The organism is Adonisia turfae CCMR0081 (assembly GCF_011009555.1).
Taxonomy (GTDB): Bacteria; Cyanobacteriota; Cyanobacteriia; order Phormidesmidales; family Phormidesmidaceae; genus Leptothoe; species Leptothoe turfae.
Window position 1 is genome coordinate 2129985 of the sequence record NZ_QXHD01000004.1, and the last position, 57671, is coordinate 2187655.

The window sequence follows — 57671 nt, forward strand, 5'->3', positions numbered from 1 at the left end:
GCAGGCCTGGATCGCTACTACCAGATTGCTCGCTGTTTTCGCGATGAAGACCTGCGCGCCGACCGCCAGCCAGAATTTACTCAGCTGGATATGGAAATGAGCTTTATGGATCAAGAGGAGATCCTGGCGCTCAATGAAAGTTTAGTGGCCCATATTTTCAAGGTTGTTAAGGGCATCGACCTGCCACTGCCGTTCCCCCGCATGACCTATGTCGAGGCGATGGATCGCTACGGTAGCGATAAGCCGGACACTCGCTACGGACTGGAGCTGGTTTCAGTCTCTGACATTGTTAAAGACTCTGGATTTAAGGTGTTTTCCGGCGCTGTCAAGTCTGGCGGTCAGGTAAAAGTACTACCGATTCCTGGTGGTAATGATGCCATTTCGAATGTGCGCATTAAGCCCGGCGGTGATGTGTTTAAGGTGGCCACTGATGCGGGTGCTAAAGGATTGGCCTACATTCGTGTTCGCGAAGGTGGGGAAATCGACACCATTGGAGCCATTAAGGACAACCTCAGTGATGAGCAAAAGCAAACGCTGCTAGAGCGCACCGGTGCTGAGGCTGGCCACCTGCTGCTATTTGGTGCCGGCCCCACAGCCACAGTTAATGCCGCCCTGGATAAAGTCCGTCAGGCCATTGCCGCCGAGCTAGATCTGATTGATCACGACAAGCTCAACTTCCTCTGGGTGACAGACTTCCCCATGTTTGAGTGGAACGCTGATGAAAATCGCTATGAGGCATTACACCACCCATTTACAGCGCCCAATCCTGAGGATATTGATGACCTAACAACGGCTAGAGCCGTGGCCTATGACCTGGTGCTCAACGGCTATGAGATTGGCGGTGGCAGTCTCCGTATCTATCAACCCGATGTACAGGCTAAAGTATTTTCCACCATTGGCCTCAGCGATGAAGAAGCCCGCGAAAAGTTTGGCTTCTTTATGGATGCCTTTGATTTTGGTGCACCGCCCCACGGTGGCATTGCCTACGGTTTAGACCGATTGGTGATGCTCATGGCAGAGGAAACGTCGATTCGCGATGCGATCGCATTCCCAAAAACCCAACAAGCCCGCTGTCTGTTGACCCAGGCACCATCCAAAGTAGATGAGCGTCAGCTCAAGGAATTGCAGGTGAAGTCAACCTATAAGCCAAAGGAAAAGGAAGAAAAATAGGGAAAATGAATGTTGGGTCGTGTTTATGTCGTGTTTATCGTGACCCAACATTCACTCTCCTCCCTTCACCCCCTCTTCCACAAATCTACATCCGCCGCTCCAACAACCTGCGCTACGATCAGAGAAATTACCCTCAAATAATCGCTCTGTATGGTCGTAGTGGTATTTTTGATTCTGATAGGCCTACTGCCACCAGCTCTATCAGTTTGGGCAACGTATCGAGCCGAACGACGAGTCATTGAACGATTTGACTTTGCCATAGAATCAGCCCAATACCCCTCAGTTCACCCGTGGCGACGACGAGATCCAGATGAGCATTATATCGACGGCATTGGCTTGGTGATTGGTGATATCACCTGTCAGCTCAATGCCCGTTCTCCCCATATTCGCTGTGCCGTTAATCCCATGGGGCCATGTGAAGGTTGCCGCTCCTATGAAGGACGTACTTATGAACCCATGGCCCGATGAACCAACGGCCTAGGGACCGTTCATTGAACAGCTATCACCCAAGGCACTAAGCCACCGGATCGGCAATGGATTGGGTCCATGCTTCTGGTTCTGACATCGCTGGTGCAGGCGCTATCTCATCCATGGCAGAGGGATTGCCAGAGCGCTTTGCGGCGGCTTTGATCATGCCTAAGAAAAGTGGGTGAGGGGCATTGGGTCGGGATTGAAATTCGGGGTGGAACTGACTGGCAATAAAGAAAGGATGGTCGGGCAGTTCGACAATCTCCACTAAACGTCCGTCGGGGGAGGTGCCGCTAACCACATAGCCTGTTTCTAAAAACAGATTGCGGTAGGCATTATTAAACTCGTAACGGTGGCGATGACGTTCGTAAATGACTGGCTGGTCGTACAGCTGACTGGCGAGGGTACCTGGCTCTAAACGACAGGCATACAAACCTAAGCGCATGGTGCCCCCTAAGTCCACCACATCCTGTTGCTCCGGTAGGAGGTTAATGACTGGGTTTTCACTTTCAGGATCAATTTCAGCACTATTGGCTTCAGATAGCTTAGCTACATTGCGAGCCCATTCCACCACCACACATTGCATCCCTAGGCATAAACCTAAGAAGGGAATGCCCTGTTCTTTGATGTATTCAATGGTGCGAATTTTGCCATCGATGCCACGACTGCCAAAGCCCCCCGGTACCACAATGCCGTGAACACCTTCTAGATAGTCAGCCGGATCGTTCGCTTCAATGTCTTCTGAGCTGATCCAGCGGATACTCACTTCAGCATGGATTGCGATCGCAGCATGCCTCAAAGCTTCTACCACCGACAGATAGGCATCGTTCAAGCTGACATACTTACCAACAATGGCAATATCCAAGGTTTGGGTAGGCGTGTATAGCCGCTCCACCAGGGTGGACCACTTGTCTAAGGCGGGGATGCGATCCTCTAAATTAAGCAAGCGAATAGCCTGTTCTGCCAAGCCTTCCTGCTCCATCAGCAGAGGCACTTCATAGATGCTGGGGGCATCATTTGCCGCAATCACACAGGCCTCGGGCACATCGCAAAAGTCCGACACCTTAGCCTTGATGTGCTCGGGAATCGGCTGGGCACAGCGACACACCAAAATATCTGGCTGCAAACCAATGGACCGTAGTTCTTTAACCGAGTGTTGGGTGGGCTTGGTTTTAATTTCTCCTGCCGCCGGGATATAAGGAATCAGCGTCACATGCATGTAGATAACATTTTCGCGCCCCACATCTTTACGGAATTGGCGAATGGCTTCTAAAAATGGCAGCCCCTCAATGTCGCCTACGGTGCCACCAATCTCCACGATCACTACATCGGGGTTGCGGTTTTGAGCAACCCGACGAATCCGCTCTTTGATTTCATTGGTAACGTGGGGGATCACCTGCACAGTGCGTCCATTGTATTCACCCCGCCGCTCTTTATTGATGACTGCTTGGTAAATCGAACCGGTGGTGACACTATTGAGACGCGACATAGAGGTATCGGTAAATCGCTCATAGTGACCCAGGTCCAGATCCGTTTCGGCACCATCTTCCGTCACAAACACTTCTCCGTGCTGAAACGGACTCATGGTGCCAGGATCAACGTTAATGTAGGGATCCAACTTGAGGATAGACACCGAATAGTCGCGGGACTTGAGCAAACGGCCTAAACTAGCCGCGACAATGCCTTTACCAATACTGGAAACGACACCACCCGTGACAAACACAAACTTAGTCATAATGCGATCGCAAAGCGGAGATTGGATAATTATGCAAACCCAAAACAACCAGGTTTCAATTTAAAAACCAGGCCGTTAAAAGTTGGATGCAGTGGACCCCGTTAATTGTGCCATAGCCTCAGAGGGCCAGATTATTCCCTCGATGGGAGAGAAATACCTGGTTTTACCCCTGAGCAATCAGAATGAGTTTGACCCGTTAGTTGATTAAAACGTAACACTCTCTTTCTATTCGTCCTTACATCTAGTCGTAAAACCTATAGGGGGAGCAACAGCCGCTATAATTTCGCCCGTGGGTTGAATAGAGGGTAAATCACCATGGCAAATCGTTGGAAAACATTGGCGGGGGCATTAGTACCCGCATTAACATGCCAGCTTGCAATTGTTCACCCAGCCATGGCTGAATTATTTGTTGCCTATCCACCGTCCACTCACACTACCGTATCAGATCGAATTTTCTTTATTGGCACCGGTGCCCCTGACAGTGATGTTTTAATTAACGGCACCCCTATCACCGACCGCAGCTCAGCCGGACATTTTGCCCCCACAGTCCCCTTAGCCATCGGTCAGAACCAATTCACCATTACCCAAGGCAGTGAAAGCATCACGTTTAACATTACCCGTGATTCCTTAGAGCCTCCTCAGATCAATGGCATTGCCTTTGCAGAAAATACATTAGAGCCTAGCCGCAGTATTGCTCGTCAGCCAGGAGAATTGGTTTGTTTTGAAGCCGTTGCTCCACCTCAAGCCCAAGTCGCCGTTAATTTAGCCGGTCAGAGCATCGCTCTTAGGGTTCAGCCTGGCAGCTTTGAGCTACCTCCCAACTATGCTGTACTAACTGAACAAACTGAGCCCTATGCACTCAATGCTGCGCAGTATGGCGGCTGTGCCACCTTTAATCAACCGGGAAGCTTTGGCACCCCCGAATTTCAGCTCACCCTCAATGGGCAAACAATCACCCAGGCGGGTAGTGGCTCCATAGAGATTCTCTCTCCCACCTCTTTTCAAGTGGCAGAAGTTACCGTAGAGTCTGGCATTGCTCGCACTGGCCCCAGCACCGATTATTCTCGTCTAACACCACTTCCCCAAGGCACCAGCGCTACTGTTACCGGTCGTGAAGGGGATTGGGTGCGTCTAGATTACGGCGCTTGGATTCGGGCATCAGAAGTCTCAATTTCTCCTAGCCCTATACCGGTAACAACAACCATTCGCGGCATCAGATCCCGTCAAGTAGCAGACTGGACTGAGGTCATCTTTCCGCTACAGGTGCCAGTGCCCATGACGGTGGAACAAGACATCAACAGTCTGACCCTGATTTTACACAACACGGTGCCCCAAACGGATACTATCTTTTTCTCTGACAACCCGGTGGTGGAACGGATGGACTGGCAGCCCATTTTGCCAGATAAGGCTTCCTATACATTCCATTTTAAGACCGATCAACAGTGGGGGTATAAACTGCGTTATGAAGGAACAAATCTGATTCTCTCGCTCAAACATCCGCCCGCCATTGATGCCACTGTCGCACCACTACAGGGCACAACAATATTGCTCGATCCTGGCCATGGCAGCAGTGAAGATCTGGGTGCCCGTGGCCCCAATGGGTATCCCGAGAAAGATGTTGCACTATTAATCTCTAAGTTAGTAAGAGATGAACTAGAGGTGTTGGGCGCTGAGGTTGTGATGGTGCGTGAAGGCGACGATGATTTGTTTCCACGCGATCGAGTTGCTGTGATTGAGGCAACAGAGCCCACCATGGCGCTAAGCCTTCATTACAACGCACTGCCTGATAATGGTGATGCCCTCAATACAGCAGGCATTGGCGCATTTTGGTATCACCCCCAGGCCCATGATCTGGCATTATTTTTGCACAACTACTTAGTAGAGACGTTAGATCGCCCAGCCTACGGTGTCTATTGGAATAATTTAGCTCTCACAAGACCCAGCGTGACACCGAGTGTCTTACTAGAGCTGGGCTTTATGATTAATCCCTATGAGTTTGAGTGGATTGTTAATCCAGAATCACAACAGCAACTCGCTAAAGCGTTAGCGAATGGAGTCGCTGAGTGGGTAGTCAATCAATGAGGAGGATAAGGGTTACGGTGATGTTGATGATGCAGTACCTGAATTTTGATTTAAACATTATTATCCAAGGTTGTTTAGCTGCTGAAACTCTGACTGTGAGAGACTAATCGTTGCGCTGGCTAAGTTCTCTTTGAGATGGGCAATCGACGTTGTTCCTGGAATCAGCAAAATATTGGAGGCCCGATGCAACAGCCAAGTCAAGGCAATCTGTGTCGGGCTCATATTATGGGCGTTGGCGATTTCACGTAGAGTTCCCTCAGCATCCACTAAGGGAGAACCAGGTCTGAGTGGATGGGCGGCCAGGGGACCGTAGGCAATGAAGGCAATCTGATGGGCAGTGCAATAGTTGAGGATATCTTCGTGGGTGCGATCGAGCAGGCTATAGCGATTTTGTACTGAGGTAATAGGTGCGATCGCTTCAGCTTCCTTGAGCTGAGCCAGGGTGACATTTGAGACACCAATATGGCGAATTTTACCTTCCTGTTGTAGCTCGGCAAGCGTCTGAATCGATTCGGCAAAAGGCACTTTGGGGTCAGGGCGGTGCAGCTGATAAAGGTCAATACGCTCCAGATTGAGCCGTCGTAAACTGCCCTCAACACCTTGCCGCAAACTCTCTGGTCTACCATCTGCTTGAATATTGTCAGGTGCAGGCTTATTGATCCCTCCCTTGGTAGCAATGACTAAACCCGCAGGGTAGGGATAAAAGGCATCAGCGATAATTTCTTCGTTATGACCAGGGCCATAGGCCTCAGCCGTGTCGATCAAGTTAACTCCACGGTCTACAGCGTGGTGCAGCAATTGTTTACCGCCTTCCCAATCTGCATAGGGGCCAAAGTTACCGGGCTGTCCAGTCAGGCGCATGGCCCCGTAACCTAAGCGGTTGATAGGGAGATCACCACCAAGTAAAAAGTTCAGAGGGTTAGAAGTGGAAAAGAAGGGAGACTCCATGGGTTTAAGACTAATAGCTTTAAAGTTTATGTTGACGAGGTTGCCTATCTTTTTAGAAATAGGTTGTTCTGTTCCTGTTTAGGGGATGATTTTGCGATCGCGAGGATCCTGAAATAGTTATAAAAACATCTCCTCACCATCTACAACAGAATGAAATCCAACTACATCATGTTGATAAATTCACTATGACAGGATCAACTGATATTGTGTAGACGATTAACAAAAATAGCTGTTATTCATTTTATGCATGAGCAAATCCCTTGATCGCCTGACTCTTCTGGATACCTTTGTACGCATTGCCGATGCAGGCAGCATCAGTGCGGCTGCCCGCGATTTGGGGCTGTCGCAGCCCTCTGTCAGTCGCCAGTTGGCAGAGTTAGAGACTCGTTTCAAAACTCAACTCATGCACCGGACGACCCATAGCCTGTCGTTAACTGTGGCCGGAACTGAACTGCTCGCCGATGCTCGTCAGTTGCTAGACAGCTGGGAAGCCCTTGAAGAAAGACATCTTGACGCCCAAACCACCCCCCGAGGCAAAATTAGCGTGGTTGCTCCCATCGCCCTGGGACAAAACCAACTACTGGATAGCATGCTGAGATTCCAGCAACAACACCCTCAGATTTCGCTAGTTTGGCAATTGCAAGATAGTAATATTCGCTTTGCCGAAGTTGGCTGTGACTGTTGGATTAAAATCGGCCCTGTCCCTGACGACTCCCTAAAAGTTGAGGCACTCGGGCAGGTAGAGCGTATGATTGTTGCCTCGCCTCAGCTATTGGCAAACTATGGCTCAATCAATAAACCGCAGGCATTGGGGCAGCTTCCCTTTGTTGTGCTGACGCCCTTTGAAGGCGATCGCATTCCTTTGTCGAATGCCAAAGGAATGCAGGTTTTAGTGACTCCTTTTGCCCAAATGACCACCAACAGCATCATCGCCCTGCACAAAGCTACTCTTGCGGGCATGGGTGCATCAGTCTTGCCTCGCTGGTTTATTGAAGAAGACTTGGCTGATCAGCGTTTGGTGGATATTCTGCCGCAATGGCGTGCACCAAGGCTCACCATTCACGTGGCCACCTTACCAGGGCGTTACCAACCTCAACGTTTGCGACGCTTCCTCGAATGTTTGAGGATCGAAATCGGCAAAATTCCTGGCATTCAGAAACCCGATCGCTAAGGGAGCACTGGGTGATTGTGCGTTTAGTACATCAGTAATTTGATTTAAGACCCATGGTTCTTTTTCAGCGCAAAGGTTAATGTACAATCATTGCGCTTGAGAAAAGATTGTAAGAGCCAACAACACTAATGCTCTTGCGTGGTATAGATTGATAAATCCTAATCGCAATGCTTATATTATCTTAATAGTCTTTGATAAGCTGACGCTGTGAAACAAGCCCCTTTTGGAACTAAGAAACAGTCCTCAAGCAGCGCGATAACGATTGACTTCACTAGAGATAGCGAGATTTTACAGGTTTTTCCCTCTGGCTCGCTCCTTTCAAGCCAACCAAAACAATGGCATGGGGTTAACCTAAGCTACTATCAACATCGTCCCCATGAACTTCCTGAAACTGTCTCCAATCAGCATTTGGTTTTAGTTCACCTAGAGACTCCAACCTGGGCTGAACAGAGGTTAGATACCCAGTTTCAGGAAGTTCACTTTCAGGTCGGCGACATTCTCATTATTCCAGCCCAGATGCCCCACTATGCTTGCTGGGATACAGAGCATCGCTATCTGATTCTTAGTCTTGAACCAACCGCATTTCTCAGTGCGGTGCAATTAACGGGAAGCTGGGATAGCGCTGAACTAGTGCCCCATTTCGCAACAGCTGACCCGTTAATTCATGGAATAGGATTAGCCCTAAAAGCCGAGCTTGAGTCAAGTGGCTTAGGGGGGCAGCTTTATGCAGACTCCCTCTGTACCGCGCTGCTTAATCACTTAATTCGCCATTACACTGCACAAAAACCAATACTCCCAGCTCAAGCAGGTGGACTGCCAAGCTATCGATTGCGGCAGGTGCTCGAATACATTGATGCCTATCTGGATCGCAAACTGTCTTTAGCTGATCTTGCGGCTGTCGCTCAAATGAGTCCAAGCTACTTCACTCAGCTCTTCAAAGCATCGACTGGATTCACACCGCATCAATATGTGATTCAGCATCGAGTTAAGCGGGCGAGGCAACTTCTCGTTGAAGGGAAGCTACCAATCGCAGAAGTTGCTCTCCAGGTCGGCTTCGCCCATCAAAGTCATCTCAACCGCCACTTTAAGCGATGGTTTGGAGTCACGCCAAAGACGTTTCTTAAACATCTTCTGTAAGAACGTGCTAAAAATCGGAGAAATTGGCAAGAAACCAAGAGTGAACCATATGCATACTGTAAATGCTCGGGCAATGGTGGGTTTGACAGATTAAGCTTAAATATTTGGTTCAGAAATGAATGGCTTACAGTTTGGAGGCTCACTTCCAGAAGTGATGAAGTATTGGCTTTATGCAATTCATCCAGCCTGGATGTGGGTTGTGTTCGTCTTGACGATTTACGCACTTTACTTAGGATTGCAATCTCATCGTGCTCGCAAAGCGACTGGAGAAACAAAGAAAACCTTAGTTAAACAAAAGTTTCCTCAAAGACACTATCAAAGCGCAGCATTACTTTTAGCTCTTATGACAACAGGAAGTATCGGTGTTTTAGGAATTGAATATCTTAATAGTGGCAAATTATATGTCGTCCCTCATACCATCGTCGGGCTTGTCATGACAGTTTTGATGGCTAATGCCGCAGCCCTAGCTCCCTTTATGCAAAAAGGAAAAGAGTGGGCACGTCAAATTCATATGGCTTTTGCATTCTCAATTACAGGTCTGTTTGGCTGGCAGCTTATTACGGGATTTGAAGTCATTTTAGAGATTATTGGTGAGTATAAGCCATAGAGGTCAGATGGTTTCTCTGTCTAAAAGGAACTAAGTCGATTAATGACTTTCAAGGGTGAAAAAACTCAATCAACACTATATTCATCAGCCTTTACAGAAACCTATCTGTGCGATCGCTAACCCTTTCACCAATAGCGACTCGTCTCTCATTTTGCTTTGGCAAGCCACTTTGGATAACTACAAATGAATCAAGATAGTCGATTTTTTTTTAACGTCAACTCCTTATCCCAAATTAATCGTCGTTGGCTTTTGCGGGGTGTTGCTGCTTTAAGTGGTGCAGCTTTCACATCTCGTTTTATTCACACAAGAGAGCTATTACATGCAAAGGCCTCTAAAACAGAAATCAAGTCTACGAATTTGCTGAACGAATTAGATGCTACTCCTAATCCTAGTCAACCTTTGAAGGTAATAATTTTGGGGGCAGGAATGGCAGGACTTTGTGCAGCTTACGAGCTAGAAAAGCGGGGACATTCATGTGTCATTCTAGAGGCGGAATGCAGTCATATTGGAGGACGAGTTCGTACCCTGCGCTTTGGGAACGGCTTGTATGGCGAAGTTGGCGCATCGCAAATCGCTAAGAGTCATAATCTGACCCACCATTATGTGAATGAGTGTGAGTTACAACTCCGTCCATCGGTAACAGTCAATCCTGAGGCATACTACTATTTGCGTAACCAACGTATACGGGCGAAGAATTCAGAACAGTTGAGCAGTCTTTATAATCTGACTGGTTCGGAGAGAGGATTGACGCCGGATGATGTTTTAGGAACCGTCATTGGAAGTCGTCTTTCTCAATTGAACGAACAGGAGAAAGCTGAGATCTTTGCGCAGCAGATTCAAAATCCAGCCATTCGCGAGATGGATCAGCAGTCCATGCTTCAGTGGTGTAAAGCGTCTGGTTTTTCAGACAATGCCATTGAAATGATGGCGGCGGCAAATGGTTTTTTGGGCGGTTTGATGTATTGTTCAGCGCTTAGTTTTGTCCGGGTAGGCGCAAATTATGGCGAAATGGAAGAAATCGTGGGTGGTAGCGATCGCTTCCCAACTGCTTTGGCAGACAAACTCAAATCGAAACCGAGAATGGGTTGTGAAGTCATTAGCCTAGAGCGAGATGATTCAGCGTCCAAGGCGGCAGCTGTTTATGTAGAAGAAAATAGCATCAAGAGAGAAGTCGGAGACTTTGTTCTTTGTACGATTCCCTTCCCTGTTTTATCTAGGCTGGACAATCCCTTTTCTGCCGCTAAGCATCGGGCTATTCGGGAGTTTTCCTATGTTTCTGCTACGAAGGTATTCGCTGTAACGAATCGCCGTTTTTGGGAAATAGAGGATGGGATATACGGAGGGAGTACGTCGAGCGATTTACCCATCTCTACAGTCCAGTATCCTTCAGATAATGCACAGGCCAAAACTCCTACCATCTCAGCTGCTCCATCTGTTTTGCTAGCATCCTACACAACAGGTAATCTAGCCCGTCATTTAGCGCACTTACCTGAGCAGGAGCGCCATAGAATCGTTCAGCAGAATCTCGCAAAGATTCATCCTCAGGTTAATCAAAATCAAACAATCCAGAGTATGAAAAGTTGGAGTTGGGACAATCACCGTTGGAGCTTAGGAGCTTGGTCTTTGATCAGGCCCTATCAGCAATTGAGTCTGTACGAACATGGGATTGTTCCAGAAGGGCGCATTCATTTTGCGGGGGAACATACATCAACCAATCAAGGTTGGATGCAAAGTGCGCTGGAATCATCGCTAAGGGCTGTTCAGGAAATATTGGTAGAAGCTAACAAAGCGTAATAACATTCCACCCATTAGGCACTTTTGTTGCCCAACGGTAAAATTGAGCGGTATGAGGCCATTTTATAACGAAGCCTGACGCTTTAGCCTTCACATCCGCTCCAACGCAAAGTCAGGCACGTAAAGCTCTGTGATTGCTGGGTTTCATTCTTCAACCCAGCCCACGAAGCTGTTTTCTGAGCAAGTTGCCATTAATTTGGGCCAAACTTAGGTAGTTCAGTTTGTTGGATTAATGCACTTGCCATCTCAACTGCCTCGGCAACACTCCTTAAAACTGTAGCTTTGTTACCTGGATCTTGGATAGAGTTAGCTTCAGTGAGTACTTGCTGTAGCAATGCCGTGACGACTTGGTTCTCGGCAAGCTTTCCACTAACCCGTGCAAAGCTATCTAAGAACAAAGCTTTTGCATCAGAGTCCATCGACATGTCCAAAGTGAGCGACTGTTGTAAAACTGCTTTAGCCATCTCAAAATCTTTGATTTTTCCGTATGACAATGCAATACTCCTCAAGACCCAAGCTCTAGTAACAAAATTCGGGATGAGTTCAGTTTTGGTAAGTACCTCCTGTAAAATCTCTTCAGTGGCTTGAGATCCGGAGAAACGATCTGATATCCCTGCGACTATAGTCAAAACCAAAGCTTCAGCACCTGGTTCTGGAATGGAATTATCCGTAGCGGTAGCTCGCTGTAGAATTGCTTTAGCGACTTGAGTATCGGAGAGTTGCCAAGGCGTTATAGCGATTAACAGTAAGATTCTCGTTTGCTCTGTCGAATCTTGAATCGAGTCAATCGTAGCGACTGTCTGAAGTAGAAGCTTTTCGACAGCTTGAGTATCAGCAAGCTGTCCATAGGCTTCGACAATGCCAATTAGGATTCTGGCTCTAGTATCCGGGGCAGGAATATCGTTAGCTGCCGTGACTGCCTGTTGCAGGATATCTTGCACTAATTGTAAGTCGCCGAACTCGCTGTGTGCTTTGGCAATATCAGTTAAGGCCCAAGCTTTAACACTCACCTCCTGGATGGAGCTAACTGTAGTGAGTACCTGTTGTAAAATATTTTGAGTGATCTGAGAATCAATAAGTTTTCCAGATGCCTTGGCAATGCTGATTAAGATTACAGCCTGGTCATAAGATTCCGGGATTGAGTTAGCTGCCGTGACTATTTGTTGTAGAATCTCTTTGGCAGTTTGCGGGTCAGAGAACTCTCCAGACACCTCAGCAATGCTGCCTAGGACTATCGCCTGGTCACGAGACTCTGGAATTGAGTTAGCTGCGGCAAGCGTTTGTTGTAGAATCTCTTTGGTAGCTTGTGGTACAGAAAGTTGGCCACTGGCCTCTGCTACTCTCTTCAAAAATCTAGCTTGGGCATTTAAGTCTTGAATTGAGCTAGCTGTCGTAATTGCTTGTTGTAAAACCTCTTTAGCGGCTTGTGGATCAGCAAGCTGATTGTAGATTTGGGCAATATCCAACAATGCCTCAGCTCTAGTTCTTGAGGCTGGAATTGAGCTAACCGTTGTGAGTATATGCTGGAGAGCTGCCTGACCTGCTTTCGGATTAGAGAACTGGCCAGATAATTCTGTAATGCCTTCCAAAGCACTTGTACGTCTTCTACTCCTCTTATCCCAGTCTGAAACAGCGTTAAGAATGGCAAGTATCTGTTGTAAAACTTCCTGGGTAGCTTGATCATTAGACAGTTGACTATAGACTTTTGCAATTTTGCTTAAGACCCAAGCTCTAGCATCTGCATCTGAGATAAGGCTAGCTTCGGCAGCGATCTGTTGAAATAGCGCTTGAGCAGTCTGAGTGTCGGGAATTTGGCCAGATGCTTTTACAATTTTACTTAAGACTGGAATTCTCTCTTTTTCTGGCCTTGTGCTAACCGTGATCAGCATTTGCTGCAATAGCTCTTGTGCCTTTGGAGAGTCGGAAAGTTTACCATAGGTTTCTGCAACCTTAATCAAGAACAAAACTTTCTCTTCTTCTGGGATTGAGTCAGCTAAGGTGAGTGTTTGTTCCAGAATCTCCTTAGCCATTTGAGGTTTAGGGATTTGTCCGTAGGCTTCTGCCAGCCTAAGTAAGGTGCGTGCTTTTTCATCTGGCTTGGTAATGGAGTTAGTTGCAGCGAATACGTCCCCTAAGACTTCTTCCGTTATGAGAGGTTCAGAAAGTTCGCTGGCTACATATGTAATCTGTCTAAGAACGTTCCCCTTAGCTTCATCTGGAACTGAGTTAGCTACAGTAATTGCCTGCTGTAATACCTCTTTAGCTACTTGAGCATCAGGGAAAAGTTTGGATGTACGTACAACTTGCCACAAAATTGTAGGTTTTTCAGTTGAAACTGGGATTGAGTCAGCTGCCGTAAGGGTTTGTTGTAGCAGATCTGCAAAGTCTTGCTCCCAATTGATAAGAGGTGAATCCACCAACTGAACAGTGAAATTTGATTCCGCCGTTTCTAGGCGTTGAGACAGTGATGATGGTTCATCCTGGTGTTGAGTGAGTGCCCAACTACTTTCCAAAAATCTACTCCCAACTAAGCCTAATGCGATCGCAAGTCCTAGTAGAGATTGCCTAACCCAAGTTCCTGTGGACCTCCCCTGCTGTTTGTAATTCATGGCTTGGTGATGATAAATTTGTGGGGACAAAAATAAGAGCCTCCATAGAAGAAAAATGCCGAAACCCACTTGACACGTTCACGGCTTCATAGTTATGAAACTGAGCGGCGGTCAATATTTTTGCTGTATCACCTGCTGATTATTAAATCCATCCGCTCCTGCTTAGGGTTTTGATTTTATTCAGGGCATTGCAGCAGAAGCTTGACTACACGCTGATATTAAAGTCGTTCTAACCAGCCACGCATCTTGCCAGGGTTTAATAAGCCATAGGGATCAATTTGAGCCTTAAATGCCACCTGGGTTTCGTTGATCTGCTTACGGCCTCCATCTTCCAAAATGTAGGTGTGAGGGTTGGCAATAAAGGCTCCCTGCTCCTCGTGATAGCGAATAATCTCATTGAGGCGCGCTTCGTTGGTGTAGCGTACTAGCTGTAGTGCAGCTGGGCAGACCTGTCCGTGTACCCGAAAGAACTCTAAGTGCATCATCGCTTCATCGCCAAAGTGCTGATACATGTGCTCAATCAGCTTCATATTTGTGTCGTAGGGAAACAGCGTCTGTAAATAGGTGAGGCTGTCATCCACATTCCGAGCATGGAGTGTGGTGTGGTTCCAGGTGAATTCTGCTAGGGCAGCCCCTTTCTTGGCTTCCTCTGCAGTTTTTTGATAGGTGATTGTGCCACCAGCTGTTTTGACCAATTCATTAAAAGGCTCTAGGGACGATTCTGAGATCATCAATAGAGCGGCTGCTTTACCTTCAGGTAGGGCATCCTGTAGCGCTGCAAAATAACTGGGTATGGGCCAGGCATGAATGCTGATCAGCTTTTTAATAATGCCGTCGGCTTCGCCCAGGGTATACCCAAAGCGAGCGGCGTCCATAAAATTATCGAAGGTGACAATCACCTCTGCCCAGGGATAGGCTGGGCCTAACGGAATTTCCAGCTCGGTGATAATGCCATTGGTGCCGTAGGCGTGATTTACTTTTTGCACCTCGTCACCGCGCAGTTCAAGTATGCGGGGTTCGTCTTCCATGGTGACCACACGGACCGCATGGAGGTTACCGCGATCGGCCAGCTGACCATAGGTGATGGAACCAATGCCGCCACTGCCACCACCGATAAAGCCACCAATGGTGGCGGTGCGGTAGGTGGAGGGAACCATGCGAAGTTCCCAGCCCTGCCCACGGGTGATTTTATCAATAGCCGCTAGTTTGGCTCCAGCATCTACACAAGCCAGCCCCGGCTTTACCCATTTCACTCGATTGAGCTTACTCAGATCTAAAATTACGCCGCCTTTAAGGGGGATGCACTGACCGTAGTTACCCGTGCCTGCGCCTCTGACTGTTAGCGGTGTCTTGGTGGCAACACAAGCCTTAGCCACTTGAATTACCTCTGCTTCCGTGGAAGGCCGCACTACCAGGTCAGCCACTTTGTTTTCTAACTGGGCCGTCAGCACAGGGCTGAAATGATAATAATCCTTGGAGAGCTTAGCGACCTGGGTAGGGTCTTGGATCAGGTCCAGGTTGTTGGGCAGCAGGGAGAGTATGGGAGAGGCCATAGTTGGAATAAGGCGGAGGGGTAGAAAAGATAACCGATGCTGAGTTAGCAATGTCGGGACTGAGTCCCTGAAAAAGTATTTGGCATCTGCCGTAGGAGTAGTGTGGCAAGAATTTTCGGTTGGATCAAGGTGATTTGTGGTGATGCTAGTGGCTTGCACCCCACGACAATAAAACAGCGGCACAGAGACCGCTGCTTCAAACGCTGTATGAAATTAAAACAGTAAAAATGGACAAGTACATCGCACCGTAGTGCTTACCTGTCCGTTATCGAGAAGACTTAATACAGTGTGGTCAGTGCTACGCAAGATAGCAGACCCGCTATCATGTAAAACACGCTAACGACCTGAATTTCGGACCAACCGGATAGCTCAAAATGATGATGTAAGGGAGCCATCTTAAAGAGACGCTTGCCTTTACCGTCGGGTCCTTTAGTGGCCTTGTAATAGCTCACCTGCATAATGACTGAAAGGGTTTCAGCTACAAATAGCAGGGTGATAATAAACAGCGCAAACAAGTGACCGCTCAAGATGCCGACTGCGGCCAGGGAACCGCCTAATGCTAGGGAACCGGTATCACCCATAAACACTCTGGCAGGGTTGCGGTTGTGGGTGAGAAAACCAACACAGGCTCCACTCATAGCGGCACAGAAGATCATTAGCTCTGGATAGTTGGGAGCAATCAGGGCACCAAACCCTAATAGCGCGATCGCACCAGTGCCACCCATGAGACCATCCACACCATCTGTCAGGTTAGTCGCATTACTCTCAGCCACCATGGTGAACCCAGCCAATGGCCAGAAAAGTAATCCCAGGGGCAGCAGGATACCAAAAGGCAAGTCCAGTTCAGTAATTTCAGCGGGCTGACTAGTCATGGCCCAAGCACAAAAGGCAATGGCAAATCCAATTTGCAATGCCAGCTTCATCTTGGGGGAAATGCCCTTATTGGAACGACGTCTTAGCACTTGCCAATCGTCAAGCCAACCAATAGAACCATAGGCCAGGGTCAAGGCACAAACCGCCAATGTATTGACAGCGCCACCCGACGCAATAGCTGCTACCAGGATTGCCACAGGGACAAAAAAGATACCTCCCATGGTGGGAGTTCCAGCCTTTTTTAAATGCGCTTTAGGGCCTTCTTCCCGAATAAATTGCCCTGCCTTGAGGTGCTTTAGCATTGGCACTACACCGTAGCCAAGTAAAGCTGAACCCACAGCGGATAATAGAAATGGCATTAGCAGACTGGATTGAGCTAACCAGTCACGACCTGCCCATATATCTAATCCCGCTGCTAAACATGACAGGGTACCCATCAAAAGTACCGAAAGGCCTGTACCCGTTAGGGCCGTTGCCCTAGAGGTAAAGAATTTAGCATCCACAATTCACGTCCTTCACACACCACACACTTCAAGCGTTTAGCCTCACTTTCCGTACAGAATCGTCTGTAGATAAGGAGTGCTAAAAATACAAAAAGGCCTCACTACCTAGATTTTCCAGTGAATGCTGCTAAAAGTCTAGGAATACAGGCTACAAACTTACTAAGTCAATATACTTAGCTCTGCACAGCCTTGCTTGTAGAGGATGTTTAATCCCCGTCGGGTTCATCACTATCGGAATTGTCATCCGAATCATCGAAGCTAGCATCATCACTGCCCATGAGGTCAGAGATTTCTTCGCTATCAGCTTCTTCACGAACGGCTTCGGTCTCACGAGGAATCAGACGCCCTGTGTTTTCTAGCCAACGCAGAATGGAGGAGTCACCGCGCTCGGGAATGACGACTGCGTGTTGCTGGCGAGGAATTTGTCGTACGGAGGGATTGTATTTAGTCATACGCGTTTGTGGTTGAGACTAGACTGGGGGTAAACACCTATACCTAACTCATCTAATTCCAAAGAGCAGAAGCCCCAAAGATCAGAAGACTGAGTATACGCTGATTTACCGTACCGTTTAACCTACTTTTTTCTACACAGAGATCCTGAAACTCTGCATCAAAATATACAGTACCTCAGCACTCATCATTGTTTGTGATGGTCTTCAGCTGAATATTAAGCATTTCTTACCATGCCATGCCAATAAAGTATGAAAGGATGCTCATGTCAAGTCCCTGACAACAATAATTTGCTAGTCCTTTGAAATAGGCACAGTATGGTTAGGTGTCTGTTGGCATCTAATCTATCTGTCACCATCTATGACAATGCTTGAGAAAACTGACCTGTTAGACGCGATCGCACCCACAAACCGTGGACTGCTGGCAGATGACCCTGAGCAAAAAGCAGACATCCTCAAAAAGGTTGCCCGTTTAGAGGCTAGTAATCCCACCTCAAATCCTTTATCAGCAATAGATTTGCTCAATGGCAATTGGCAATTGCTCTATACCACCAGCACAGAATTACTCGGCATTGATCGCTTTCCGCTGCTAGCCCTCGGCAACATTTATCAATGGGTGCAGATCGAGCAGATGCGTATCTATAATCTGGCGGAAATCAGGTCGGTATTAGGTGGGCTGGTATCTGTGACAGCGACATTTGAACCGGTCTCTGAGAAACGCGTCAATGTATGCTTTGACCGAGCAATTTTCGGTTTGCAATCGACCCTCGGCTATCAGAGCCCTAGCCAGTTTATTGAGGCGATGCAGCAAACCGATAAGTTTAACTTTTTTAAGGGCATTGACTTTACGGTAAGTTCCAACAGAGAACCGGGTTGGTTAGAGGTTACCTATTTAGATCAGACCATGCGTATTGGACGGGGTAATCAGGGCAGCGTCTTTGTGTTGAGAAAGGCTTAGATACTATGGCGCTGTCTGTTCTATCGCTATCCCAGGCCCATCTCACCCTATTAGATAGCTGTCCACGGCGATTTCAGTTTATCTTCGACCAATCTTTAGCGGTACCGCCCACACCGGATGGACAGGATGCAGCCCTGTGGGGGAATCAATTTCACCTGCTGATGCAACAGCAGGCCCTGGGGCTACCCATCGATGTGATAGCAGCGGCTAACGCAGATATGACGGCCAAGATTGAGGCACTGCGAGGATTAGACCCCCACCTGTTTCAACCTGACCCTGATGAACAGCTGCGCCAAAGTGAGCATCAGCGTACCCTGGCATTGAATGGCTACATATTTACAGTGATTTACGACCTGGTCGTCTTAACTGAGCAATCAGGGCTAATTGTGGATTGGAAAACCTATCTCAAGCCACCCTCAAGAATGCGTCTGGCTCAGGATTGGCAAACTCGCTTGTATCTGTATGTATTAACTGAGACCAGTGGGTTAAGGCCTGACCAGGTAACTATGGTCTACTGGTTTGTCCGCAATCGGAATGAGCAAGGCGATGATTTACCCCCTAGCGACTATCGATTTACCTACAGCCTGCAGCAGCATGAGCAAACTAGAGCAACACTATTGCAATTGACTGAGCGGCTGTCTTTACTACGGCAACGTGGAGAATTCCCCAAGACTGATATTTTGGACCGTTGCACCCATTGTCCATTTCAAATGCGCTGTCAGCGGTTAGGGACGTCACCGCTGCCGATTAACCTCAATGATATTGAAGAGCTATCAATTCATTGATTTAGATAAATCCACCTAAACAGTCACATTAAAAATACTCTATTCAAGGTCTGGCGTTTTTGGGTGTGGGTAATTAAACTTAAAATATCGATAGATTTAAGTAAATCGTTCTAAGGCACAGATAGATTTTATTAAATGATCTTCTGGTTGGCTTATGGGTGTGAAAAGCTCCCTGACTAGAGCTAGGGATACTCTGGTCAAGATTTTTCTACCCAAGCTGCATGCCTCGGATTTTAAAGTTAAATCCCTAATCAGTTGCTTCTTGAAATTACTCCATGGCTGAGGTTTACTTGCGCGCGGGATGGCTGATCCCTTTTTACTCATTGCTCGGTATCTTGCTGACGATACCGTGGATGTCAGTTCGACGAACGGGGCCACGGCCTGCTGGGTACTTGAATCTTGCTACGACAGTATTGGCTTTAGTTCATGCCTTGCTAGCTTTGAGTGCTGTCTGGGGTCAGGAACCCTTACGCTTGTCCATCGGCTGGATGCAGGTGGCAGATCTGTCAATTGAGCTGCCGTTTGAGCTATCTACCCTCAATTTAGTTGCAGTGGTGGTAGTAACAACTCTGAACCTGCTAGCGCAAATTTATGCCATTGGCTACATGGAAATGGATTGGGGCTGGGCGCGTTTGTATAGCCTGTTAGCCCTGTTTGAGGCGGGGATGACGGCGCTACTGCTGTGTGATTCGGTGTTCTTTAGCTACATGATGCTAGAGATTTTAACCCTGGGAACTTACCTGATTGTGGGCTTTTGGTTTAATCAGCCTCGGGTGGTTACAGGGGCACGGGATGCCTTTTTGACTAAGCGGGTAGGGGATTTGATTCTACTGATGGGGTTAATTGCTCTGTATCCGCTGGCTGGTACCTGGAGTTATTCGGAGTTGGCTCAGTGGTCTAGCGATCAACCGATTGAGGGATTAACGGCCACATTGGTGGGATTGGCATTGCTGGCTGGGCCGATTAGTAAGTGTGCTCAGTTTCCGCTGCATCTTTGGCTTGACTCTGCCATGGAGGGGCCGCTACCAACAACAATTTTGCGTAACTCTGTGGTTATTCCGGTGGGAGCGTGGGTCTTAATTAAGCTCACACCGGTTTTGGCACTATCTCCGGTTGTGGATACTGTGGCGGTTGCCATTGGCACGATTACGGCCATTGGGGGAGCGCTGATCTCCATTGCCCAGATTGATACGAAACGCGTTCTGTCTTACCTGACAAGCGCCTTTATGGGGCTGATACTGATTGCTGTAGGGACTTCTCAGGTTGGTGTAGCGTACTTTTTACTGATGACGTTTTCGGTTGCGATCGCAGCCTTAATTGCCAGTACAGGATCCATTGTGTTTACCTGCGTCACCCAGGACTTGACCCTGCTAGGAGGTCTCTGGTCACGGCGTCCGGTCACGGCGTTGTCCTTTATTTTTGGGGCCCTAGGCATCTTAGGACTGCCTCCATTTGGCGGGTTTTGGGCGATGCGTTTTCTAGAAACTGGTCTGTGGTACGACGGTCAGATTCTGCCCTTTGCTATCGTGCTTGCCATTAATGGTCTGTGTGCCTTTAGTTTGGTGCGGATGTTTTGTCTGATCTTCGTAGGTCAACCCAAGGCCATGAGCACCCGCGCCCCTGAACCGCTTTGGGCAATAGTGTTGCCAATGGCAATCATGGCGGCACTTACGCTGCATGTGCCCATCATGTTGCAGACCCTCAAGCTATTGCCGATTATGCAAACTGCCATCGGTGAGACCGGTTTGCTACTAATTTGGTCCACGATGCTGGGCTTGGGCCTAGGTTTTGTCTTTTATGGCATTCAGCGAGAGAAACTGCCTGCTGACTACGTGCCACAGTGGATGACAAATTTGTTTGCCTATGACTTCTATACCCCCGGTCTCTACAAAAATCTTTTAATTTGGCCCGTGGCCAGCATTGCTAGCGTTTTTGATTGGGTAGAGCGCTACATCATTGATGGGTTGGTCAACCTGGTAGGTGCCCTATCGCTACTGAGCGGGGAAACCCTGAAATATAGCAACCCTGGCCGGTCTCAGCTGTATGTGCTCACCATTACTGTGTGCATTGTGCTCCTAGGTATTGTTATGACGTTGAGCACCATGAAAAATCTCGGTCAGCTCACTGCAGCATTTTAGTCTCAGATTTTCAATCTTGTTCTGCCTGTTGTCTTAACCCATTCAAGTCATGATGTTAACTCTGTTAATGGTGCTTCCACTGCTAGGGGCCATAGCATTACTATTTTTCCCACCTGAGAAGGCCAAACCATTAGCCCTACTGGGTTCAGGGGTGACGTTGCTCTGGACGATATGGTTGTTCAGTCAGTTTAATCTCAGTGTTAGTGAGTTTCAGATGGTGGAGTCTCTAGACTGGTTGCCAGTCTTGGGGCTGAACTATGATTTGGGTTTAGATGGGTTAGGGCTATTGATGATTGCTCTAAATACTCTGTTGACATGGATCGCTATCTACAGTGCTCGCCCTGACCTTGAACGTCCTCGACTGTTCCATGGCTTGACGCTAATTACCAGTGGCATTATTTCAGGAGCATTCCTAGCACAAAACTTTCTCCTCTTCTTCCTCTTCTATGAAGCCTGTCTAATCCCTCTATATTTATTGATCAATATTTGGGGTGGTGAGAAACGTAGTTATGCAGCCACTAAATTTCTGATTTACACAGCGATTTCCGGTGCATTTGTATTGGTTAGTGGCTTTGGTTTGTTGTGGTTGGGTGGGGCTGATAACTTTAGCTACGCTGCGCTAACCGATACTGATTTATCGGTGCGGCTCCAGGTGATTCTCTTAATTCCTATGGCGATTGGCTTTGGCATTAAGGTTCCCATGGTGCCGCTGCATACCTGGTTGCCAGATACGTATGTAGCAGCGTCTACCCCTGTGGCCATCATATTAGGTGGTGTGTTAGCCAAACTGGGGACCTATGGCCTGTTGCGGTTTGGCCTCAGTTTGTTGCCTAAGGGATGGGCCGTCATTGCTCCCTGGCTAGCGGTCTGGGCTGCAGTCACCATTATCTACTGTGCTTTTTTGGCGATTGTGCAACAAGATATCAAACGCATGGTGGCCTATAGCTCTGTTAGCCATATGGGCTATGTGCTTTTGGGGAGTGCAGCCGGTAACAGTCTGAGCATATCGGGCTGCATTGCCCACATGATTGCCCACGGTTTAGTGTTAGCCATTCTGTTTAACTTGGTGGGTGTGATCGAAGCCAAGGTTGGTAGTCGAGATTTAGACAAGCTGAACGGTTTGATGAACCCTGTGAGAGGGTTACCGTTTGTTAGTGCAACGCTGCTGTTGGGGGCGATGGCAAGTGCCGGCATCCCTGGATTGGTTAACTTTGCAGCGGAATTTGCTGTCTTCCAGGGTAGCTATCGAGTGTTTCCGGTTCAAACTCTCATCGGCATTGTTGGCACGGGACTAACGGCAGTTTACTTTGTGATTTTACTTAATCGCACATGTTTTGGTCGTTTAGATAACCAGCGAGCGTACTTTCCAAAAGTCTCCTTCAATGAAAAAGCGCCAGCTTTGTTACTGGCTGTATTGATTGTGGTACTGGGTGTACAACCAAACTTGTTGATGCGTTGGAGTGAGCCGATAGCAGTGAACTCCATTGCGATCGCACCCATTCAACACTGGAGCATTGGCAGTCTTTTTTCAGACGATGCTGCATCTTAATCAGCCATCGATATTGCTGACTTAGCGGTCTTTCTTGACTTCCGTATACTTGTTTTCGTAAAAATCATGGTAAACACCACTACAACGATTCCCCTGTCTACCCATCCCTATGCTGAGGTTATTCATCGGCTCGAAGCTGGCGGCTCCATGCTGCCCGATACCCCAGAAAATCTCATGCAGATTATCGGTATCTACAAAGCCTATGCGGTACCGATGGATTTTTATTGGCGGGATCTGTTGTACATTGGCGAACGAGTTTTCCTACAGCCCCTGCCATTTTTCAAATATTTCATTTCTCAAGAGTATCTGGACCGTCAGAACACCTATGCAGGTGATCAGTCACCCTTAAGGATATGGCGAGGGGTGGGGGAGGCCCATCCTGAGCTACTGGAGTTCATGGCTAAGGGAGAAGGTAAGCGCAAGTGGCCCCGGCTATTTCACCATCTAGGACATGACCGTGTCAATATGGAGTTTGCGGAAGCCTGCATGCGAGCCATGTTTTGGCATGAGGATCTCAATCCCAAATTTAACGAGTATCTCTATAGCGAACCCTATAAGGCCGCCGCAGATCGAGCAATTAAAGCCTATTTCAGGGGTAATCCAGCCATGTTGGGGCTTTATAAGCTCTTCCCCGACATGTTCTTAGAGCAGGTACGACAGATGTCATATTACGCTAACCTTGGCTTGTTTTGGGAAGTAATGGCCCCGGTGTTTTTCGAGATGTCAGACATCTATGATGAAGGTGGCTTTAAGGGAGTACCTGATGCCATGAACTTTTTAGTCAATGGCATTTTTGCAGTGGCTGGTCGTCCCATCTATCACCATGTGTATGTCGGTGATGAGTGCTTTGAAGTCATTCCTAAATCAGCTGGATTTACCTGGCTTTATGAGGCAGCCCTGCCTTATGTGGAGGCCGTCTTTTATCGTACAGCACCATTTCGAGGCACTAAATCCTACGATGCCCAGGTGCATCAAGTGCCAGACCAGCAGCCAGAATTTCACTATGGCATTCTCTATGCCGATGTGTTTCCGGTGGGTAGTGCAGGTATTCCACCAACACTGTTAATGCAGGATATGCTGCACTTTTTACCGCCCTATCTGCAGGACTATTACCAACAACATTGTCGTGGTGAAGACGATCAGCTGATTCAGCTAGGCATTACCTTTCAGCGCTCAATGTATAACGTGACATCAGCGGTGATTCAAGCATTACGAGCGGCGTTGTACTATCCACTAGATGATCCAAACCCAAAGCATCTGATGGCCAACCGCGAATTTTTTGAAGCTCAAATGGATCGGCTCATACGCCCAGAAGCACGTCTGCGAGATATTCAGACTGCAAATTACCGCTAAGTGTGTGTGTCTTGCCGCGTAGTGGCAAAAGCCCACGTTGAAGTTTATGTCCTCTGAATTTTGCTTTAATCATGGCAACGATTGTCGATATCGCGCTTGAAAATCCTGGTTTTGAAACCTTAGTGGCGGCTGTTAAGGCAGCAGGCTTGGTGGAAACGTTGCAATCTCCAGGGCCATTTACGGTGTTTGCGCCCAATGATGATGCCTTTGCAAAACTACCTCCCAATACTGTGAATAATCTGGTGCAGAATCCTCCTCAATTAGGCCGAATTCTTTGCTATCACGTGGTTTCTGGTCGTTGGGATAGTGCGCGCATCCGTGAGTTTTCCCAACTGACATCAGTGGAAGGTTCGCCCATTCCTATTCGTAGCCAGAATCCCCTAGAAGTGAAAAATGCCTCGGTGATTGCGGCTGATATCGAAGCCAGCAACGGCATTATTCATGTCATCGACAATGTAATTTTGATGGATTAATACAATTCATGGGTAAAGTTTTGCAGGAACTTGATCTGTTTTTTTGGATAGCGGCTCTGATGATCGCTGGGATGACGATAGTGGATGTGGCAGACATTCAGATGGTAAGTCCCTATAGCGACTTTGTTCAGGCGATGACTGAGCCAGTAGACTCGCTTCAATAAAGGCCGTTGCTGATCTAGAGGATGCGTTAATCGATCACGTCGCTCATTAATCTGAGCTTGAGCAATGAAATCATACCGAGGATTTGCAACGCCTCATAAAACTTCTGAGGTAGTCATGTTGACGCAATTCCGCGCTATGCTCAGATTTTTATGTAAAAATGTAAAGCGTGTGGATTACTTCATCTCCTACATCGGCTAAAAAGCCGACTAAAATTGCCCTCGGTAACTTTGATGGTGTCCATCTCGGTCACCAGCATGTTATTGAACCTGTTTTAACCCATAAGGGCGGTCTGCCCTCTTTGGTCTTAGCTGACGATATGTGTTTGCAGGCCGCTGCGGCCTCTGGCTATAGTGATTTGCCTGGCGTAGCGTCTGTTTCTGAATCATCGAAATCTGGCTTTGCTGAGTGGGCGTCGGTAGTTACGTTTTTTCCCCATCCCAAAGAGTATTTTTCCGGTCAGTCGCGCTCATTACTGACGCCGCTGGAAGAAAAAAGTCGCCAGTTGGCCTGTTTAGGGGTAGATCAACTCGTGCTACTGCCGTTTGATGCGGCATTGGCTAACTTGGATGCGGCGATGTTTGTGGAAAAGATCCTGATTCAGGATTTGCAGGCGACGCATATTAGTGTGGGGAGCGACTTTCACTTTGGTAAAGGGCGTGGCGGGAATGCTGAGTTGCTGTATGCGATCGCAACCCGTCACCATATCCCAGTTACCATTATCCCGCTGCACAATGATGCCGAAGGACGCATCAGCAGCTCCCGCATTCGGCAAGCTCTGGCGGAGGGCGAGCTAACCAAAGCCAATCATCTACTGGGGCGACCCTATGCCCTCAGCGGGCAAGTGACCTTAGGAAAGCAGTTAGGACGTACAATTGGATTCCCAACCGCTAACCTCAAGTTGCCAAGCGATAAATTTATTCCTTGCCAGGGCGTTTATAGCGTTAAAGTATTTGGCATTCTACCAAATCAGAAACCTTTGCTGGGTGTCATGAACATCGGTAATCGCCCTACGGTTGCAGGTCAGGATTTGAGTGTCGAGGTGCATATATTTGATTGGGAAGGGGATTTGTACGGAGAGACTCTAACAGTTGGTTTAGAAAGCTTTATTCGACCTGAACAGAAGTTTGAGTCTTTGGATGCCTTAAAAGAACAAATTGTCAAAGATTGTGTGACAGCAAAAGAAATGTTGAATATCTCCACATCACCGGTTACTTAGCCACAGCACGATAGGGAGTGTGCCTAGGCTGAGTAATGTGGACACGACAATGGTTCTGGCAACTCGCACTGTGTCCCCGCCCAGTTCGATCACCCAGATTAACGAATTCACTGCCACAGGCATAGCAGCTTGTAAGATAACAACTTGGCGATCAATACCAGTGAGCCCCACTAGGTTAGCAATGTTAACTGCTATCAGTGGTGACACGATTAATCGTAGTCCTGCCCCCATGAGCTCGTAACGGCCAAATACAAACGGCGTTTCCGACAGCTGAATGCCTAGCATTAATAGAGCAACTGGGATCGCGCCTTCACTTAAAAGGGTGACACCTCGATCGATCGATATGGGCAGTACGGTGCTTGTGCCTTGTAAAATAAGCCCTGCGATCGCAGCCCACAAAACCGGTAAACACGCGGTATAGCGTAAGCCTTTAAGAATTTCCTCTCCTTTGAGCACTATAGGGAAGACACTGGCAGTCATCAGGCTAGAGCCCACCAGGTAAACAATGGCTCGTTCGAGTCCGGCTTCTCCTAGGGAGAATAAAACAAAAGGAAGACCCATGTTACCCACATTGGCAAAGATTGTTGTGGCGATTAAACTCTTTTTCTCATCTGATGAGAACTTGAGTACTTTACCCAGGGTGACAGCAAGTAGATAGAGTACGGTGGTGTGGAGAACAAAGGCGATGAGGATTGCGATCGCATTGCCTAACTCCAATGTTGTTTTAGCTAAGCTGTGCAGTACAAGCGCTGGCACTAACGCATAAATGCTCAACCGTGCTAAGGTTTGCCGCTCTAGCGTAAACATACGCCCCACCCAAACACCCACCAGTGCCACCAGTGCGATGGGCAGGACAGCTGAAATTAAAATGCCCATACCCTAAGAATCAAGAGAACCGCCATCCCATTCATGGTTAGGATCTGGATAAAAGGTGATGCCGCTACCCTCGCCACCACCACAGCGAATGGCCACCAACCAACCGCCTGGCACCTTGGCCCTCCAGGCACCTAAGCCACCAATTGGCTGGTTTTTACAGTCTAGCTTCTCCCAAATGAAGTCAGGCATCACTTCTATTTTAAGTACTGGCCATAGGGGTATGGTATCGCCTAGTATCCTTAACTAGTGGGTTGCATCCAGATTATTGCCTAGACTCCATGACCAAACCTGTTCCTCAGCATCCAATGCGTGGCTTTAGACACTTAGATACCATTACCGCTCTGTTTGTCACAGTACTGTTGATTTCTAATGTGACATCGACCAAAATTGTTGATTTTGGCATCTTTACCTTTGATGGTGGCACATTACTATTCCCTCTCAGCTACATTTTTGGGGATATCCTGACTGAGGTTTATGGCTATGCTCGTTCCCGCAAGGTAATCTGGACGGGATTTATGGCTGCACTGGTTATGTCTGTCACGTTTATGGTGGTGGGGGCGCTACCTGCTGCTACAGATTGGCCCCACCAAGAGGCCTATGATCAGATCCTGGGGCTGACACCAAGGATCGTTATGGCTAGCCTGATTGCCTATGTCGTTGGTGAGTTTTCCAATTCGTTTATTTTAGCCAAGTTGAAGGTGGCGACCAAAGGTCGACAGCTATGGGTGCGGACGATTTCGTCTACGCTGGTGGGCCAGGTGTTGGATACAGGATTATTTATTGCGATCGCATTCTGGGGCCTATTTCCTCCCAGCCTGATGGTGACTCTAGTTGTGTCCAACTACATCTTTAAGTGCGGTGTAGAAATTCTCTTTACCCCCATCACCTATGGATTAACCGGCTGGCTAAAACACCAAGAAAACGAAGACTTTTACGATCGCCATACAAATTTCAACCCCTTTCACCTTTTACCAGGTCCCATGTCTCGATAAGCCAGGTCTTCCTATGAGTATTTAATGGTCGAAGCAAATCTACAATAAGCAGGTTGCTTGATAGATCTTATCGCTACACTGAGTCTTTAAATGTGTGTGTATCTATCAATGAGTCGTCGAGCAGCCCCTAAAGAACGTGTTAAGTTTTGGCGTGATCCGGCGTTGCGTGGTTTAGAAATGCTCCATGCCACGTATGTGACATACGCTTTCTCGCGTCATGCCCATGAGGGATTTGGCATCGCCATTGTCGAGTCAGGCGCAATGGAGTTTGACTATCGTGGTGCCAGTCATATTGCGCCCCCTGGGAGTGTGGTGATTACTCACCCTGGTGAAATGCATACGGGGCATGCGGTCTTAGAGACAGGGTGGACCTATCGAACGCTTTTGCCAGCTATCGATTGGCTACAGCAGGCTGCCAAAGAGTTGAGTGAATGTTCAGGGGCAATTCCCTACTTTTCATCTCCTGTTATCCAAGATAAGTGCCTTAATCAAAAGTTAGTTAATCTCCATCGCACGCTCGAAACATCTCCCTCATCCTTAGAAAAAGAATCTCGTTTTTTATGGGGCTTAACGCAGCTAGTGCATGGATATGCCAGCAATCGTCCCCAGATAAAATCTGTTGGCAAAGAAAATTATTCTGTTCAACAGGTCCGAGAGTATCTTCACTGTCACTACACCCGTAATATTTCACTGGACGAATTAGCTAGGCTGACAAACTTAAGCCCATTTCGTTTGCTGAGAGCATTTAGGAAACAGGTTGGCTTACCTCCCCATGCTTACCTCAATCATGTGCGTGTTCATCAGGCTAAAACCCTTCTAGCTGAAGGACATCCCATTGCTGAAGCAGCTCTAGCGACTGGCTTTGCCGATCAAAGTCATCTGCATCGACACTTTAAAAAAATGCTTGGGGTAACCCCTGGACAGTATGTCCAAGGCTGTCGACTTATTGCTGTCAGATAATCATCAGTTGCCTTAAACAATCAGAGAGTAGCACTGTTTAACAGCATACATGCAGCGGTTATGCAATATTTCCTACAGTCACTAAGTATAAGGCTGCTTCTTCTATACCATCGATACCTAATAATTCATTGAGTGCATCGTCGAAGAAAGCACCAACACCGCAAACACCAAGCCCCAAGGCTGTAGCGGCTAAATATAAATTTTGACCTAGATGTCCGGCTTCCATTAGGACATAGCGATAGGTGCGTTCGTGATATTTCCAGCGAGTGCGTTGGAAAATGCCTGAGATCACAAAACAAACCTGTGCTTCGCCCAGAAACTCTTGGTTTAAGCCTGCTCTGATAAGTGGCTGACGGAGGTCTCCAGATTGTACCAATTCTAACCGATGATGCTCCACAGCATGGTGATAAAGTCCTGGCTCTAATCCTTCGACGCGGTGGACAATCGGATAAATTTCTAAAGGATAGAGCGCTCCAGAAGAGGGCACTGTCCGAAACTCTCGCTCATCCCAGGTGATGCCTTGAGCTAGATATAACAATTGGGAAAGTGTATCTAGCGATATCTGGCTCTGGGGGTTGTAGTTACGGCGCGATCTCCGAGTGGTTAAAGTTGTCGCTAGATTCAGCGTAGTAGGTGATGATTCCTCTGAGAGGGGAAATTGGGGCAGTTCAATTTGCTGGGCATCTGGATAAATCTTGTACAGTGATGGCGCTTGTCCCCAATTGAAAATAGTGGCAATGGCTTCCCCATATCCAGGCTGACTCCACCTATGGTAAAGCTGCCCTATATCCTGATTGACATCAGAATTGACATCAGAGAGGCCACCGGGTTCTGAAGGGGAAATAAAACGCTCAAAGCCAATGCCAGTGGCGATGGCCAAAATAAACAAAAGAAGATTACGGCGTCCGCTGTTTGGTAAGACGACTTGTTTAGGGGGAAGAGGTGGGGCCGCTGTTGATTGGCCTGTGGCTGTTGATTGGCCTGTGGCTGTTGATTGGCCTGTGGCTGCTGATTTAGGGTGAACTTTGGTTAGGGAAGGTTCTTGAGGGCGATCTCGCAATCGATTGCGCATAAAGGCTTTAACCCGAGTCCAGGTTTGGATGAGATGAATTGTGGCTAGGGTGACCCACAAATACCCCACCTGACTGTGAAAGCCAAAGTGATGCAGCCCCATTGTATCGGCGATGAGTCCGGTGATAAAAACGTAGATGCTGCTACCCATGAGCAGGGTAATCACCACATAGTCAAGATCGCGCCGTTTTACTATTGCCATAGGCCCCCATGAAGCGCTTGTCTAATAGTCTAGCGAGCCGTTGTGGGATGTGCGTAGGGCCTATCAAGAGTTTTTGAGCAAAGCATCTCGACGGCTAAGGAGTACCACCTATGTTGACAATGCTCTGTGTGGAATAAAACCAGCGCAAAGCTGGCTATGGGGGCAGATGCGCTGGTTGCTTCGACAGCGACTACTATCCAAAATAAGCCGCTGAGCCTAACTTTTATTAGACCCATTGCATCTAAGAAAGCATTAAGATCATCATGAGATTGCTCTCATGATTTGAATCGTTTGCATTGAATCGCCTTGATGTCAGAAACGTATACTGCCTTGATAAAGATGACTAGAAGACCATATAACCTCATATACTGGCAAAGTTGGATGACTAATACTGAATCCTTAACGAACTGAGCCATTGGACTTATCTTTTCTCAGAAAGCGCTTATTTGCACCGTTTTATGCCAGCTTTACGGTGTTAGTTGTCCTGCTATTAGCTCAGGAAGTGCTGAGTGTAGCCGTGAGTGTTGCCAGACAACGAACCTCCCAAGAGATTACTAAGACCGTTGAAATCAAGCGTGAAAGCGAGCGCCTACTGAGATCTGCCTTAGAAGAAAAAGTGGCCCTGCGTGGATATTTGCTTAGCGAAAATGAGGATTACTTACAACAGTATCAAGCTGGACGTCAACAGTTTGAATCAAGTTTGGCAACTCTTTCAACCCTTTTAGCTCAGGATCCATCTCAGCAGGGTACTCTATCGCTGATTGAAACCTTTCATAATCAGTGGCTACGAAAATTTGCACAGCCGGTTGTCGATGGCTCATTTGATCGAAATAGCTTAGCGGAGGAAAGTTCATTAGATACTCTGAGGGAAGCAGTCAATCGCATTCTAGAGTATGAGAAGTCTATCCTAGAAGCACAGAATCAGCGACTAAACCGTCTAAATCGCTTAAATGTTTGGGGCTTAGGCCTCAGTGGTACTGCCATTGTGCTAATTGTTGTTGGCAGTGCACTGAACTTAATTCTGCTACGCCGTCGTATTCTCACACCTTTAAGACAACTTATAAGGGTCGGGGATAACTGGCGGCATGGTCAATTGGATAGGAGAATTCAGCATGTGTCAGAAGATCCGATGGGAGACCTGGCAACTACGCTGAATGGTATGGCTGAGGGGATCAGCGTACGGCAAGAACGGATTCAACAACGCAATCAACAGCTAGAAGATTTAATCGGTACACTATCCCACGATTTACGGACTCCTTTGTTGGCTAACCGTGGTACCCTCAACGCTATTGTTGGAGGGGCATTCGGTCCAGTGAGTAATTTGCTCAAAGATTTGTTAGAAGACTATCGTGAAGCTAACGATAACTTGATTAAGCTAGTGGAGGCACTGCTAGATATTAGTCGCTATGAAGCGGGGGGTAGTCAGCTACTTAACTGTGAACCTTTGAACTGGGATAAAATTTGTAATCGGGTGATTGTTTGGGAGCAAAATAGCTCGGAAGGGAAATGTGTATTAGAGGTCAACATCGCGTCTAAGATTCCGGTCGTGTACGGTGATGCCATCGAAATTCAAAGGGTTTTGCAAAACCTAGTCGATAATGCTGTACGGCTGAGTAAGCCAGGGAAGCCGGTTTCAATTGCAGTGACATCGCGGCATGATTTAAGTGTGTATGTAGCCGTACGTGATCAGGGACCAGGTCTTAAGGAGGAAGAGATCGGCTTGTTGTTTTATCGGTTTTCTCAAGTTGCAGGCCGTCAAGGACGAGCTGGTCTGGGCCTCTACCTCTGTCGGCAAATTATCGAGGCCCATGGCGGTAAAATTTGGGTAGAGAGTATTCCAGGTAAGGGGGCTACCTTTTGGTTTATGCTACCGATGAATGCCCTTACATGTGATGTCCCCAGCTTGGAGTCTGGTTGACGTTTCGAGGTAACTATGGCAACTGCTCCTATTCGTGTTCTTTTGGTAGAAGATCATGCCCTAATGCGGCGTGGCTTATCGGGACAGTTTCGCTTAGAAGATGACTTTGAAGTGGTCGGCGAGGCTGAAAACGGTCAGCAGGCTATTGAGCTAGCAGCTCAACTACAGCCTGATATTATTTTAATGGATATTGAAATGCCTATTCTGGATGGTATTTCAGCAACTCAAGCCATTAAAGCAACAGAATCGGAGAGTCGAGTACTGGCATTGAGTGCTTTCGGTAAAGATAGCCAGGTCGTGGGTATGCTGGCAGCGGGGGCAGATGGCTATTGTCTCAAAAGTATTGAATGGCAGCAGTTAATAGCAGTGTTACGGTTGATCCAGGGCGGCGGCACCTATTTAGCGCCGCAGATTGCCCACAAGCTTTCTTCAATGTTGAAATCAACGACAGCCCCGGTTCCCGCTCAAGATAAAGCACCTTCGATGCTTACGGATCGCGAGCGTGAGGTTTTGCAACTGATTAGTGAAGGTTGTTCAAATCAAGAGATTGCCGATCAGCTTTACCTATCCTTAGGCACCATTAAGGCGTATGTGCGTACTATTTTGAATAAACTCAGTGTTGATGACCGAGTGCAAGCTGCCGCCAAAGCCGTTCGTGAAGGTCTGATTTAAGCCTGTGCCATCTGCGGATAGCCAGGTGGATATCTGGCAGACTATCCACTGGAACCATAGAAACGGTCAATAGATAGTATTACAAATCATCATGTCTAAGCCATAGTAATGGAGCACATGCAGCATGGCTGCTATGGGAGCTGTTTATTCAAGTTGGCTGTGAATCATTTTTCTCCACCCCATAACCTTTATAAATAGTCTTGTCCGTTTTCAACGGACAAGATCGTTTTAATCAATAGTTTTAGGATGGCTCCTCGCTGTCGTCTCTCTTGAGAGAGGTACTTTATATGGAGCTTTCTATCTATGTCGTGGCTATCAGCTAAGCATTTACTGTGTCATCACTGGATGAAGTCTTTTTTAATAATTTTGGGAATTGTTGGCGCTTTTATTGCTGGCACTCTTATTAATCAGAGATCTTATTACTCATCATATAAAGGGATAGCAATCAGGCCATGTCCTGACAAGCAACGACAGTCTCCCATTGAACTCCAAACCACCATTCAAGTGGATTTAACTCCGTTACAGTACGATTATCATTCTGTTCCTCTGACAGTTGTGCACAATGGTAATACTATTCAGGTTAATTATCGATTTGGTAGTACGCTGACCCTGGATGAACAGCTGTATACGTTAGAGGAAGTGCATTTCCAGGCTCCGAGCGAACATGTTGTCGCTGGTATGCCCTATGCGATGGAAGTTCAACTTGTGCACCGCTATGGTGAGCACGTTGTAATTGTAGGAGTATTCGTTGAAGTTGGGGAAGGTAATCCTGTGATGCAAAGTATCTGGGACCATATGCCTGCCACACCAGGGCTCAAAAAGACTTTTGACAATGTAGCGATTGATGCTGCTCAATTATTACCTGACAACCTAAGGGCTTACTACCGTTATTCAGGTTCTTGGACAGAGCCACCCTACAGTGAAAGTGTTACGTGGATTATTATGAGAGATCCGATTACTCTTTCTATTACCCAGCTAGAGCAATTTATCGCTGTTTTAGGTGAAACTGCCCGACCTGTTCAACCTCACCATAATCGATTGATTTTAGAAGCGAACTAGGATGTTTCCAGCTTATTTAAGAGATATTTCTAGCTTATTTAAGATACGGTTTTGTAGCAATTGGGGTCTTATTGCCAATGTTTTCTCTTTCTCAACCTTGCCCTATAACTGCTATGAGCCGTATTTTGATTATCGAAGACTCTCCCCGCGTGGCATCTTTCCTGGAGAAAGGGCTGCGGGCAAATGGCTATACCCCAACCATTATAGATAATGGGGACGATGCGATCGCACTTGCCCTCCACCAACAGTTTGACCTGATCATCCTCGACTTAGGGTTGCCGAATAAAGATGGTCTAATTGTGCTGGATGAGTTTCGAGGGCAAGGTATCTCCGTGCCAATTATTATTCTTTCTGCTCGTCATGAAATTAACGATAAAGTCGCTGGGTTTGAGCGGGGTGCTGACGATTATTTGACCAAGCCATTTCGGTTTGAAGAATTGCTAATGCGGATCCAAGCTCGTCTACGCAATGCCCATCTCCAACAGACCCACATCGACACATCTAATACTTACATCCTAAGATTCCGAGAGGTTGAACTAAATTTGCATTCTCGCGAAGTACGTGTAGCAGGACGCTCGATTAAATTGTCAGCTCGAGAATTTATTCTTGCTGAAACGTTTCTGCGCCATCCTGGTCAAATCTTAAGTCGAGAACAACTATTGGATCACGTCTGGGGATACGACTATGATCCAGGCTCCAATATTGTTGATGTGTATATTGGCTATTTACGCAAAAAACTGGGCCGCCACTTCATTGAGACCATTAGAGGGTTAGGCTACCGTTTGAAACATGAATAAGCTCTCATCGCTGTATCATCGAGATTTTAATATCGTCTAGCATGCTGAACAGTAGCACAGTGTGAACGAATATTAAATTCTGAATATGGCCAAGATTTTACTTGTGGATGATGAACCTCGAATCGTCACATTCTTAGAAAAGGGACTTAGGAGACAGCATCACCAGCCTGAATCAGCGTTTAATGGTCGCCAGGCTCTGGATATAGCTCTTTCTGAGTCTTTCGACCTGATCGTTTTAGATTTGGGTTTGCCTGAGCTCGATGGATTTGATGTATTAATGAATTTACGCAAAATGAATCAGTCTCCACCGGTTGTGATTATTACAGCCCTTGGAGAGTCCGACTGCGCTCGAGCGATTGAGCTGGGAGCCGATGACTGTCTGCATAAGCCGTTTCGATTTGGTGAGTTATTGGCCAAAATCAAACGCCTTTTAGGAGAAACAGAACAGAACATTGCAGAAGCTAAGGTCGGCTGAGGACGTCAGGTTTTCCAGCCCTAATCCATAGAATCTATGGATTAGGGTTGGAGAGATGGTGCCGTCATCCTTCATCTTCGCAGGGATTACGTTTGGGTGTGATTAGTACCTTATCCACCCGATTACTGTCCATGTCCATCACTTCTACGACGAATCCATTCCAATCAAAGCGATCGGTTGCTGTGGGAATGCGCCCAAGTTGGTGAATCACTAGGCCCCCCAGGGTATAGTAGCTAACTGTTTTATCAGAAAAGTCTCCTAATTCAAGACAGTAATAGACATCCTCAATATTCATCATGCCGTCGAGTAGCCAGGATCCATCTTCCCGTTGGCGCGGCTGATCGCCAGGTTCGTCCAGAGATGGCGCATCTCCCACGAGGGCTTCCAGAATATCCCACAGGGTGACTAATCCCTGAATGACGCCATATTCATCAACCACAAGAGCGGTGTGCACACGCGAACGTTTGAACTGCTCGAGTAGGGGTAGCGATCGCGATATTTCTGGAATCACCAGGGGCTGTTCCAGATCTACGGTTAAATCTAAAGGATTTTGGTTCAGGGCTCGATTTAATAGGGAGTTAACACTGACCAGACCGAGAATATTGTCTAAACTACCCTGGCATACGGGTAGACGACGATAGCGACTGGCAATAATCTTGCGTTGATTTTCTGTGGCAGTATCTTCTAAATCTAGCCACATGATTTCAGGGCGTGGCGTCATGATAGAGGTAACTTGGCGGTCTCCAAGTCGAATCGCCCGTTCCATGATTTCCCGTTCAGCGACCTCTAACGTGCCTTCCTCAGTCCCTTGTTGAATAAAGGCCCGAATTTCTGCTTCCGTGACACTGGGGCCACGGTCGGGTTGAATATTCAGGACGCGCACCACTAGGTTGGTTGAAAAGCTAAGCAGGGCAACAATGGGAGCGGCTAGTTTTGAGAGGGTCGCCATGGGCCGAGCAATGACTTTTGCAATGGCTTCGGGCATGGTCAGCGCCACTTGTTTGGGCACTAGCTCCCCTAAAATCAGTGATAGATAGGTGATAATAGCAACCACCAGCGGAAAAGCCAGGGTATTGGCATAGGTCCCCAAACCAGGAATCTTATTAATCAAGGCGGCCATAGGGGCTGACAGGGCCTGGCCTCCAAAGGCACCACTGACAATGCTGATCAGGGTGATGCCCACTTGCACCGTAGAGAAAAAGTTATCGGGACGTTTAGATAACTTGAGGGCCGCCTGGGCACGACGATCACCGTTGCGAGCAGCTTGCTCTAGGCGCACCTTGCGAGCTGATACAATGGCCAGCTCAGACATGGCAAACACGCCATTGGCAATGATTAACGCCAAAATGATCAGAATATTCGTGAGCATAAGAGCAAGCAAACAGCAGAATCTTTATCCTACTATTAGTCTGTTGTCTCCCTCTTTGATCACTGCTGATTTGAGCAGCATACCTGAGTGTTGCACCAAGTTTAAACGTTTACTCTTGTGAGCCAACTATTGTAGTGCGGCTCTTTCCCGAGCGTTATCGATTGAAGACTTTCCCGAAGCTGATGGGTTATGGGCTGCATTGAGGGAAGATCATAATTCTCAATACTCAAAACAGGTGTAATTTGAGCAGCAGTTCCTGAGAGAAAAATCTCGTCAGCAATAAAAAGCTCAGATTTATCAACAGGCCGCTCTATGACTGGTATGTCTAAATTCTCGGCAATGGTAAGAATGCTGTCGCGGGTGATGCCTTCTAAAATGTCTTGGTCAAAGCTTGGGGTAATCAGCTGGCCATTTCTCACCAGAAATAGATTCATGGCAGACGCTTCGCTGACCTTACCTTGGGAGTTCATCAGGATGGCTTCGTCAAAGCCGGATTCTACGGCTTCGGTTTTGGCGAGGGCTGAGGCAATATAGGCGGCGGTGGTTTTACCTCGGAGGGGCTGGCTACGATCTTCTTGCCGTGCCCAAGAGCTAATGCGACAGCGCACACCATTGCGGGCAAGATAATCTCCCATGGGTACACCATAGATTAGTAAATCTTTTTCGACTTGGTGAAATCGAGGAGCGACACCCAGCCCAGACGTGTAAATCAACGGCCTGAGATAGAAGGCTGTAGCAGGCTGATTGCGTTGTACAAATTCAATGAGTGTTGCTTGAAGTGCATCTGGGGAAAGGTGGTAGCCCATAAATTTAGCGCTGTTGCTCAGGCGCTGACAGTGGGCCTCAAGACGAAAAATCAACGCTTCTCCGTCAATGATGAAACCGCGAATGCCGCCGAGAACAGCGGTGCCATAGTGGAGTGCATGGGTGGCGATAGAAATTCGAGCTTGGTCAAAGGGGACAAACTGATTGCGAAAATAAGCCGTCGGCAGAAAATTAGGTGCTGCGAATTTGGCCTCGGCAGGGCGCTGAAGCGTGGTGATACTCATGGTTGGTAATGCTACTTGTGTGATGACTGACAGGATTCTACAATAGCACCACTGAACAGTGGTGTCATTTCCTGTCGCAGAACGATGAGCGATGCACAGCAGTTAGAAAATCTGACGAATCTGGGGTTGACCCGCTATGAAGCGGCGGTCTATCTAGCGTTGCTAGAACGGCAGGATTTTACCCCATCTCAACTGGCAACCCAGGCAAAGGTGCCTCGGCAGCGAATTTATGATGTGTTACGGGGGTTATGCGATCGCAACCTTGCCCTCGAACGCCACTCTGGCAGACAACGCCTATTCCAGGCCGTTGATCCGACCCAGGCCTTACCGGGACTAGTGCAAGCTAAACAGCGTCAGTACGCAGCCGAACTATCTCGCCAGCAACAACAGTCTGAGGCAATGGTGGCCGCCCTAGCCCCACTCTATGCAGCAGGCCATCGCAATCAAGATCCCCTGGCCTATGTCGAAGTATTGTCAGATCCCAACCACATTAATGAACGAGGCAGCCATTTGGCCCAGGCCGCTGAACATAGCATTTGCGTATTTTTTACCTATCCCTCTCTACTTAGCTATGAAGATGGCTTAAAACTCGTGGAAGGTCCCCTGAAACAAGGCATTACCTATCGCACCATTTACGAACACAATGTGTGGCAAGATCCTAGCAGTCGTGACTTTATCCGCCAGTGCCAGGACTGGGGGCAACAGGTACGATTTGTTGCAGAAGTGCCGTTTAAAATGCAGCTGTTTGATGAGCGGGTGACGCTACTGTCATTGCAGGACCCGGTGGTCAGTTCTCCCAGCTTTACGGCATTGAGTGTTACCCATCCAGGGCTAGCAAAGACCTTACAACTCTCCTTTGAAGCACTCTGGAGAGAAGGTGATGCCAAACCACTGCAAGGTTAAAAGGTAAGAGACACGACCGTTACCAGGTGTAGGGTTTTATTGTTAGCTTATTTATTCATCCAAATCTTTCCCAATCATCAGACGATGACCATCAATGGTGCGTAAACCAAACTCTCTCATGCCCCACGGTTCATCGCGTAGGGGTTTTACAATCTCCACATTGTGAGCTGTCACTTTGTTATACTCACTGTCCACATCATCCACAACAAAGTAGGCAAAATAAGAATGGTCGCCTAGCTCTCTTGCCGGAATGGCATTGGGGCATTCTCCAGCCATGATGCGGCAGCCATCACGCCTATACATCCGCCAGCCTGGGTCCCCCATGTCTTCGATGGTGAAGCCCAGAACATCGCGGTAGAAAGGGGCTGAGATTTCAAGATTGGGGACAGCAATGACGTAGAGGGTACGCTGAATCATGAGCTGATCTTGGGTAAGGGGACTACGAAATTTGTGGCACTACATCTCTAAAAAATCTTTAAGGGCAAGCTTATAGCGGTTCTTCAACCGTTTCGAGGCTAATCCACCGGCTTGAATGTGTTGGAGTACGGCTCTAGAGCAATAGCCTTTATGGGTGCGATGTCCCATGGGTAGCAATTTGGCTAACTCCTTAACTGTTAGTTCACGGGCAAATCGGTAATTAACAACCGATTCATGAATGATAAAGTCTGGCACATCAGGACCGGGTTTGAGAATACAGACAGTTTCTGACTTGGGTTGGCGACTATTGACGCTGACAAATAGGTGTCGAGTTTTAGTGGTTTTTGCGATCGCAATATACAAATGCTTCCCTTTCGGCGGTGTTTTAATTAAAAACGCATCGCCGAGACGAATAGAGAGGCTAGCCATTTAACCCTCATCCTCTATAACTTGATCGAGATAGGCCTCGCGCGTAACATCGTCTTGAATGCGCATAATTTCAGCATCACTTTTGCCCAGATTTTTAAGAATCTCTTCTACCACAATGGGAATGGCTGATCCTTCAGGATCGCTCCATTCAGGTAAATCATGGGTCCACTCGGCGACCTCAAAAGGATCCAAATGACCAAACGTGTTATACACCTGTTGAAGGATCTCTTCTTCTTCTTCACAAAGTTCTCCATTGCCTGGATCTTCAAGCAGAGAAACACAGTTGTCTTCACGGGGAGAGATAAATTTGGACCACAGAGGTAGCGCGTCATCAACGGGTTGCCCCTTGATCAAATCATAAACACCGCTAAGGACCGGACCATAGTCCATGGACACATAATGGTCACCCGTAATCGGCTGCTCCATTTGTGCCAACGCGACTCGATCGGCAATGTACAGCATCTTGAGCAACCCAAGATATTTTATCGGTTCACCATGGCACTTTAATAACAGGGCTGCAGCTGCTATTGCCTTCTCTGGCTGAAACTGAAACTCAATGGTCATCGCGTTTATTACCTTGTGGCGCACCTCGACCTAGTACATTTTTATTGTAGGCAATGCAACGCCCCCCGTCATCCGTAGGTGGCATGGGGCAAAGTTCTCTAAAAACATTTGCCTGTGAGCTACATCATTCCAAAACCTTGAACTGTGTGGGTAAGCTGTAGGCAGTTCACTAAGGGCAACCATGCGCGATCGCATCGACCAAATCGTTCAGAACCTGAATAAAACCATTGTTGGCAAAGAAGAGCCCATTCGCCTGGTGCTGGTGGCACTTTTATCCGGTGGTCATGTTCTGCTCGAAGATGTCCCTGGAGTGGGAAAAACCTTACTAGCAAAGTCCCTAGCCCGCTGCATTGATGGAAAATTTCAACGGGTGCAGTGCACACCCGATTTACTGCCCAGCGATGTCACTGGCACAAATATCTGGAACCCCAGCAGCGGCACGTTTCAGTTTATGCCAGGACCAGTATTTGCCAACATACTACTGACCGATGAAATTAATCGTGCGACACCGCGAACTCAGTCAGCACTACTCGAAGTGATGGAAGAACATCAGGTGACCCTCGACGGCGTTTCTCGCCCGGTACCCGAACCGTTTTTCGTGATTGCAACCCAAAATCCTGTGGAGTATCAAGGAACATTTCCATTGCCTGAAGCCCAGATGGATCGCTTTGCCCTATCCCTAAGCTTGGGCTACCCCAGTGCTGAAGAAGAACTGAAGATGCTGCAAAATTTGACCCAGCCATTTAAACCAACTGATCTAGAGCCCTGCATTACCCTAGACGAAATGCACAGTCTGCAACAGCAGTGTCAGCAGGTCAGGGTCGAAGACTCCGTACAGCAGTACATGATTAATCTGGTGCGTGCCACCCGTGACCATGAGGATGTTGCCCTTGGTGTTAGCCCACGAGGGACAGTGGCTCTCTATCGCGCAGCCCAAGCCTTAGCCTTTCTAGAAGATCGAGACTATGTTCTACCCGACGATGTCAAGACCCTTGCCACAGCTGTTTTAGCCCATCGAATCATTGCCAGTGGCGGCCACAAAAGCGCTCCCATCATTGCCCAGCTTTTAGACACGGTGCCCATCCCGTAGGGGACGGCCTTGTGCCTACTCGCCTTGTGCGTACCTGCCCTGACACGGTTCAACCCATGTTTCTCAGGTTATCTTTAGAAAAATCGATTACTCTTTAAGCGTTACTCTCGCGTTAGCAACAATGCGCAAACTGTTGGGTCTTGCCCTGGTGACAGCTCTATTCGCCTTTAGCTGTACCTTGATCAATCCTCCTTCGTCTAGTCAAACTCCTGCTAATGACCAAAGCGAGGCCATAGCAGAACTCCACAACGACGATGTTCCAGTGGCGTCTCCTGCAGCCAAAGATGTTGCAGCTGAGACTATAACGGCACAGGATGTTACCTATGGAACCCTTGATGGCATTCCATTTGAAGGCTATCTTGTTAAGCCCGCAGAGGCCACTGAACCTTTACCAGGCTTAATTGTGATTCAAGAATGGTGGGGCCTTAACGACAATATTCGCACCATGACCCGTCGCCTTGCTGCTGAAGGCTACGCCGCCTTAGCTGTTGATCTGTACGATGGGCAGGTAGCAGAAACCCGCGATGAAGCTAAAACCTTAGTGCAAGCGGCTATTCAAAACTCAGATCGGCTGACTCAAAACGTGATAGCCGCCCATAACTATCTTACCAATGAACAACAGGCCCCTAAGGTTGGCAGTATTGGCTGGTGTTTTGGTGGGTCCTGGTCTTTCAATGCAGCCCTGGCGCTACCTGAAGATCTTGACGCGGCTGTGATTTATTACGGCAGCCAACTATCCACTGATCTAACCACCCTTGAACCCTTACAAATGCCAATTCAAGGACACTTTGGCGCTTTGGATACCAACCCCTCTCCCGACACAGTTCAATCATTTGAGACAGCGCTCAAGAACCTTGGCAAAGATACTGATATCTATATATATGAAGGAGCCAATCATGCGTTTGCGAATCCTTCTGGCACCCGTTACAACGCTGACGCGGCAGACCTTGCCTGGCAAAGAACTATAGCGTTTCTAAGGCAGCATCTTAGCAATAGTTAAACGTATTTGTCAGCGGTGTGGAAAGGGCTGCAATTTCTAATGGGCACTTAGTTTAGCCTCAAGCTCAATTTGTAAAGCCTCAGGAACATCCGATAGTAAATCGTAACCTGTAGCAAGCTCAATTCGATCAACAGAGGTTTGATACGTTTGCCATTGATCATCGAGACGCTTGTTATTAGGCATATCCACAGCGATGATCTCAGTGTTGTAAGAAACGTTATCCACAGTTGGTTCATCGTCAAAAATCACAATCACTTTCCAGGTACGGCTGGGAGGGATAACTCGCTCCTTAGCAATAGGTTCCTTTTGACCATAGACTCCACCAACGATATACAGGATCTTATTTTGCTGATAGATCAAGTCACGGGAATAATTTTCCAGCTCTTTCCAGGGTCCACGATTATTCTCAGCCGTCTGAGGAAAAACATTGGTCATTAAAAATGTTGCCGAGTTATCTTTTTTGCTAGCTGTACGATCCGCTGAAGGCACCATATGCCCACGATCATAACCACTATTGGTATAGTCTCCAGGGGCTACTTTATATGTCCCCTTGGGTAAAATGCCATCCGGGCGAAAGTTGTTTTGTCGCTCGGTACTACCAATCCAGTCGCGACTTGAGACCCAACTAGCCCAACGCAATACACCTCGACTTTGACTGTAAGCCAGAACATATTGCTCTCTATCAATTAAATAGTTATTAATATTTTCTTGCCCGGCGTGGCTAGGATTGCCCAGAGCAATATGGGGATTGTTAGAAAAATAAGTTTCCCAGTCTAATGCTGGTGTACTTTGAGGCAGTTGTTCACAAGCGCGACCGTTATCATCACCGTCCAAATTATGGGGGTCACCCTGAATGTCATTAAGGACTAATTGCGCCAGGTCTTGACTGACAAAATCACCACAGTCACAATTTTGCTCGACACAGGGGGGAAGATGGGCGTTGGGATCGGCCAATTGAGTGGCTAAATTATCGCAACTTGTCAGTATGAGTAAGAAAGCTGATGTTCTTACTGAATAACGTATCCAGCGTAGCCAATATGCTAAATTCTGATGCCTCAAGGTTCCGCTTAAAAGTACTTATATTTTCACCCATGAGTTTACCCTGAGGTTAGTACAAAAATATTATAAATATTACAATATAAATCCTTATACATCCTTTGCTATCCCCCATGGAGGGATGGGAAAACGGCAGTATACTGTTAACTGCGCTGGACGATTTCGCTGGACGATTTCGCTGAACGATCTTGCCGGCGAAGTTTCTAGCAGAAGCCCCATCAACTATTGAATCGATTGGTGATTATGCTCAACAACGCAATTGAATTACTAAACGCTTGGTTCCCTGCTACTGAGGTCCACGCTCACTGTGATGGCCCTTGTGGTGTTTATGATCCCTCTGCTGCCCGCATCACCGCTGAAGCTGTGCTCTCGATGACTAAGAAAATTTTGGCCCTTGAAGAGCCAGCAGATGCCGCTGGTAAAGTAGTCTACGCGAACACTCTTTCTCGCTACATCGCGATCAAGGAAGAGCAGGCTCAAAAGACTAAGGATGATCTCCTGATTCTATGGACTGACTATTTTAAGCCCGTGCACTTAGAGTCCTATCCTGATTTGCACGATACTTTCTGGAAGGCGGCAAAACTTTGCTCTGCCTGCAAGGTAGAGGTCAGCCAGCAGCATGCTGAAGAGCTCATGGCTGCTGTTGAGAAGATCCACACCATCTTCTGGGCAACTAAGGGGCGTGATGTGGCTTGGTATACCGCTAGCTAGTAGCTATGTAGCTCATGTTTCTATAGCAATCCCGCAGGGTCTTTCCCTTGCGGGATTTTTGTATTCAAAACCAAAGGCTGTGAATGGTAAGTCGTAAAAGGGGAAATGGGTATAGCCCATCACGTGAGGTACACAAAAGTGTACTGCCTAGTGCCGGATGGAAGGAGTATATTCAATGGCTATCAGGGCGACGGCGACGGTTTGTGGTTCGTGAGAATTCTATGGTGCCAACGCTGATGCCTGGAGATACGATTTTAGCCAAGATGGGAGGAGCAGTGCAGGTTGGTGATATTGCCATCGCCCAAGTACGCACTAGTCAGGTTGTTGCACCTGATAACTCTGCTGTATTGCTCCTCATAAAACGGGTCGGCGAAATCTTCTATGACGGTAGTGTATACCTGATCAGCGATAATACAAGTGAGCCGCAAGCCCGTGATAGTCGACATTTTGGTGTCATAGCAGCGAACCGTGTTATCGGCCGCGTTACGAGCCGTTTGGCTGTCTCAAAGTAGTTGTGTCTCCACCCATTTTTGATTAATTGCTCAATGGTAGCCCCCATTACTATTAGCCCCGCAACCCGCAATGATATTCCATTACTCTTTGAGCTTGTTATGGCTCTGGCGGAATATGAAAATCTGGCCCATGAAGTGAGTGGTGCGCCAGAAGATTTAGAAAAATATCTCTTTGGCGACAGTCCTAAAGCCCACGCGATTGTTGCGCGTATTGATGGAGCACCTGCTGGGTTTGCACTTTATTTTTTTAATTTCTCTACGTTTTTAATGAAACCAGGTATTTATTTAGAAGATCTCTTCGTTTTGCCTGGATATCGCCGTCGAGGTATCGGTACTGCCATTTTTCAATATCTCGCCCAGACAGCTTTGGCTAAAGGGTGCGGCCGTTTTGAATGGAGTGTTTTGGATTGGAATCAGCCTGCCATTGATTTCTATAGGTCTAAAGGTGCCGTGATGCTCAATGATTGGCGCACCTGTCGTGTTGCGGGTATAGCTTTGGAAGAGTTGGCTAGCAGTGAGCAGTAGTGCAGTACTAGTGGTCCATCAATCTACAAAATATTGATATAGTGAGTCCAACATAGGCTGGAGCTCAGGAGGTAAGCGCCGGACAATTTTTCGTTTGCTGATGTCTATAGGAACCAGCAATACTTGACCGGTAATACATAGTTTTTGTGCGTCTTCTGTCGTATCGTAAATTTCATAAAGCCAATTCAGTCTGACACTGCGTTGTATATCTAATCGCGTTCTAACCAACCCTTTGGCTCCCAAGATCAGGGGTTGGTGATAACGTAATTGCAGGTCGATGACAGGTAAGTCATAGCCTGCTTTGACAAAGTCTTCGAATGCAAATTCCAGGGCACGAAGACACTCCACCCGGGCTGCTTCCATCCATTGAACATATGTGCCATGCCAGACAATACCACCATAGTCGGTGTGATGAGGCTGTACTCGAAAACCATAGTCAAACCAGCGGTTAGTCATAAATAAGTTGACTGTCAAACTACGAATTGTGAACCCTGATCAAGTTTATGAAAACAGGGTGCTTATCATAGATATTTATACATCCTTGAGAGTTTATCCAATAGGATTTAGTCAATGATCGAGAAGATTTTGTTGGCCAGCTCCGGCCCAGGCAACACTGAGACAATGTTTAAGGCCCTGCTGGAAATCCCCATGATTCAGCGAGCGCAGGTAACTGTATTAAAGGCTATCCCGCCTCAAACAGCTTCCAACGACATGGGTGATCAGCGTGCTGACAGTGAACAAGAGTTGTCAGACACGGTGACACGCTTGGGTATCGAAGCATCGAAGGTAACCCCTATGCTACGAGAGGGCGATCCTAAAGATGTGGTGTGTAAGGTCGCTGATGAAATTGACGCCAGTCTAATTGTTATGGGCTCCCGTGGGCTCGGTGGTCTAAAGGCAATTTTCAAAAACTCGGTCAGTCAGTATGTGTTTCAGCTATCCTCTCGCCCCATGCTACTGGTGAAGGATGATATATATAGCATTCGACCCATTAAGCGAGTCTTGGTTGCCCTAGATAAATCTGATATGGCAAAAGAGTCGCTGAGAGTTGCCATCGACCTCACCCGTGATATCCAGGACAGTGAATTGATCTTTGTTCATACGCTATCAAACTTGCGTAACTCCATTGATGAGGCCATTAACGCAAATCCAGAGACTGATCCAGTTCTAGCGCCTGCCATCGCTGAAGCAAAGCGGTATCGTATCAACTATCGTTGTTTGGCTCCAGCCGGTAAACCGGGTCAGCGTATTTGTGTATTGGCTGATGAGCTCAATGTGAATCTACTGATTCTGGGTTCCCCTGACCGGCGTCCTTCCATTGCTAAAGGCTTACCTGATATTGATCGGTTGCTAGGTGGGTCTTTGTCTGACTATGTGCGTATCAATGCTCCCTGTCCGGTGTTACTGACTCGTATGGCAACTAATTAAGTAAAGCTGATTGGTTTGGGGAGTGTTGAATTTTGAGTTGAGTGTTGATGCCAAATTCAACACTCCAAACCAAGAATTTAGCTGTGATCGGCGATTACTCTACGGCCAATGGGGGTAGGATATGCCTGCGTTTGCTATCCTTGACCCACGTTTGTAGGTATTGATGACTATGGCGTCTTTGTCCCACACCATTGAAGCAATCTTGTACCTTAAGGCCAAACCCTTAACCATTGCCCAGATTGCCGAGTATGCCAAGTGTGATAAGGCGACTGCGGAGGAAGGGTTGATCCAGCTGATGGGAGATTATTCTCATCGAGAGGGAGCATTGGAAATTTCTGAAACTGAAAATGGCTATAGCTTGCAGTTGCGTCAGCCATTTAAGCCGCTACTCGATGAATTGATTCCTTTAGATATTGGTTTGGGTGCATTGCGGACGTTGGCCGCGATCGCAATGAAAGGTCCTCTCAGTCAGACCGACCTGGTTGACTTGCGTGGGTCAGGGGCTTATGGACATGTGCACGATTTAGTTGACCAAGGCTTGGTTCGTCGCCGTCGTCAATCCGATGGACGATCTTTTTGGTTACAAGTGACCGAAAAGTTTTATCAGCGTTTTGAGATTGATAAACTTCCACAGATTAATTTACCTGACGTCACAAATGATACGTCTGAGCCTGGTGAAACCTCGATGGAAACATCCGCCAACACAAATGATGATTCAACCATAGAAACAGAGACGGAAACAGTGCCAAACCCTCTTTCAGAGGTGAGTGTAGCAGTTGAACCAATGGCTCTGTCAGAGACTTGAAAAGTTCACTAAGGCTAGTAGTCAATTAAGATATCGTTAAATCAAGCGATGTGATGGGGCATGTTTAAGATATGTCGTTCACACTGAACTTCTTGGAAGTGCTAGCTGAAATCGGCTTGATCACGCTAAGGTAATTAGAAGAAATACACAACCATTTATGTTTAACCCTGATAGCGCCCAATTTATCGGCATGGGTTCTGACGATGCACAGGTCAATCAATTACTGAAGTACCTACAGCATCAGCCACCTGAGGTTCTTACTCGCGTGGCCCAATCCGTGAGCGGTGAGATCAAGCAAATCATCTCTCAAAACGTTCAGGGCCTCATTGGCGTGCTGCCGTCGGAAGGGTTTAACGTGCAGGTGACAACTGACCGTGAAAACCTGGCGGGGTTGTTGGCTTCAGCCATGATGACGGGATACTTCCTACGTCAGATGGAACAGCGAATGGAACTTGAATCCAGCCTGTCAGGGGTATCCTCTACACTAGATAGTGATTCAGATAGCGAATTCCCAGAATTTGATAGCTAGGCCATCTAAAGCCTAGCTGTTACTACTTGGTTTTCAAGCTCACCACCAGTTTGCAAGTAAATGCTTGCAAGCATTTACTTTGATTACGAGGACTCACTACAGCAAGTCATTTACTGCAGATTGTTAGGCATTTTAGTAGGTTTGACCTTAAGGGTCTTCACTTCACCTTTGCGATCAATTTCTACTTTCAGAGCCTTGCCAATAATACTAGCCTCAACCTGAGTCTGTACATCGGTAGCGGTAGCAACCTCAACCTCATTCACTTTGCTGATGACATCACCCCGTTGGATCCCGGCAATTTCAGCCGGTGTATCTTCCATGACGCGAATAACCATTACACCTGACTCTGCCTCGATAGTGAAGTCAATATCTTCATCGGCATTAATGCGCTGACGCATCTCTGGATTAAGGTTAACCATCTGGATTCCCAGATAAGGGTGCTTCACTTCACCATCTTTAAACAGCTGATCACCAATGCGTTTAGCCGTCTCAATGGGAATTGCAAATCCAAGCCCCTGAGCACCGGCACGAATTGCTGTATTCATGCCAATAACTTCTCCTTGGGCATTAAGTAGTGGCCCACCAGAGTTACCAGGGTTAATGGCAGCATCAGTTTGAATAAACTGCACACGTTTGTCAGAAATGCCCACTTGGGAGCTGGTTCGACCGATAGCACTGATAATGCCAGCGGTAACACTGTTATCTAGACCTAGAGGGTTGCCAATGGCAATGGCCCACTGGCCTGCCGCTAAATTATCCGTTGCTCCTAGGGGAGCCGTTGGCAGGTTCTCACCATCAATTTTGACAACTGCAACATCGGTGACCGGGTCGGTCCCGACTACCTCACCTTCAAATGAGCGTCCATCATTTAAGGTCACATTGACTGTTTTAGCCCCTTCTACAACGTGGGCATTGGTCATAACTTGACCATCACTCGTCATAATAAAACCAGAGCCAGTTCCCTGTTCAAGACGTTCGGGTAAATCTGGTTCCACCGGAAATTCATCTGTGAAAAATCGCTTGAATAAAGGATGCTCAAAGGGTTCTGATACTCCCCTAACTGAACGTGAAGCATCAATACGTACAACGGCAGGTCCCACCTGCTCGGCGGCAGCTGCAATAAAATTAGGATTATCAACCGACGGATAGCTGGGCTGTGGAGATTGAGTTAAAACTTCTGTAGGCTCAGTTGCCGTCTGCAAAACCGAAGTAGCAATTGGTAGTTCACTATCCTGTTCCTCGACAACCGACTTGAAAAAGTAGCTATGACTGGCCCAGCCAGCACCACTACCCACCAGAAGGAGGCCTACATATAGACCGAGTTGTTTGGGAGAAATTTTCATTGCTGCTTCCTCATCTCTAGGTGATGAGGGTTCTAATGAACTTACCTTAGCGAAGATTACCTCGAAAATGTATCGGCTTAAGTACACACTCCTGATACAGACTTATCCATGGTACTGAATGTTGGTGCTGTGCTCAGGTAAATTTCTCTACCAATCACTGCGGAATGGTGATTTGCTATTGTTCGTAATCCTGGGTGCTCCAAGAATGCATGTATTCCAAAGATTTTATAAATTTTTCCTATTCCTATCTGGATTTAGTTTGCTTTCCCTGGGTTGGCTGAAGCCGTTGCAGGCATCAGCGTGCCCTGACGCGGCGCTTTCCCAAATGACCAACCACCGTGTTACAGCGGGAGAAACGCTGGAGGGTGTGGCTGCACAGTATGGGTTACGCCCGGCAACATTAGCGGCAATCAATCCACAATTGCCAGCTCAAGGAGCTCTGCCCACGGGGGGAGTGGTCGAAGTCCCCCCATTTAATGGTGTTCCTGTCCAAGTCGGGGCGGGTCAAACCTGGCAGTCATTGGCAGAGCGCCATGGGACAAGGGCAGACCTTTTATTTGAGGTGAATGGCTGCCCTGATACCTTACCCAGTCGAGTATTTATTCCTGCTGGTAATCGTGGGGGCACTATGGCTGCTGAAACTACGCCTTCAGCAGTTGCCTTAGGGTATCCATTGCCCGTTCCAGCCAAGCTTGTGTTGAGTTATGGTTGGCAGCCTCATCCCCGACGAGATGAACTGGTTTTTAACAGTGGTATTGCTTTTTCGGCAACACCAGGGACTGTGGTGACATCAGCTGCAGATGGCACCGTAGCGTTTGTGGGAGAACACAATGGCGCTTTGATCGTGGTGGTTAATCATAGCAATGGCTTGCAGACCCGTTATGGCAACTTGGCTGATGTTGAGTTTACCGTTGGTGATGCAGTTACCCAAGGGACTGGATTGGGCACCGTAGCAGGTGAGTCGCAGGATTCTTTTATGTACTTTGAGGTGCGGACAAATTCTAGTGAGGGCTGGATTGCTCGCGATCCAGGTCAATATTTGTCCGAATTAGAATTACAGCAATAGCTCACTTGCGAAACTCGATAAAGTATCGGATATCTGAAGAATTGCAGCGTAAAGCTAGTCATTGCGATAAAGAAGGCTTACAATGCCGTTATTCTAGGTCCAATACCAAGGGTGAGGGTGCTTTTTAAGGAACGTGTTGTGCTATGGCTAGGCATCCAATCTTGTCTGAGCAACTATCTAAAAGGTTAAAAGCGCTGATGAAGCGTGCTTCGAGACGTGTATCACCTTCCCGTAGCAGACGGGGCAGCCCCCCCTCATCTCTAAAGCTTAAGAAAGTGGCTGTGCCCAAGTCGCCTGCCGCTAAAGCAACCCGGACCATAGCTCATAAGACAACTGCACCTCAGAAAAGGTCTGCTAAGTCGGGTTCATTTTGGTCACATCTATTTTGGGTGCGGCCATGGCTGCTGGTCGTTGCCCTGTGGCTGACATTTATATTGATGATTGCGATCGCACTCGCTGGTCTTTCTAACCCTGGCCGTGAGATGACTCTGGAGCCTGTCAATAGCAGCATTGCAGGGCAGCCCCTAAGCACTCCTGATGCCGCTGCTTTTTCACGGCTGAGCATTCGTAATGAAAAAAGTGTCCTGAGTCAGCGAGATCCGGCAGCGACGTTACCAGGGGCAAACGAGCAAGCTATGCCAGCTTGGCCACTGTTATTCATGGTCGTCACCTGCGCAGGTGGCTGTCTGCTGGTATCTAAACAAGGTCTGTTAACAGCTGAGTCTCGTCGTAGTCGCCGCCGGGTTGCAACCGCTCCTGTGCCTCAAGCAGGTTCTCGCCCTGTACGCTCTGCACGAACCCCAGGTAAAACCGTTAGTAAACGGCAACGTCGTGGTAAACACCGCCGTTTGGCAGCCCAGCAGCGCTCAGCCCCTAAAGGCATGGCAGTGCAGTCAGGCCAGAGACCTGGGCACCATCAAGTACCTGCTCAGCCATCAGCACCCATGACGTCACAACCAATGTCATTTGCTGTGACTAGCCAGTCTGCTCCGTCTGGTCCATCTGTGACCGTTGTTCCGGACAATGAAACGTCTCCCCTGGATTGGAAAGAAGGGAGTCTGGCCCATAAGTTAGATGTCCGCCAGACTCGCTCAATCAGTTCTTTCTTGTAAACCGCGTTTTGACGGGTCTGCCGGTTATTTATCACCCTGACTATGTGACGCCTTTGCCCACAGGGCACAGGTTTCCGATGCCAAAGTTTCAGCTGCTGCGGGACCTGCTGGTGCGCGATGGCGTCATTTCAGAAAAGCAGATTTATCAGCCGGGACGTCCCCCTAGGGACTGGCTCGAATTAGTGCACGATTCGCCCTATGTACAAGCTTATTGTGATGGCGGATTAGACGCTAAGGCTCAGCGCCGCATTGGTTTGCCCTGGAGTGCGGAATTAGTGCGACGAACCTGCACCGCAGTCGGCGGGACTATCTTGACGGCCAAACTAGCACTCAATCAAGGGTTGGCCTGTAACACCGCTGGAGGAACCCACCATGCCTTTCCAGGATATGGAGCAGGATTTTGTATTTTTAACGATATTGCGATCGCAACCCGTCTTCTCAAAGCCCAAAACTTACTTAAAACCGTCCTAGTCGTTGATTTAGACGTACACCAAGGCGATGGCACCGCCTGGATTTTTCGGGATGACCCCAGCGTATTCACATTTTCCATGCACTGCGCAGTGAATTTCCCAGGGCGTAAGCAAACCAGTGATTTGGATGTGCCCCTGGATGAAGGCACTGAAGATGACGAATATTTAGCAAAGCTAGAGGCCCATCTGCCCGATCTATTGGCTCAGGTAAAGCCTGATCTGGTTCTATACGATGCTGGTGCTGACCCCCATCGGGATGATCGTCTGGGTAAATTGGCCCTGACGGATGAGGGGCTATATCGCCGTGATTGGTATGTCTTAGAAACCTGCGCGAAAGCGAGATACCCGGTAGCCTGCGTAATTGGCGGTGGCTATGGCAAAGACATGAACGCGCTGATCTATCGACATTCATACTTACATCGGGCCGCCAGCGAGGTCTACCGGAAATATTGCTAGAAATTTAGGATAAAGTTGTAAGGCTTTAGCAGCACCGTTTCCTGGAATCAGTAAAGCCTTACCAACGGAGATGTCACCATATTCAGGAAATTTTGGCCATAGCTGCTGAAGTCCGATCTAAACCTAATTTCAAGCATCAAAAATCTTTCCCATGCCTTGGACCGTTATTACCTTCTATAAATTTGTTCAGCTCGATGATTTTGTTGAATTGCGTCAGCCCCTCACAGAGCTTTGTAAAACGCAAGGCATTAAGGGAACCATCTTGCTAGCCCTTGAAGGAATTAACGCTACGGTAGCAGGCACCAATGAAGCAGTGGAAAAGTTACTGTCCCACCTTAAACAAGACCCCCGGTTAGCCGATCTCACCCACAAAACCTCATCCGCAGCAGAGCAGCCCTTCTCGCGTATGAAGGTGAAGCTGAAAAAAGAGATTGTCACCCTAGGACAGCCGGACGTGAGCCCGACTAAAAAAGTCGGCACGTATGTGGACCCAAAAGATTGGAATCAGGTAATTTCTGATCCAGACGTGGTGGTGATTGATACACGCAATAATTACGAAGTGGATATCGGTACCTTTAACGGTGCCACTAACCCACAGACTGAGTCTTTTCGTGATTTTCCTGACTATGCGGATCAGCAGTTAGACCCAGCAAAACATAAACAAGTAGCGATGTTTTGTACCGGGGGGATTCGCTGTGAAAAAGCATCATCCTACTTGCTAGAGCAGGGATTTGAGCAGGTTTACCATCTTAAGGGCGGTATTCTAAAGTATTTAGAAGAGGTCCCACCAGAAGACAGTCTTTGGGAAGGGGAATGTTTTGTGTTTGATCAACGGGTGACCGTACAGCATGGCTTAGCAGAGGGCAGCTATGCCATGTGCCGTGGCTGTGGACATCCGATATCCGATGAAGATATGCAATCACCCTATTACGAACCAGGGATGGCATGCCCTAATTGTTACGACCAACTGACTGAGAAACAGCGTATGCGATTTGCCGAACGTATAAAGCAGCGACAGCTAGAGAGAGAACGAAAGTCTCTTTAGGCGCCTGTGCTTAAATAATCAGCCCATTACCCCATCACTCATTCACCCATCGACAGCCCCAACCTGAGTCTTTATTTTTGTTCAGTCCCCTAAGAGGCACAAGAAGAGCCCCATAACTAAAGATTTGACCTCAAAGCGTCGGGTAAGGGAGCTTTGTCTCCTACTCGATACCCTTGCTGCGCAATCAGGCGCTCAAGATTGCGCACCCGCTTTTTAGATGGAGGGTGACTGGCTAATATGGCTAAGCCGGGACGCTCTGATCGACTGAGCCGGTCAAAGAAGTCGGTGGCTCCAGCAACATGACCATAGACTTGGTTAAGCAGTGTCAATCCGAGTCGATCAGCGTGTTGTTCTTGCTGTTGCGAAAACTGAGCAGTGGAAAGTGTAGAAATGCTAGCGCTGGCGATGGAACCCCAAGAGCCAAAGTCACCGAGTAAGGACGATAGGGATAGACGAATTAAGACCTGACGGCTGAGGCCGCGCAGATGATCTCGATTGGCAAAGTGCCCCAGCTCATGGCCTAAGACCATCATTAACTCGTTTTCAGAAGCTACTTCGGCGAGTAAACCCTGGTAAATGATAATGTGATCGCCTGGAATAGCCAGGGCATTCACGGTCTGATCTGGCACATACAATACCTGATAATTCCGTCCGTTAGTCTGTGCGGCAGGTAAATACGTCTCCAGCCGGTCTAATAGCTGATTAAGGGTTGCTTGTGTCGCTGACACTTCAGCTTGAGCCGCGTAAATGGGCACAATTGCCCGCCCCAGTTGTTGCTCTACACGAGTCGGGATAAACCATACCAAAGCTCCTGCTAACCAGAAGGCAATGGCAATGGCGATAGCGATGCCTGCGAGAAATAACCCCAACAACACTAACAGCTGATGATGGCTGGGTGGGGGTGTTTTGTCACTATACGCCGCTGTTCCAGGCGGAAGTTCCATGGGCATTGGTCATCTAGTTATTACTCTTGGTTGGGCGGAAGGGATTCAGAAAGTTAACCAGTGAGTAAACATTACGGGACTGAATCCACAGTCGACCCGAGCCACTAAAGCGAGCCACAAGACCTTCTCCGCCAAAAATGCCAGTTCTCAACCCCCTAAAGGATAGACCACTGATCATTTCAACGTTATAGCTGAGGCTATCTTCAAAGGCGACAATATAGCCCGTATCCACTACATAATTGCCTTCCACAGGGATTTCTAAAATTGCGCCAAAGGAACTAAACCAAAAATCCCCCTGGCCGGTAACTCGTAAGAGAAAAAGCGATTCTCCACTAAAGAATCCTTTAAAGCCTTGAAATTTGCTGTCAATGGAGACGCCTGGACCAGCTGCGACAAAACCAGATGATTGCACCATCAGACTTTGATTGCCGTCTAAGATATAGTGTTGAATGTCTCCAGGCACACCTGGCGATATGTATAGATCACCAGAACTTCCCTGGGCTGTAAACTCACTGATAAATAAAGATTCGCCCCCGAGCATGCGGCCAAGGCCTTTTTTCCAGCCGCCTTTTGCTTTGGATTTCATATCAATGCAGCTGTCCATAGCTGCCATGGCCCCAGCTTCTACAGAGACTGTTTGATTGGGCTGCAGGCTAAGTTTGAGGGAAGCGTACGCTGGGTTATGGTCGATGGCATATGTGACTTGATTACTCATATCGCTTGGTTCCTGATTCATTTACAGTGGTCGGATTTGGCTTTGCTCACGCTGCTAACGAGGAGGCAGTTTGCCCCCCACTAATCGCCCAAATGATCCAGGATTGTGGGTTTGGCAAAAGACTTTACCGCGGCCTCTAAATTGGCAGACAAATCCTTCTCCACCAAAGAATGCGCCAGCCCAGCTTTTGTTAGCTTTGGAGATGCTGTAGTCAAGGGTACGCTCAAAGGCGACAATGTGGCCTGTATCGACGACATAGTCTCCATCCACATCTATTTCGTAAATGCCACCAAAAGCGCTGAGCAACAATAGGCCTGAGCCGCTAGCTGTGAGCCAAAAGAGAGATTCTCCTGAGAAGAGACTTTTAAAGCCAGTGAAGCCTAAGTCAATATCAACATCGGGTGTACTGGCCATGTAACCAGTGGATTGCACCACAAGTTCTGTTTCTTTGAGGGTATAGGGAAGAATATCGCCGATTAGTTTGGGGGCAAGATAGAGTTCTGCCGAGCTATTTCCTGAGCGAAAAACGCTCAGGAACAGCGATTCTCCAGCTAGCATGCGCTTTAAGCCACCAAAGACGCCGCCCCCCTTACCTTTGCGGAGTGTGGTGCTAACGTTCACAAAGCCGCTCATGGCGACCATGGCCCCGGCTTCGGCAATGAGTTCTTCTTGGGGGTCCATGAAGATTTTTGCGATCGCACTATCCGGCTGATGTAACAGTTCAAGCTTCATACTCTTTCCAGGTTATATAGATGTTATCCAGCACTCTCTACCGCAGCTTCGACCTGAGGAAGCGAACCAACCCATCCATACTGCGGGACTGGAGATAAATTTTTCCTCGACCCTGGAGCCGGTTGATAAACCCTTCTCCAGAGGTGATGGAGCCCACCATACCTCCCGACAAGCCAATGTTCATCTTGATGCCTGGTTCGTAGGCCACGAGATGACCGTTGTCGACAATAAATTCATCTTTGACAGTGACTTCCGAAAGGCCACCATAGGCACCAAAGAAAACGAGTCCACGACCACCTAGCTTGAGCTTAAATAACCCTTCGCCAGCAAACCAACTAGCGAAGCCGGCCCACTGTAGTTCTACCTTAACGCCTGAGCTGTGGGCGATATAGGCTCCAGGCTGCAGACACAGTTCATTACCATTCAGCTCCATGCGGGCAATATCGCCAATGGTTGACTGGGTGAGCACCAGCGTTTGGGGATTATTAGTTCGATTAGCAAAGTGATTCAGGAATAGGGATTCGCCACCGAAAAACGCTTTGAGCAACCCTGGAATCAGGCCACCAAAGAAGCCTGTACCCATGGATATTTGCCCGTCCATGCTCGCCATCGCTCCCGCCTCGGCAAAAATACGCTCTCCCGGCTGTAAGGTGACAAATAAGGTGGCAAACGCTGGTTTGTAGCGAATTTCGTACTTCATCGCTAACACTCCCGTATTTGAGTCGTGAATCGGTAGTTATCCCTCTCAGACTACCTAGAACGGGCAGGAAAGTAACAGCTTAAGTTGATAAAGCGCAACATGAACATGATTAATATAAGTATTCACCCAGGAGCATTGGCTGAGTTATTCATAGCCAGTTACCCACCAGAATCAACGGAGCCCAATTTCCAGGATGACCATCCCGTTGAATGGCTGCTATCTGGGCTGCTTGTAAGGCTTGGGCTTTATTGAGGTTTGGATGCTCTTTCAGGTTGCGGTAGAAGTGACCCATAATATCGGCAGTGATGGCATCATCAATCAGCCATAGAGACGCGATCGCGCTTCTGGCTCCAGCCCGAAGTGCGACACCCGCTAACCCTAAGGTTGAACGATCACTGCCTAACCCGGTGTCACAAGCTGTCAAGGCGATCAGTTCAATCGGATGAGTATTGGATGAGTTATCTCGAATTAATTGCTCTAATGCACCAAAGGTAAGTTTCTCGCCATCACCCGTCACAATAAATGTGCTGTCAGGGTCTGCACTAAACTCTCCATGTGTGGCGATATGCAATAGGGAATAGTGGTTCTTTTTTAATGCTTTGGCCAGATTTTCTGATGTGAATTCTCTATTTAGAAGTGGGGCAGGACTGCCCGGAAAAATATGTCTAACAGATTGAAGTTCTTGTTCCACATGCCAGATCGGTGCGTATTCACAGTTACTACCATTTTCATCACATAAACCATCGCTAAAGCCTAAGGTTAAGACCTCTAGCTCTTTTGGTCGCAGTGCTTCTGGCTCGGTTAAGGTCAGTGATGGGACAGTTGCGATCGCATAGTTCTCAATTAAATACTGCTCGCCATCCCATAAAGCCGCCATGGGTATGCTGCGAAGGATGCCATCTTGGATAAAAACGAGGGTCTTAACATGGGCCTCTGCTAAAACCTCATCAAAGGGAGTAATGATCCACTGATAAAGCTGTGCAGCAGAATGATAGTCATAGGTACGATCATGGGATCTTTCTAAACCTTGCCGATAGTCGATGGCTGTTTTTACCAGACGTTCGGTATTGACTGGCACCCAGGTCAGCTGCGCCGCCGCATTCGGCACAGTCAAGATCAGCGCCATTTGATCACCCACCGTAATGGAGCTAATCACGGCAGAGGTTGTATTTTGATTAATTAGCCCAATCACCTGCTCTTGCCGGATTGGACTGAGTAAACAATCATCCCCAAAGTAATTTTGCAATTCAGCTAATCTGAGAGAGTCTACGGTCTGTAACGCACCTTCTAGACTATTGAGAGGAACATCGTCGTTTCCGTTTTCTACTGATAGTTGGTAAGAGGTATTGTCCGCTAGTTCAAGCTGGAGCCTGATCATTCTGCGATAAAGTGGCTCGACAGCATCACGAAAGTCAAACTGTAGATCTTGAGTGGCCGTTAAAATATCGTCACGAATACTGTCCAAGATTGTAATCGCCTGATGGTAACTGGCCATCGCTTGGGTGTAGTCGCCCTGGGACTCATAGAGGCGACCCGCTTGCCATTTCCACAGATATTGACTATCAGCAGCGTCTCGTCCCTCATCGGCCTGCCACTCAGCTAGTTTAGTGAGCCTGAGCGCTTCTTGTTGATAGGTGAGCTTTTGTGTCGGTGACAACGATGTTTGAGCTTGGCATTCATAGAAATGGCCTAACTGCCCCGTCGCGAAGGATTGGGCCCGAAAATCATCGATATCTTTAGCAATTATCTGGGCATGGTCTAGTACCGTACGGACGATAGAGTCAGTTCCTGGAGAAAAACAGCTAAAGGCCTGTAGATTTTCTTGATACGATTTTGCTAGGGCAATGGCAGCATAGGCGGTCTCACGGGAATTGGGTAATTGTTGTAATAATTGACCAATCCGTTGCTGTGTTAAGGAGAGATCTGGAACAGGATGTCTTCTT

At 47.8% G+C, this 57671-nt stretch carries 57 protein-coding genes (1 of these 57 only partly in view); 35 read left to right on the forward strand and 22 right to left on the reverse strand.

Annotated features, from left to right (window positions below):
- A partial coding sequence (aspS, locus tag DXZ20_RS13475) for an aspartate--tRNA ligase (protein ID WP_163703489.1) occupies positions 1-1170 on the forward strand: 1170 nt, incomplete at its 5' end.
- A 150-nt stretch (positions 1171-1320) separates the two neighbouring features.
- Positions 1321-1638: a DUF6464 family protein gene (locus DXZ20_RS13480; RefSeq protein ID WP_284681674.1), complete on the forward strand. Its 318-nt coding sequence runs from the start codon at positions 1321-1323 to the stop codon at positions 1636-1638.
- A gap of 46 nt (positions 1639-1684) precedes the next feature.
- Here DXZ20_RS13480 and pyrG read toward each other — a convergent pair whose 3' ends face one another.
- On the reverse strand, positions 1685-3373 hold the full coding sequence (gene pyrG, locus DXZ20_RS13485; RefSeq protein ID WP_163698690.1) for a CTP synthase: 1689 nt from the start codon (positions 3371-3373) through the stop codon (positions 1685-1687).
- A 315-nt stretch (positions 3374-3688) separates the two neighbouring features.
- Here pyrG and DXZ20_RS13490 point away from each other — a divergent pair, with 315 nt between their 5' ends.
- A complete protein-coding gene (locus DXZ20_RS13490) occupies positions 3689-5455 on the forward strand; it encodes an N-acetylmuramoyl-L-alanine amidase family protein (RefSeq protein WP_163698692.1) in 1767 nt (588 codons plus the stop codon).
- Between the two features lie 60 nt (positions 5456-5515).
- Here DXZ20_RS13490 and DXZ20_RS13495 read toward each other — a convergent pair whose 3' ends face one another.
- Entirely contained in the window at positions 5516-6403 is an 888-nt protein-coding gene (locus DXZ20_RS13495; RefSeq protein WP_163698694.1) for an aldo/keto reductase, read from the reverse strand.
- 247 nt (positions 6404-6650) lie between these two features.
- On the opposite strand from DXZ20_RS13495, the gene DXZ20_RS13500 reads away from it, so the two are divergent.
- The 4 genes from DXZ20_RS13500 (at position 6651) to DXZ20_RS13515 (ending at position 11112) form a co-directional block, all read left to right on the forward strand.
- Complete coding sequence (locus tag DXZ20_RS13500) at positions 6651-7574, forward strand: LysR family transcriptional regulator (protein WP_163663414.1); 924 nt, start codon at positions 6651-6653, stop codon at positions 7572-7574.
- 207 nt (positions 7575-7781) lie between these two features.
- Positions 7782-8711, forward strand: coding sequence for a helix-turn-helix domain-containing protein (locus DXZ20_RS13505; protein ID WP_163698696.1), 930 nt, complete (start codon positions 7782-7784; stop codon positions 8709-8711).
- A gap of 115 nt (positions 8712-8826) precedes the next feature.
- Positions 8827-9318, forward strand: a complete 492-nt coding sequence (locus tag DXZ20_RS13510) for a DUF4079 domain-containing protein (protein WP_250564903.1) — start codon at positions 8827-8829, stop codon at positions 9316-9318.
- Positions 9319-9501: 183 nt separating this feature from the next.
- Positions 9502-11112 (forward strand): flavin monoamine oxidase family protein, encoded by a 1611-nt coding sequence (locus DXZ20_RS13515; RefSeq protein WP_163698698.1) that lies wholly within the window; start codon positions 9502-9504, stop codon positions 11110-11112.
- A gap of 191 nt (positions 11113-11303) precedes the next feature.
- Here DXZ20_RS13515 and DXZ20_RS13520 read toward each other — a convergent pair whose 3' ends face one another.
- From DXZ20_RS13520 to DXZ20_RS13535, 4 genes are all read right to left on the reverse strand, one after another.
- Positions 11304-13721 carry a tetratricopeptide repeat protein gene (locus DXZ20_RS13520; protein ID WP_163698700.1) on the reverse strand — a complete coding sequence of 806 codons (2418 nt, stop codon included), beginning with the start codon at positions 13719-13721 and terminating at the stop codon, positions 11304-11306.
- A 218-nt stretch (positions 13722-13939) separates the two neighbouring features.
- Entirely contained in the window at positions 13940-15274 is a 1335-nt protein-coding gene (locus tag DXZ20_RS13525; protein ID WP_163698702.1) for an FAD-binding oxidoreductase, read from the reverse strand.
- A 278-nt stretch (positions 15275-15552) separates the two neighbouring features.
- Complete coding sequence (gene mraY, locus DXZ20_RS13530; RefSeq protein WP_163663424.1) at positions 15553-16650, reverse strand: phospho-N-acetylmuramoyl-pentapeptide-transferase; 1098 nt, start codon at positions 16648-16650, stop codon at positions 15553-15555.
- Between the two features lie 206 nt (positions 16651-16856).
- Positions 16857-17102, reverse strand: a complete 246-nt coding sequence (locus DXZ20_RS13535; protein WP_163663426.1) for a DUF3134 domain-containing protein — start codon at positions 17100-17102, stop codon at positions 16857-16859.
- Between the two features lie 364 nt (positions 17103-17466).
- On the opposite strand from DXZ20_RS13535, the gene DXZ20_RS13540 reads away from it, so the two are divergent.
- The 8 genes from DXZ20_RS13540 (at position 17467) to DXZ20_RS13575 (ending at position 25736) form a co-directional block, all read left to right on the forward strand.
- Positions 17467-18057, forward strand: coding sequence for a PAP/fibrillin family protein (locus DXZ20_RS13540; protein ID WP_163703490.1), 591 nt, complete (start codon positions 17467-17469; stop codon positions 18055-18057).
- Positions 18058-18062: 5 nt separating this feature from the next.
- Positions 18063-18842: a PD-(D/E)XK nuclease family protein gene (locus tag DXZ20_RS13545; RefSeq protein WP_163663428.1), complete on the forward strand. Its 780-nt coding sequence runs from the start codon at positions 18063-18065 to the stop codon at positions 18840-18842.
- 275 nt (positions 18843-19117) lie between these two features.
- Complete coding sequence (locus DXZ20_RS13550; protein ID WP_163663430.1) at positions 19118-20980, forward strand: NAD(P)H-quinone oxidoreductase subunit F; 1863 nt, start codon at positions 19118-19120, stop codon at positions 20978-20980.
- 52 nt (positions 20981-21032) lie between these two features.
- Positions 21033-22529 carry an NADH-quinone oxidoreductase subunit M gene (locus tag DXZ20_RS13555; protein ID WP_250565303.1) on the forward strand — a complete coding sequence of 499 codons (1497 nt, stop codon included), beginning with the start codon at positions 21033-21035 and terminating at the stop codon, positions 22527-22529.
- A gap of 66 nt (positions 22530-22595) precedes the next feature.
- Complete coding sequence (locus DXZ20_RS13560) at positions 22596-23882, forward strand: CO2 hydration protein (RefSeq protein WP_163663433.1); 1287 nt, start codon at positions 22596-22598, stop codon at positions 23880-23882.
- Positions 23883-23953: 71 nt separating this feature from the next.
- On the forward strand, positions 23954-24355 hold the full coding sequence (locus DXZ20_RS13565) for a fasciclin domain-containing protein (protein ID WP_163663435.1): 402 nt from the start codon (positions 23954-23956) through the stop codon (positions 24353-24355).
- 8 nt (positions 24356-24363) lie between these two features.
- Positions 24364-24519: a hypothetical protein gene (locus DXZ20_RS13570; protein ID WP_163663438.1), complete on the forward strand. Its 156-nt coding sequence runs from the start codon at positions 24364-24366 to the stop codon at positions 24517-24519.
- Between the two features lie 167 nt (positions 24520-24686).
- Positions 24687-25736: a bifunctional riboflavin kinase/FAD synthetase gene (locus DXZ20_RS13575; RefSeq protein WP_163663440.1), complete on the forward strand. Its 1050-nt coding sequence runs from the start codon at positions 24687-24689 to the stop codon at positions 25734-25736.
- Here the strand turns inward: DXZ20_RS13575 and DXZ20_RS13580 are convergent.
- Positions 25722-26612 (reverse strand): AEC family transporter, encoded by an 891-nt coding sequence (locus tag DXZ20_RS13580; protein WP_163698703.1) that lies wholly within the window; start codon positions 26610-26612, stop codon positions 25722-25724. The genes DXZ20_RS13575 and DXZ20_RS13580 overlap by 15 nt on opposite strands.
- A gap of 3 nt (positions 26613-26615) precedes the next feature.
- Positions 26616-26801: a hypothetical protein gene (locus DXZ20_RS13585; protein WP_163663444.1), complete on the reverse strand. Its 186-nt coding sequence runs from the start codon at positions 26799-26801 to the stop codon at positions 26616-26618.
- An 89-nt stretch (positions 26802-26890) separates the two neighbouring features.
- Between DXZ20_RS13585 and DXZ20_RS13590 the strand changes: the two genes are divergently transcribed.
- Both DXZ20_RS13590 and DXZ20_RS13595 read left to right on the forward strand, forming a co-directional pair.
- Positions 26891-27604 carry a queuosine precursor transporter gene (locus DXZ20_RS13590; protein ID WP_250564904.1) on the forward strand — a complete coding sequence of 238 codons (714 nt, stop codon included), beginning with the start codon at positions 26891-26893 and terminating at the stop codon, positions 27602-27604.
- A 108-nt stretch (positions 27605-27712) separates the two neighbouring features.
- Positions 27713-28564: an AraC family transcriptional regulator gene (locus tag DXZ20_RS13595; RefSeq protein WP_163698705.1), complete on the forward strand. Its 852-nt coding sequence runs from the start codon at positions 27713-27715 to the stop codon at positions 28562-28564.
- Between the two features lie 58 nt (positions 28565-28622).
- Here the strand turns inward: DXZ20_RS13595 and DXZ20_RS13600 are convergent, their stop codons facing one another.
- Positions 28623-29837, reverse strand: a complete 1215-nt coding sequence (locus DXZ20_RS13600; protein WP_163698707.1) for a SagB/ThcOx family dehydrogenase — start codon at positions 29835-29837, stop codon at positions 28623-28625.
- A 415-nt stretch (positions 29838-30252) separates the two neighbouring features.
- Here DXZ20_RS13600 and DXZ20_RS13605 point away from each other — a divergent pair, with 415 nt between their 5' ends.
- From DXZ20_RS13605 to DXZ20_RS13625, 5 genes are all read left to right on the forward strand, one after another.
- Positions 30253-31755 carry a sensor histidine kinase gene (locus DXZ20_RS13605; RefSeq protein WP_163663450.1) on the forward strand — a complete coding sequence of 501 codons (1503 nt, stop codon included), beginning with the start codon at positions 30253-30255 and terminating at the stop codon, positions 31753-31755.
- A 15-nt stretch (positions 31756-31770) separates the two neighbouring features.
- Positions 31771-32427, forward strand: coding sequence for a response regulator (locus DXZ20_RS13610; protein WP_163663452.1), 657 nt, complete (start codon positions 31771-31773; stop codon positions 32425-32427).
- Between the two features lie 303 nt (positions 32428-32730).
- Positions 32731-33486 carry a carbonic anhydrase family protein gene (locus DXZ20_RS13615; protein ID WP_163698709.1) on the forward strand — a complete coding sequence of 252 codons (756 nt, stop codon included), beginning with the start codon at positions 32731-32733 and terminating at the stop codon, positions 33484-33486.
- 113 nt (positions 33487-33599) lie between these two features.
- A complete protein-coding gene (locus tag DXZ20_RS13620) occupies positions 33600-34283 on the forward strand; it encodes a response regulator transcription factor (RefSeq protein ID WP_163698711.1) in 684 nt (227 codons plus the stop codon).
- Positions 34284-34368: 85 nt separating this feature from the next.
- Complete coding sequence (locus DXZ20_RS13625; protein WP_163663458.1) at positions 34369-34758, forward strand: response regulator transcription factor; 390 nt, start codon at positions 34369-34371, stop codon at positions 34756-34758.
- Positions 34759-34822: 64 nt separating this feature from the next.
- Here DXZ20_RS13625 and DXZ20_RS13630 read toward each other — a convergent pair whose 3' ends face one another.
- Positions 34823-36127, reverse strand: coding sequence for a hemolysin family protein (locus DXZ20_RS13630; RefSeq protein WP_163663460.1), 1305 nt, complete (start codon positions 36125-36127; stop codon positions 34823-34825).
- Between the two features lie 101 nt (positions 36128-36228).
- Positions 36229-37176 carry a branched-chain amino acid transaminase gene (locus DXZ20_RS13635; protein ID WP_163698713.1) on the reverse strand — a complete coding sequence of 316 codons (948 nt, stop codon included), beginning with the start codon at positions 37174-37176 and terminating at the stop codon, positions 36229-36231.
- Between the two features lie 84 nt (positions 37177-37260).
- On the opposite strand from DXZ20_RS13635, the gene DXZ20_RS13640 reads away from it, so the two are divergent.
- Positions 37261-38079, forward strand: coding sequence for a TrmB family transcriptional regulator (locus DXZ20_RS13640; protein WP_163663464.1), 819 nt, complete (start codon positions 37261-37263; stop codon positions 38077-38079).
- A 51-nt stretch (positions 38080-38130) separates the two neighbouring features.
- Here DXZ20_RS13640 and DXZ20_RS13645 read toward each other — a convergent pair whose 3' ends face one another.
- Genes DXZ20_RS13645 through DXZ20_RS13655 form a run of 3 tightly spaced genes read right to left on the reverse strand, consistent with a single transcriptional unit; the run spans position 38131 to position 39489 of the window.
- Positions 38131-38496: a VOC family protein gene (locus tag DXZ20_RS13645; RefSeq protein ID WP_163663466.1), complete on the reverse strand. Its 366-nt coding sequence runs from the start codon at positions 38494-38496 to the stop codon at positions 38131-38133.
- Positions 38497-38535: 39 nt separating this feature from the next.
- Positions 38536-38925: a hypothetical protein gene (locus DXZ20_RS13650; protein ID WP_163698714.1), complete on the reverse strand. Its 390-nt coding sequence runs from the start codon at positions 38923-38925 to the stop codon at positions 38536-38538.
- Complete coding sequence (locus DXZ20_RS13655) at positions 38926-39489, reverse strand: Panacea domain-containing protein (RefSeq protein WP_163663470.1); 564 nt, start codon at positions 39487-39489, stop codon at positions 38926-38928.
- 181 nt (positions 39490-39670) lie between these two features.
- Here DXZ20_RS13655 and DXZ20_RS13660 point away from each other — a divergent pair, with 181 nt between their 5' ends.
- Both DXZ20_RS13660 and DXZ20_RS13665 read left to right on the forward strand, forming a co-directional pair.
- A complete protein-coding gene (locus DXZ20_RS13660) occupies positions 39671-40579 on the forward strand; it encodes an AAA family ATPase (protein ID WP_163663472.1) in 909 nt (302 codons plus the stop codon).
- Positions 40580-40700: 121 nt separating this feature from the next.
- The gene (locus DXZ20_RS13665; RefSeq protein ID WP_163698716.1) at positions 40701-41579 is read left to right on the forward strand and encodes a dienelactone hydrolase family protein; all 879 of its coding nucleotides are present in this window, start codon (positions 40701-40703) and stop codon (positions 41577-41579) included.
- A 36-nt stretch (positions 41580-41615) separates the two neighbouring features.
- On the opposite strand, the gene DXZ20_RS13670 is transcribed toward DXZ20_RS13665, so the two are convergent.
- Positions 41616-42533, reverse strand: a complete 918-nt coding sequence (locus tag DXZ20_RS13670) for a DNA/RNA non-specific endonuclease (RefSeq protein WP_250565752.1) — start codon at positions 42531-42533, stop codon at positions 41616-41618.
- A gap of 345 nt (positions 42534-42878) precedes the next feature.
- Here DXZ20_RS13670 and sodN point away from each other — a divergent pair, with 345 nt between their 5' ends.
- The 3 genes from sodN (at position 42879) to DXZ20_RS13685 (ending at position 44383) form a co-directional block, all read left to right on the forward strand.
- Positions 42879-43346: a superoxide dismutase, Ni gene (sodN, locus tag DXZ20_RS13675; RefSeq protein ID WP_006518321.1), complete on the forward strand. Its 468-nt coding sequence runs from the start codon at positions 42879-42881 to the stop codon at positions 43344-43346.
- An 83-nt stretch (positions 43347-43429) separates the two neighbouring features.
- A complete protein-coding gene (locus DXZ20_RS13680; RefSeq protein WP_163663476.1) occupies positions 43430-43858 on the forward strand; it encodes a S24/S26 family peptidase in 429 nt (142 codons plus the stop codon).
- A 33-nt stretch (positions 43859-43891) separates the two neighbouring features.
- Positions 43892-44383, forward strand: coding sequence for a GNAT family N-acetyltransferase (locus tag DXZ20_RS13685; protein WP_163663478.1), 492 nt, complete (start codon positions 43892-43894; stop codon positions 44381-44383).
- 18 nt (positions 44384-44401) lie between these two features.
- On the opposite strand, the gene DXZ20_RS13690 is transcribed toward DXZ20_RS13685, so the two are convergent.
- Positions 44402-44839 (reverse strand): acyl-CoA thioesterase, encoded by a 438-nt coding sequence (locus DXZ20_RS13690; protein WP_006518324.1) that lies wholly within the window; start codon positions 44837-44839, stop codon positions 44402-44404.
- 114 nt (positions 44840-44953) lie between these two features.
- Here DXZ20_RS13690 and DXZ20_RS13695 point away from each other — a divergent pair, with 114 nt between their 5' ends.
- The 3 genes from DXZ20_RS13695 (at position 44954) to DXZ20_RS13705 (ending at position 47145) form a co-directional block, all read left to right on the forward strand.
- Entirely contained in the window at positions 44954-45811 is an 858-nt protein-coding gene (locus tag DXZ20_RS13695) for a universal stress protein (RefSeq protein ID WP_163663482.1), read from the forward strand.
- A 163-nt stretch (positions 45812-45974) separates the two neighbouring features.
- Entirely contained in the window at positions 45975-46616 is a 642-nt protein-coding gene (gene scpB, locus DXZ20_RS13700) for an SMC-Scp complex subunit ScpB (protein WP_163698718.1), read from the forward strand.
- Positions 46617-46773: 157 nt separating this feature from the next.
- Positions 46774-47145, forward strand: a complete 372-nt coding sequence (locus DXZ20_RS13705; RefSeq protein ID WP_163663486.1) for a DUF760 domain-containing protein — start codon at positions 46774-46776, stop codon at positions 47143-47145.
- 110 nt (positions 47146-47255) lie between these two features.
- Here DXZ20_RS13705 and DXZ20_RS13710 read toward each other — a convergent pair whose 3' ends face one another.
- Positions 47256-48488, reverse strand: a complete 1233-nt coding sequence (locus DXZ20_RS13710; protein WP_163663488.1) for an HhoA/HhoB/HtrA family serine endopeptidase — start codon at positions 48486-48488, stop codon at positions 47256-47258.
- Positions 48489-48747: 259 nt separating this feature from the next.
- Between DXZ20_RS13710 and DXZ20_RS13715 the strand changes: the two genes are divergently transcribed.
- The 4 genes from DXZ20_RS13715 to trhO all read left to right on the forward strand — a co-directional run bounded on the left by DXZ20_RS13715 (position 48748) and on the right by trhO (position 52637).
- Positions 48748-49554, forward strand: coding sequence for a LysM peptidoglycan-binding domain-containing M23 family metallopeptidase (locus DXZ20_RS13715; protein WP_163698720.1), 807 nt, complete (start codon positions 48748-48750; stop codon positions 49552-49554).
- Between the two features lie 281 nt (positions 49555-49835).
- Positions 49836-50666 carry a hypothetical protein gene (locus DXZ20_RS13720; RefSeq protein ID WP_250565754.1) on the forward strand — a complete coding sequence of 277 codons (831 nt, stop codon included), beginning with the start codon at positions 49836-49838 and terminating at the stop codon, positions 50664-50666.
- A gap of 77 nt (positions 50667-50743) precedes the next feature.
- Positions 50744-51592: a histone deacetylase family protein gene (locus tag DXZ20_RS13725; RefSeq protein ID WP_250564906.1), complete on the forward strand. Its 849-nt coding sequence runs from the start codon at positions 50744-50746 to the stop codon at positions 51590-51592.
- A gap of 151 nt (positions 51593-51743) precedes the next feature.
- Positions 51744-52637: an oxygen-dependent tRNA uridine(34) hydroxylase TrhO gene (trhO, locus tag DXZ20_RS13730; protein WP_163663496.1), complete on the forward strand. Its 894-nt coding sequence runs from the start codon at positions 51744-51746 to the stop codon at positions 52635-52637.
- 116 nt (positions 52638-52753) lie between these two features.
- Here the strand turns inward: trhO and DXZ20_RS13735 are convergent, their stop codons facing one another.
- From DXZ20_RS13735 to DXZ20_RS13755, 5 genes are all read right to left on the reverse strand, one after another.
- Positions 52754-53581, reverse strand: a complete 828-nt coding sequence (locus tag DXZ20_RS13735) for a M48 family metallopeptidase (RefSeq protein WP_348918626.1) — start codon at positions 53579-53581, stop codon at positions 52754-52756.
- A 13-nt stretch (positions 53582-53594) separates the two neighbouring features.
- Positions 53595-54296, reverse strand: coding sequence for a TIGR00266 family protein (locus tag DXZ20_RS13740; protein WP_163698726.1), 702 nt, complete (start codon positions 54294-54296; stop codon positions 53595-53597).
- Between the two features lie 54 nt (positions 54297-54350).
- Positions 54351-55028 (reverse strand): TIGR00266 family protein, encoded by a 678-nt coding sequence (locus DXZ20_RS13745; RefSeq protein ID WP_163663502.1) that lies wholly within the window; start codon positions 55026-55028, stop codon positions 54351-54353.
- Positions 55029-55065: 37 nt separating this feature from the next.
- Positions 55066-55728, reverse strand: coding sequence for a TIGR00266 family protein (locus DXZ20_RS13750; protein WP_163663505.1), 663 nt, complete (start codon positions 55726-55728; stop codon positions 55066-55068).
- Positions 55729-55876: 148 nt separating this feature from the next.
- Positions 55877-57671, reverse strand: partial view of a CHAT domain-containing protein gene (locus DXZ20_RS13755; protein ID WP_163698728.1) — the 3' portion only. Its footprint extends 1004 nt past the window's final position; the window shows 1795 of its 2799 coding nt (coding positions 1005-2799); its start codon lies beyond the right edge, outside the window; the stop codon is at positions 55877-55879.

Excerpts from the sequence above, each read along its gene's own strand:
- DXZ20_RS13480 (WP_284681674.1), top strand. The coding sequence starts at position 1,321 with ATGGTCGTAGTGGTATTTTTGATTCTGATAGGCCTACTGCCACCAGCT.
- pyrG (WP_163698690.1), bottom strand. The coding sequence starts at position 3,373 with ATGACTAAGTTTGTGTTTGTCACGGGTGGTGTCGTTTCCAGTATTGGT.
- DXZ20_RS13490 (WP_163698692.1), top strand. The coding sequence starts at position 3,689 with ATGGCAAATCGTTGGAAAACATTGGCGGGGGCATTAGTACCCGCATTA.
- DXZ20_RS13495 (WP_163698694.1), bottom strand. The coding sequence starts at position 6,403 with ATGGAGTCTCCCTTCTTTTCCACTTCTAACCCTCTGAACTTTTTACTT.
- DXZ20_RS13500 (WP_163663414.1), top strand. The coding sequence starts at position 6,651 with ATGAGCAAATCCCTTGATCGCCTGACTCTTCTGGATACCTTTGTACGC.
- DXZ20_RS13510 (WP_250564903.1), top strand. The coding sequence starts at position 8,827 with ATGAATGGCTTACAGTTTGGAGGCTCACTTCCAGAAGTGATGAAGTAT.
- DXZ20_RS13515 (WP_163698698.1), top strand. The coding sequence starts at position 9,502 with ATGAATCAAGATAGTCGATTTTTTTTTAACGTCAACTCCTTATCCCAA.
- DXZ20_RS13520 (WP_163698700.1), bottom strand. The coding sequence starts at position 13,721 with ATGAATTACAAACAGCAGGGGAGGTCCACAGGAACTTGGGTTAGGCAA.
- DXZ20_RS13525 (WP_163698702.1), bottom strand. The coding sequence starts at position 15,274 with ATGGCCTCTCCCATACTCTCCCTGCTGCCCAACAACCTGGACCTGATC.
- DXZ20_RS13535 (WP_163663426.1), bottom strand. The coding sequence starts at position 17,102 with ATGACTAAATACAATCCCTCCGTACGACAAATTCCTCGCCAGCAACAC.
- DXZ20_RS13540 (WP_163703490.1), top strand. The coding sequence starts at position 17,467 with ATGCTTGAGAAAACTGACCTGTTAGACGCGATCGCACCCACAAACCGT.
- DXZ20_RS13545 (WP_163663428.1), top strand. The coding sequence starts at position 18,063 with ATGGCGCTGTCTGTTCTATCGCTATCCCAGGCCCATCTCACCCTATTA.
- DXZ20_RS13550 (WP_163663430.1), top strand. The coding sequence starts at position 19,118 with ATGGCTGAGGTTTACTTGCGCGCGGGATGGCTGATCCCTTTTTACTCA.
- DXZ20_RS13555 (WP_250565303.1), top strand. The coding sequence starts at position 21,033 with ATGTTAACTCTGTTAATGGTGCTTCCACTGCTAGGGGCCATAGCATTA.
- DXZ20_RS13560 (WP_163663433.1), top strand. The coding sequence starts at position 22,596 with ATGGTAAACACCACTACAACGATTCCCCTGTCTACCCATCCCTATGCT.
- DXZ20_RS13565 (WP_163663435.1), top strand. The coding sequence starts at position 23,954 with ATGGCAACGATTGTCGATATCGCGCTTGAAAATCCTGGTTTTGAAACC.
- DXZ20_RS13570 (WP_163663438.1), top strand. The coding sequence starts at position 24,364 with ATGGGTAAAGTTTTGCAGGAACTTGATCTGTTTTTTTGGATAGCGGCT.
- DXZ20_RS13580 (WP_163698703.1), bottom strand. The coding sequence starts at position 26,612 with ATGGGCATTTTAATTTCAGCTGTCCTGCCCATCGCACTGGTGGCACTG.
- DXZ20_RS13585 (WP_163663444.1), bottom strand. The coding sequence starts at position 26,801 with ATGCCTGACTTCATTTGGGAGAAGCTAGACTGTAAAAACCAGCCAATT.
- DXZ20_RS13590 (WP_250564904.1), top strand. The coding sequence starts at position 26,891 with ATGACCAAACCTGTTCCTCAGCATCCAATGCGTGGCTTTAGACACTTA.
- DXZ20_RS13595 (WP_163698705.1), top strand. The coding sequence starts at position 27,713 with ATGAGTCGTCGAGCAGCCCCTAAAGAACGTGTTAAGTTTTGGCGTGAT.
- DXZ20_RS13600 (WP_163698707.1), bottom strand. The coding sequence starts at position 29,837 with ATGGCAATAGTAAAACGGCGCGATCTTGACTATGTGGTGATTACCCTG.
- DXZ20_RS13610 (WP_163663452.1), top strand. The coding sequence starts at position 31,771 with ATGGCAACTGCTCCTATTCGTGTTCTTTTGGTAGAAGATCATGCCCTA.
- DXZ20_RS13615 (WP_163698709.1), top strand. The coding sequence starts at position 32,731 with ATGTCGTGGCTATCAGCTAAGCATTTACTGTGTCATCACTGGATGAAG.
- DXZ20_RS13620 (WP_163698711.1), top strand. The coding sequence starts at position 33,600 with ATGAGCCGTATTTTGATTATCGAAGACTCTCCCCGCGTGGCATCTTTC.
- DXZ20_RS13625 (WP_163663458.1), top strand. The coding sequence starts at position 34,369 with ATGGCCAAGATTTTACTTGTGGATGATGAACCTCGAATCGTCACATTC.
- DXZ20_RS13630 (WP_163663460.1), bottom strand. The coding sequence starts at position 36,127 with ATGCTCACGAATATTCTGATCATTTTGGCGTTAATCATTGCCAATGGC.
- DXZ20_RS13635 (WP_163698713.1), bottom strand. The coding sequence starts at position 37,176 with ATGAGTATCACCACGCTTCAGCGCCCTGCCGAGGCCAAATTCGCAGCA.
- DXZ20_RS13640 (WP_163663464.1), top strand. The coding sequence starts at position 37,261 with ATGAGCGATGCACAGCAGTTAGAAAATCTGACGAATCTGGGGTTGACC.
- DXZ20_RS13645 (WP_163663466.1), bottom strand. The coding sequence starts at position 38,496 with ATGATTCAGCGTACCCTCTACGTCATTGCTGTCCCCAATCTTGAAATC.
- DXZ20_RS13650 (WP_163698714.1), bottom strand. The coding sequence starts at position 38,925 with ATGGCTAGCCTCTCTATTCGTCTCGGCGATGCGTTTTTAATTAAAACA.
- DXZ20_RS13655 (WP_163663470.1), bottom strand. The coding sequence starts at position 39,489 with ATGACCATTGAGTTTCAGTTTCAGCCAGAGAAGGCAATAGCAGCTGCA.
- DXZ20_RS13660 (WP_163663472.1), top strand. The coding sequence starts at position 39,671 with ATGCGCGATCGCATCGACCAAATCGTTCAGAACCTGAATAAAACCATT.
- DXZ20_RS13665 (WP_163698716.1), top strand. The coding sequence starts at position 40,701 with ATGCGCAAACTGTTGGGTCTTGCCCTGGTGACAGCTCTATTCGCCTTT.
- sodN (WP_006518321.1), top strand. The coding sequence starts at position 42,879 with ATGCTCAACAACGCAATTGAATTACTAAACGCTTGGTTCCCTGCTACT.
- DXZ20_RS13680 (WP_163663476.1), top strand. The coding sequence starts at position 43,430 with ATGGTAAGTCGTAAAAGGGGAAATGGGTATAGCCCATCACGTGAGGTA.
- DXZ20_RS13685 (WP_163663478.1), top strand. The coding sequence starts at position 43,892 with ATGGTAGCCCCCATTACTATTAGCCCCGCAACCCGCAATGATATTCCA.
- DXZ20_RS13690 (WP_006518324.1), bottom strand. The coding sequence starts at position 44,839 with ATGACTAACCGCTGGTTTGACTATGGTTTTCGAGTACAGCCTCATCAC.
- DXZ20_RS13695 (WP_163663482.1), top strand. The coding sequence starts at position 44,954 with ATGATCGAGAAGATTTTGTTGGCCAGCTCCGGCCCAGGCAACACTGAG.
- scpB (WP_163698718.1), top strand. The coding sequence starts at position 45,975 with ATGACTATGGCGTCTTTGTCCCACACCATTGAAGCAATCTTGTACCTT.
- DXZ20_RS13705 (WP_163663486.1), top strand. The coding sequence starts at position 46,774 with ATGTTTAACCCTGATAGCGCCCAATTTATCGGCATGGGTTCTGACGAT.
- DXZ20_RS13710 (WP_163663488.1), bottom strand. The coding sequence starts at position 48,488 with ATGAAAATTTCTCCCAAACAACTCGGTCTATATGTAGGCCTCCTTCTG.
- DXZ20_RS13725 (WP_250564906.1), top strand. The coding sequence starts at position 50,744 with ATGCCAAAGTTTCAGCTGCTGCGGGACCTGCTGGTGCGCGATGGCGTC.
- trhO (WP_163663496.1), top strand. The coding sequence starts at position 51,744 with ATGCCTTGGACCGTTATTACCTTCTATAAATTTGTTCAGCTCGATGAT.
- DXZ20_RS13735 (WP_348918626.1), bottom strand. The coding sequence starts at position 53,581 with ATGGAACTTCCGCCTGGAACAGCGGCGTATAGTGACAAAACACCCCCA.
- DXZ20_RS13740 (WP_163698726.1), bottom strand. The coding sequence starts at position 54,296 with ATGAGTAATCAAGTCACATATGCCATCGACCATAACCCAGCGTACGCT.
- DXZ20_RS13745 (WP_163663502.1), bottom strand. The coding sequence starts at position 55,028 with ATGAAGCTTGAACTGTTACATCAGCCGGATAGTGCGATCGCAAAAATC.
- DXZ20_RS13750 (WP_163663505.1), bottom strand. The coding sequence starts at position 55,728 with ATGAAGTACGAAATTCGCTACAAACCAGCGTTTGCCACCTTATTTGTC.